Annotated in this window: 50 protein-coding genes, 1 tRNA gene and 1 pseudogene (2 of these 52 running past the window's edge); 20 read left to right on the top strand and 32 right to left on the bottom strand. The window is 41.4% G+C overall.

Annotated elements, in window-relative coordinates:
* From dndE to thrS, 4 genes are all read right to left on the bottom strand, one after another.
* Window positions 1-168, bottom strand: partial view of a DNA sulfur modification protein DndE gene (gene dndE / locus QUB80_RS17575; RefSeq protein WP_289790976.1) — the 5' end (the start) only. Its footprint begins 219 nt before the window's first position; only the first 168 of its 387 coding nucleotides appear in the window; its start codon is at window positions 166-168; its stop codon lies off the left edge, out of view.
* 125 nt (window positions 169-293) lie between these two features.
* Window positions 294-593, bottom strand: coding sequence for a type II toxin-antitoxin system RelE/ParE family toxin (locus tag QUB80_RS17570; RefSeq protein ID WP_289790805.1), 300 nt, complete (start codon window positions 591-593; stop codon window positions 294-296).
* Entirely contained in the window at window positions 578-766 is a 189-nt protein-coding gene (locus QUB80_RS17565; protein WP_016876085.1) for a hypothetical protein, read from the bottom strand. Before QUB80_RS17565 ends, QUB80_RS17570 begins: the two co-directional genes overlap by 16 nt.
* A gap of 67 nt (window positions 767-833) precedes the next feature.
* Window positions 834-2684 carry a threonine--tRNA ligase gene (thrS, locus tag QUB80_RS17560; RefSeq protein WP_289790804.1) on the bottom strand — a complete coding sequence of 617 codons (1851 nt, stop codon included), beginning with the start codon at window positions 2682-2684 and terminating at the stop codon, window positions 834-836.
* Window positions 2685-2979: 295 nt separating this feature from the next.
* Between thrS and QUB80_RS17555 the strand changes: the two genes are divergently transcribed.
* Window positions 2980-3318, top strand: coding sequence for a DUF2605 domain-containing protein (locus QUB80_RS17555; RefSeq protein ID WP_289790803.1), 339 nt, complete (start codon window positions 2980-2982; stop codon window positions 3316-3318).
* A gap of 222 nt (window positions 3319-3540) precedes the next feature.
* Entirely contained in the window at window positions 3541-3870 is a 330-nt protein-coding gene (locus tag QUB80_RS17550) for a DUF2973 domain-containing protein (protein ID WP_289790975.1), read from the top strand.
* 92 nt (window positions 3871-3962) lie between these two features.
* Here the strand turns inward: QUB80_RS17550 and QUB80_RS17545 are convergent, their stop codons facing one another.
* Window positions 3963-6260 carry an amylo-alpha-1,6-glucosidase gene (locus tag QUB80_RS17545; RefSeq protein WP_289790802.1) on the bottom strand — a complete coding sequence of 766 codons (2298 nt, stop codon included), beginning with the start codon at window positions 6258-6260 and terminating at the stop codon, window positions 3963-3965.
* 655 nt (window positions 6261-6915) lie between these two features.
* Between QUB80_RS17545 and QUB80_RS17540 the strand changes: the two genes are divergently transcribed.
* The 5 genes from QUB80_RS17540 to QUB80_RS17520 all read left to right on the top strand — a co-directional run bounded on the left by QUB80_RS17540 (window position 6916) and on the right by QUB80_RS17520 (window position 12461).
* Window positions 6916-8928, top strand: a complete 2013-nt coding sequence (locus QUB80_RS17540) for a DICT sensory domain-containing protein (RefSeq protein ID WP_289790801.1) — start codon at window positions 6916-6918, stop codon at window positions 8926-8928.
* 50 nt (window positions 8929-8978) lie between these two features.
* Window positions 8979-9146: a hypothetical protein gene (locus tag QUB80_RS17535; protein WP_289790800.1), complete on the top strand. Its 168-nt coding sequence runs from the start codon at window positions 8979-8981 to the stop codon at window positions 9144-9146.
* A gap of 112 nt (window positions 9147-9258) precedes the next feature.
* Complete coding sequence (locus QUB80_RS17530; protein ID WP_289790799.1) at window positions 9259-9687, top strand: photosystem I reaction center subunit II PsaD; 429 nt, start codon at window positions 9259-9261, stop codon at window positions 9685-9687.
* A 150-nt stretch (window positions 9688-9837) separates the two neighbouring features.
* A complete protein-coding gene (gene trpE, locus QUB80_RS17525) occupies window positions 9838-11352 on the top strand; it encodes an anthranilate synthase component I (protein WP_289790798.1) in 1515 nt (504 codons plus the stop codon).
* A gap of 236 nt (window positions 11353-11588) precedes the next feature.
* The gene (locus tag QUB80_RS17520; RefSeq protein WP_289790797.1) at window positions 11589-12461 is read left to right on the top strand and encodes a hypothetical protein; all 873 of its coding nucleotides are present in this window, start codon (window positions 11589-11591) and stop codon (window positions 12459-12461) included.
* Window positions 12462-12515: 54 nt separating this feature from the next.
* Here QUB80_RS17520 and QUB80_RS17515 read toward each other — a convergent pair whose 3' ends face one another.
* On the bottom strand, window positions 12516-13106 hold the full coding sequence (locus QUB80_RS17515; protein WP_289790796.1) for a hypothetical protein: 591 nt from the start codon (window positions 13104-13106) through the stop codon (window positions 12516-12518).
* A gap of 166 nt (window positions 13107-13272) precedes the next feature.
* Between QUB80_RS17515 and QUB80_RS17510 the strand changes: the two genes are divergently transcribed.
* On the top strand, window positions 13273-15363 hold the full coding sequence (locus QUB80_RS17510; RefSeq protein WP_289790795.1) for a di-heme oxidoredictase family protein: 2091 nt from the start codon (window positions 13273-13275) through the stop codon (window positions 15361-15363).
* Window positions 15364-15500: 137 nt separating this feature from the next.
* On the opposite strand, the gene QUB80_RS17505 is transcribed toward QUB80_RS17510, so the two are convergent.
* The 3 genes from QUB80_RS17505 to QUB80_RS17495 form a co-directional block, all read right to left on the bottom strand.
* On the bottom strand, window positions 15501-16025 hold the full coding sequence (locus tag QUB80_RS17505; protein WP_276752841.1) for a pentapeptide repeat-containing protein: 525 nt from the start codon (window positions 16023-16025) through the stop codon (window positions 15501-15503).
* Between the two features lie 245 nt (window positions 16026-16270).
* Window positions 16271-18484: a Piwi domain-containing protein gene (locus tag QUB80_RS17500; RefSeq protein ID WP_289790794.1), complete on the bottom strand. Its 2214-nt coding sequence runs from the start codon at window positions 18482-18484 to the stop codon at window positions 16271-16273.
* Window positions 18481-19296: a PD-(D/E)XK nuclease family protein gene (locus QUB80_RS17495; protein WP_289790793.1), complete on the bottom strand. Its 816-nt coding sequence runs from the start codon at window positions 19294-19296 to the stop codon at window positions 18481-18483. Before QUB80_RS17495 ends, QUB80_RS17500 begins: the two co-directional genes overlap by 4 nt.
* A gap of 106 nt (window positions 19297-19402) precedes the next feature.
* Between QUB80_RS17495 and QUB80_RS17490 the strand changes: the two genes are divergently transcribed.
* On the top strand, window positions 19403-19759 hold the full coding sequence (locus QUB80_RS17490) for a helix-turn-helix domain-containing protein (protein ID WP_289790792.1): 357 nt from the start codon (window positions 19403-19405) through the stop codon (window positions 19757-19759).
* Between the two features lie 227 nt (window positions 19760-19986).
* Here the strand turns inward: QUB80_RS17490 and QUB80_RS17485 are convergent, their stop codons facing one another.
* From QUB80_RS17485 to tyrS, 4 genes are all read right to left on the bottom strand, one after another.
* On the bottom strand, window positions 19987-20190 hold the full coding sequence (locus QUB80_RS17485; RefSeq protein WP_289790791.1) for a hypothetical protein: 204 nt from the start codon (window positions 20188-20190) through the stop codon (window positions 19987-19989).
* A 684-nt stretch (window positions 20191-20874) separates the two neighbouring features.
* Complete coding sequence (locus QUB80_RS17480) at window positions 20875-21546, bottom strand: hypothetical protein (RefSeq protein ID WP_289790974.1); 672 nt, start codon at window positions 21544-21546, stop codon at window positions 20875-20877.
* Window positions 21543-22262, bottom strand: coding sequence for an orotidine-5'-phosphate decarboxylase (gene pyrF / locus QUB80_RS17475; protein ID WP_289790790.1), 720 nt, complete (start codon window positions 22260-22262; stop codon window positions 21543-21545). Before pyrF ends, QUB80_RS17480 begins: the two co-directional genes overlap by 4 nt.
* 110 nt (window positions 22263-22372) lie before the next feature.
* Window positions 22373-23542, bottom strand: a complete 1170-nt coding sequence (tyrS, locus tag QUB80_RS17470) for a tyrosine--tRNA ligase (RefSeq protein ID WP_289790973.1) — start codon at window positions 23540-23542, stop codon at window positions 22373-22375.
* Between the two features lie 177 nt (window positions 23543-23719).
* Between tyrS and QUB80_RS17465 the strand changes: the two genes are divergently transcribed.
* On the top strand, window positions 23720-25642 hold the full coding sequence (locus QUB80_RS17465; protein WP_289790789.1) for a transglycosylase domain-containing protein: 1923 nt from the start codon (window positions 23720-23722) through the stop codon (window positions 25640-25642).
* Window positions 25643-25780: 138 nt separating this feature from the next.
* On the opposite strand, the gene QUB80_RS17460 is transcribed toward QUB80_RS17465, so the two are convergent.
* Window positions 25781-26104 (bottom strand): DUF1825 family protein, encoded by a 324-nt coding sequence (locus QUB80_RS17460; protein ID WP_289790788.1) that lies wholly within the window; start codon window positions 26102-26104, stop codon window positions 25781-25783.
* 747 nt (window positions 26105-26851) lie between these two features.
* Between QUB80_RS17460 and QUB80_RS17455 the strand changes: the two genes are divergently transcribed.
* On the top strand, window positions 26852-27226 hold the full coding sequence (locus tag QUB80_RS17455; RefSeq protein WP_289790787.1) for an NINE protein: 375 nt from the start codon (window positions 26852-26854) through the stop codon (window positions 27224-27226).
* Between the two features lie 250 nt (window positions 27227-27476).
* Window positions 27477-28019 (top strand): ComEA family DNA-binding protein, encoded by a 543-nt coding sequence (locus QUB80_RS17450; RefSeq protein WP_289790786.1) that lies wholly within the window; start codon window positions 27477-27479, stop codon window positions 28017-28019.
* Here the strand turns inward: QUB80_RS17450 and QUB80_RS17445 are convergent.
* From QUB80_RS17445 to QUB80_RS17435, 3 genes are all read right to left on the bottom strand, one after another.
* Entirely contained in the window at window positions 28016-28315 is a 300-nt protein-coding gene (locus QUB80_RS17445) for a DUF7734 family protein (RefSeq protein ID WP_289790785.1), read from the bottom strand. The two genes, QUB80_RS17450 and QUB80_RS17445, sit on opposite strands and share 4 nt — an antisense overlap.
* A 69-nt stretch (window positions 28316-28384) precedes the next feature.
* Window positions 28385-28981, bottom strand: coding sequence for a DUF3177 family protein (locus QUB80_RS17440; RefSeq protein WP_289790784.1), 597 nt, complete (start codon window positions 28979-28981; stop codon window positions 28385-28387).
* A gap of 397 nt (window positions 28982-29378) precedes the next feature.
* On the bottom strand, window positions 29379-29600 hold the full coding sequence (locus QUB80_RS17435) for a Calvin cycle protein CP12 (RefSeq protein ID WP_289790783.1): 222 nt from the start codon (window positions 29598-29600) through the stop codon (window positions 29379-29381).
* A 385-nt stretch (window positions 29601-29985) separates the two neighbouring features.
* Here QUB80_RS17435 and QUB80_RS17430 point away from each other — a divergent pair, with 385 nt between their 5' ends.
* A complete protein-coding gene (locus tag QUB80_RS17430) occupies window positions 29986-31200 on the top strand; it encodes an FIST signal transduction protein (RefSeq protein ID WP_289790782.1) in 1215 nt (404 codons plus the stop codon).
* Between the two features lie 169 nt (window positions 31201-31369).
* Here the strand turns inward: QUB80_RS17430 and QUB80_RS17425 are convergent, their stop codons facing one another.
* Window positions 31370-32470, bottom strand: coding sequence for a metallophosphoesterase family protein (locus QUB80_RS17425; protein ID WP_289790781.1), 1101 nt, complete (start codon window positions 32468-32470; stop codon window positions 31370-31372).
* 559 nt (window positions 32471-33029) lie between these two features.
* On the opposite strand from QUB80_RS17425, the gene QUB80_RS17420 reads away from it, so the two are divergent.
* Genes QUB80_RS17420 through QUB80_RS17410 form a run of 3 tightly spaced genes read left to right on the top strand, consistent with a single transcriptional unit; the run spans window position 33030 to window position 35488 of the window.
* Window positions 33030-34217 carry an MFS transporter gene (locus QUB80_RS17420; RefSeq protein ID WP_289790780.1) on the top strand — a complete coding sequence of 396 codons (1188 nt, stop codon included), beginning with the start codon at window positions 33030-33032 and terminating at the stop codon, window positions 34215-34217.
* A gap of 12 nt (window positions 34218-34229) precedes the next feature.
* Window positions 34230-34868: a tRNA (guanosine(46)-N7)-methyltransferase TrmB gene (gene trmB / locus QUB80_RS17415; protein WP_289790779.1), complete on the top strand. Its 639-nt coding sequence runs from the start codon at window positions 34230-34232 to the stop codon at window positions 34866-34868.
* A 35-nt stretch (window positions 34869-34903) separates the two neighbouring features.
* On the top strand, window positions 34904-35488 hold the full coding sequence (locus QUB80_RS17410) for a Uma2 family endonuclease (RefSeq protein ID WP_289790972.1): 585 nt from the start codon (window positions 34904-34906) through the stop codon (window positions 35486-35488).
* A 3-nt stretch (window positions 35489-35491) separates the two neighbouring features.
* Here the strand turns inward: QUB80_RS17410 and QUB80_RS17405 are convergent, their stop codons facing one another.
* The 6 genes from QUB80_RS17405 to ppsA form a co-directional block, all read right to left on the bottom strand.
* Window positions 35492-36667 carry a hybrid sensor histidine kinase/response regulator gene (locus QUB80_RS17405; RefSeq protein WP_289790778.1) on the bottom strand — a complete coding sequence of 392 codons (1176 nt, stop codon included), beginning with the start codon at window positions 36665-36667 and terminating at the stop codon, window positions 35492-35494.
* Between the two features lie 229 nt (window positions 36668-36896).
* Window positions 36897-37343 (bottom strand): response regulator, encoded by a 447-nt coding sequence (locus QUB80_RS17400; RefSeq protein ID WP_016878700.1) that lies wholly within the window; start codon window positions 37341-37343, stop codon window positions 36897-36899.
* Entirely contained in the window at window positions 37291-39594 is a 2304-nt protein-coding gene (locus QUB80_RS17395; protein ID WP_289790777.1) for a sensor histidine kinase, read from the bottom strand. Before QUB80_RS17395 ends, QUB80_RS17400 begins: the two co-directional genes overlap by 53 nt.
* A gap of 573 nt (window positions 39595-40167) precedes the next feature.
* Window positions 40168-41715 carry a dolichyl-phosphate-mannose--protein mannosyltransferase gene (locus QUB80_RS17390; protein WP_289790776.1) on the bottom strand — a complete coding sequence of 516 codons (1548 nt, stop codon included), beginning with the start codon at window positions 41713-41715 and terminating at the stop codon, window positions 40168-40170.
* 62 nt (window positions 41716-41777) lie between these two features.
* Window positions 41778-43520 (bottom strand): ABC transporter ATP-binding protein/permease, encoded by a 1743-nt coding sequence (locus QUB80_RS17385; protein WP_289790775.1) that lies wholly within the window; start codon window positions 43518-43520, stop codon window positions 41778-41780.
* A 67-nt stretch (window positions 43521-43587) separates the two neighbouring features.
* Window positions 43588-46062 carry a phosphoenolpyruvate synthase gene (ppsA, locus tag QUB80_RS17380; RefSeq protein WP_289790774.1) on the bottom strand — a complete coding sequence of 825 codons (2475 nt, stop codon included), beginning with the start codon at window positions 46060-46062 and terminating at the stop codon, window positions 43588-43590.
* A gap of 1026 nt (window positions 46063-47088) precedes the next feature.
* Here ppsA and QUB80_RS17375 point away from each other — a divergent pair.
* Window positions 47089-47280: a hypothetical protein gene (locus QUB80_RS17375; RefSeq protein WP_289790773.1), complete on the top strand. Its 192-nt coding sequence runs from the start codon at window positions 47089-47091 to the stop codon at window positions 47278-47280.
* A 405-nt stretch (window positions 47281-47685) separates the two neighbouring features.
* On the opposite strand, the gene prmA is transcribed toward QUB80_RS17375, so the two are convergent.
* Together prmA and serA are read right to left on the bottom strand one after the other, a co-directional pair.
* Window positions 47686-48591, bottom strand: coding sequence for a 50S ribosomal protein L11 methyltransferase (gene prmA / locus QUB80_RS17370; RefSeq protein WP_289790772.1), 906 nt, complete (start codon window positions 48589-48591; stop codon window positions 47686-47688).
* Window positions 48592-48660: 69 nt separating this feature from the next.
* Window positions 48661-50241 (bottom strand): phosphoglycerate dehydrogenase, encoded by a 1581-nt coding sequence (gene serA, locus QUB80_RS17365; protein ID WP_289790771.1) that lies wholly within the window; start codon window positions 50239-50241, stop codon window positions 48661-48663.
* Window positions 50242-50527: 286 nt separating this feature from the next.
* Between serA and QUB80_RS17360 the strand changes: the two are divergent.
* Window positions 50528-50743, top strand: a pseudogene (locus QUB80_RS17360) (winged helix-turn-helix transcriptional regulator); the annotation flags it as partial.
* Window positions 50744-50868: 125 nt separating this feature from the next.
* Window positions 50869-52023 (top strand): Fic family protein, encoded by a 1155-nt coding sequence (locus QUB80_RS17355; RefSeq protein ID WP_289790770.1) that lies wholly within the window; start codon window positions 50869-50871, stop codon window positions 52021-52023.
* 5 nt (window positions 52024-52028) lie between these two features.
* Here QUB80_RS17355 and QUB80_RS17350 read toward each other — a convergent pair.
* Both QUB80_RS17350 and QUB80_RS17345 read right to left on the bottom strand, forming a co-directional pair.
* A tRNA-Val gene (locus QUB80_RS17350) sits at window positions 52029-52102 on the bottom strand.
* 61 nt (window positions 52103-52163) lie between these two features.
* Window positions 52164-53480 (bottom strand): hypothetical protein, encoded by a 1317-nt coding sequence (locus QUB80_RS17345; protein ID WP_289790769.1) that lies wholly within the window; start codon window positions 53478-53480, stop codon window positions 52164-52166.
* Window positions 53481-53648: 168 nt separating this feature from the next.
* Here QUB80_RS17345 and QUB80_RS17340 point away from each other — a divergent pair, with 168 nt between their 5' ends.
* Window positions 53649-54425 carry an SDR family NAD(P)-dependent oxidoreductase gene (locus QUB80_RS17340; protein WP_289790768.1) on the top strand — a complete coding sequence of 259 codons (777 nt, stop codon included), beginning with the start codon at window positions 53649-53651 and terminating at the stop codon, window positions 54423-54425.
* Window positions 54426-54598: 173 nt separating this feature from the next.
* Here QUB80_RS17340 and QUB80_RS17335 read toward each other — a convergent pair whose 3' ends face one another.
* The 4 genes from QUB80_RS17335 to QUB80_RS17320 form a co-directional block, all read right to left on the bottom strand.
* On the bottom strand, window positions 54599-55378 hold the full coding sequence (locus QUB80_RS17335) for a photosystem II electron transport protein, Sll1252 family (protein ID WP_289790767.1): 780 nt from the start codon (window positions 55376-55378) through the stop codon (window positions 54599-54601).
* A 62-nt stretch (window positions 55379-55440) separates the two neighbouring features.
* A complete protein-coding gene (locus QUB80_RS17330; protein WP_289790766.1) occupies window positions 55441-55935 on the bottom strand; it encodes a hypothetical protein in 495 nt (164 codons plus the stop codon).
* A gap of 84 nt (window positions 55936-56019) precedes the next feature.
* Entirely contained in the window at window positions 56020-56400 is a 381-nt protein-coding gene (locus QUB80_RS17325) for a hypothetical protein (protein ID WP_289790765.1), read from the bottom strand.
* A 269-nt stretch (window positions 56401-56669) separates the two neighbouring features.
* On the bottom strand, window positions 56670-57671 hold the 3' end of the coding sequence (locus tag QUB80_RS17320) for a TolC family protein (protein ID WP_289790764.1). Its footprint extends 1245 nt past the window's final position; 1002 of the gene's 2247 nt are visible here — the last part of the coding sequence; the start codon falls outside the window, past its right edge; the stop codon is at window positions 56670-56672.

The raw sequence follows: 57671 nt of genomic DNA, 5'->3' as shown, positions 1-57671 counted from the left end.
ATGGTGAGAAATTGGCACCGGAGAGGGTGGTGTTGGTTCGGCAAGGGAACGACAAAATGCCCAACGACATAATATATTCCATTGGTCAATTTTGGTGATGCGTTTGAGTCTGATCAGTTGTTCTTTAGCTGTTTGGGATAAGCGAATTCTCTCGATCGGAGTTTCCATGAATAGAATGAGAACGCAGAACTTAGAATTCATAATACCCTGCGGGAATTCGCCCAGAGGGCGTCTACAGAATTAATAAATTGGGATGGGCAATGCCCACCCACACTTTAATTTGTCATCGTTTGTTAATCGATATCAAATTTATCCAAAAGTCTCTTTCCATAAATAACTGCGGCAATAGTAATAATATCTTTCTGAATACGGTAAATCATTCGGTAAGTAAATACCGAATATTCTCTGATATTATCATCGCCAAACTCTGGCACAGGTTGACCGGAAAATGGAGATTTACTGACGTGAATAGTTGCATCAAGTATTTTCTTGACTACTGCCGCAGCATAGGAAGCCGAGTCACGAGCTATATATATGGCAATTGCTTCTACATCTTCCAATGCTTTAGGGGACCACACTACTTTATAAGCCATTTGTTCAATCGTTCTTCGGCCTCATTTTGAGTTCTTGTTCCTTGGTGTTCGACTACTTCTAAACCGCGACGAACTGTTTCAATCACATATAAATGATATTGCACATCTTCTATGGAACAATTATCAGGCAATTGGTTCAAAAGAGATTGTATCTTTTGTTTTGCACTACTCATAAATCTAATTTTTTAGTTAATTTATATTGCAATTATGTCAGGTGGGCAATACCCACCCCACAACTTGTTAAAAAATCTTGAAGTTGGCGATCGCTTCCTTCATCTTACCCAAAACTTCGTCAATAGGTATAGTCCCCAATTCCCCATTTGCACGAGTACGGATGCTCAAAGAATTTGTTTCCACTTCCTTTGCTCCTACTACTGCCATGACGGGGATCTTCTCTTTCTCGGCATTGCGAATCAGTTTACCCAGGCGATCGCCACTAGTATCCACCTCAGCACGAATACCCTGTGCTGTCATTTTTGCCGCCACTTGTTTGGCGAAATCCAACTGCACTTCACTCACTGGCAGCAATCTGATTTGTACTGGCGCTAACCACAAGGGGAAATCCCCTGCATACTCTTCGATTAAGATACCGATGAGTCTTTCTAAGGAACCAAAAGGCGCACGATGGATCATCACCGGGCGTTTGCGAGAACCATCTTCGGCAACATACTCCAAATCAAATCTTTCTGGCAAGTTGTAATCAACCTGCACAGTTCCCAATTGCCATTCTCTGTCTAAAGCATCGCGGACAATAAAATCTAATTTGGGGCCATAGAACGCAGCTTCACCGATACCCTCAAAGTGATTCATGCCCAAAGTTTCCACTGCTCGCCGAATCGCACTTTCAGCTTTGTCCCAAGCGTCATCGGAACCAATATACTTATCACTGGTTGGATCGCGGAAACTCAGTCTTGCCTTAAAGTTTTGATCTAATTTCAGAATCTTAATAACTGACAAGATTAAGTCCACCACGTTAAGGAATTCGCTATCAAGCTGTTCTGGGGTGACAAATATATGAGCATCATCTTGAGTAAAACCCCGTACTCGCGTTAATCCACCCAATTCTCCTGATTGTTCATAGCGGTAAACAGTGCCAAATTCTGCGAAGCGTATTGGTAGTTCTCGGTAAGAACGCAACTCACTCTTATATATTTGAATGTGGAAGGGACAATTCATGGCTTTGAGCACAAAACCTTGTTCGTGTGCCGCTGCTTCCTCATTTTCTGCCATCATTGGGAACAAGTCTTCTTTGTACTTCTGCCAATGTCCAGAAGCTTTAAATAAATCCACTCTGCCAATATGCGGTGTTACCACTGGTAAATAACCACGTTTGAGCTGCTCTTGTTTGAGAAAGTCTTCTAGAAGACTCCGCAATAAAGTTCCTTTTGGTGTCCACAGTGGCAACCCTGGCCCCACTAAGTCAGAAAATACAAATAATCCCAGTTCTTTACCAAGTTTGCGGTGATCGCGTCGCTGTGCTTCTTCTTTACGCCGTTTATATTCTGCTAATTGTTCTGGCGTTTCCCAAGCAGTACCGTAGATGCGTTGCAATTGTGCTTTAGTTTCATCCCCACGCCAGTAAGCACCTGCTAGAGTTTCTAACTCAATCGCTTTCGGGTTTAATTCTTTAGTGTTGTCCACGTGGGGGCCAGCACACAAATCCCACCATTCATTCCCCAAATGGTAGATTGTAATTGGTTCTTCTTTAATATCTGCTAGAATTTCTAACTTATAAGTTTCCTTAATTTCTTTAATTCGCCGTTCCGCTTCTTCGCGGCTAACTTCTTCCCGAATGACTGGTAGTTTCCGATTAATGATCTTATCCATCTCTTTTTTAATGGCTTTGAGATCCTTTTCGGTAAACGGCTCTGGATGATCAAAATCATAGTAAAAGCCGTTTTCTATCCACGGGCCAATTGTAACTTGCGCCTTGGGAAACAGCTTTTGTACTGCCATCGCCATGACGTGAGATGTGGTGTGGCGAATTTTCTTTAAGTTTTCCGATTCGCTTGTACGTGGCAGATGAATTTTTTGCTCTGGTTGTTCTAATTGACTTAAATCTTGGGAAGGCGACATTGGCTGCTGATCCATTGGCGACGTAGTTGCTTAATTGTTATTTCTTCGACTGAATATATATTAACGACCATGATGTCGTACGATTCGCCACTAGTCACAACATTTAGTCTGGATTTTCCTACAGTTTCACAAAATGTTCACATACTCTGCCCAAGGTTTAGTGCCAAAGCTGTTATGGCTATATAAAATACTAATAGTGTATCTTAAAATACATTTTTTAGATTCTGCTGTAAATTCAGTAGTTACTAAATGTTAAGAATCTTAAATGGCGTTAATATTAATAAGAAACTTGGAAATATGCTTGTCAATTATGCAAGACTCAAATTTATCGGAACCTGAATTGCTAAAAACAATTTTGCAACCACTGCTAGAGGATTTTCAGTATTGGTTTGGGCGATCGCGTACCTTGCTGGAAACAGAGCAGCTAGATTTTTTAGGTGCTCAGGAGCAATCAGTTTTATTAGAGCGAGTCAAGCAAGCACAAGAAGAAGTGAATACAGCAAAGATGCTATTTAATGCAACACAAGGACAAGTAGGGATAGATATGGCAACCTTAATGCCTTGGCATCAGTTGCTATCAGAATGCTGGAAAGTAGCAATGCAATACCGAACACAGCAGGCTAGTTTCCAACAGCAAGACGGCATATAACAGGCATATAACAAAAGTATTAAATCTTTAACAACATTCTCTAAGTTAACAACACTTTGTATTATATGATACTTTAATAACTTTGCTTGCAGTATAGCCGCAGATCATCGCAGGCGCATTCAGAGAAATTTCGGCATTCGCTCTAACTTCATTTCCAGGTTAGGCGATGGAAATCGTAGCAATAATAATTTTTGAAAAATGGCTGTCCTGGAGGAAAACCCGATGTTACATCTACTTTACATTCTTGCTTTTACGATTTTAGCTGTGATTGCTGTTGCTAACCTAATTCGCAACTTGGTCATGTTCAGTTTTTATAAAGAGCGGAATTATCCGGTGAAGTACTCTTCAGGAGCTAATCATGGAAACTTTCCCTATCCAGCATCTAAAAGCACACTCACACCCCATCCAGAATTATTGGATAGTTCAGGCAACTTAATTAAAGAGCCTCTTTTGGTGATGCGATCAATAAATGTTGATGACGCCCGCCAACAATTAGATGCCCTTTACGAATCTTCTCCAGGACAAAAAAGCGAAACTCAGGAAGAGAGTTAGGGATTGGGGATCGAGTAAAGAGGACAAGGAGATAAAAAGAAAGATTTTCCCCTTCCCCCTCTCCCCCTCCTCTTCTTCGTCCCTAGTCGCTTCTACGCTTCAATTACAACCCGGAGGTTACCGCGTTTTTTTGCAACTCGGCAAGCAGTGGTGCTACCAGAACGCTCGAATTCTAAATCGAGGATGGTGGGGCCAACTCGCAAATTATGGAGTGATAGGCGATTGATTGATTCTGGTAAAGCAGGATCGATAACTCTGAGGCAGTTGTTGGGAGCATCAGGTACCAAGTTTACCATCATTTGCAGTAGTTGAAATACACTACCAGTAGCCCAAGCTTGGGGGGTACAAGCAACTGGATATTGCACAGGCACGCTATCATCTCCAATTCGCTCAAAGCCGCAAAACAGTTCTGGAGGACGATTGTAAGGCTGCTTTCTAGTCATGTCGAATAAACCTTCAAAAAGTTCCAAGGCTTGATCGACGAGGCCAAGCGATCGCAATCCCATCGCAATTAATGCATTATCATGGGGCCATACAGAACCGATATGATAACCCATTGGATTGTAAGCTGGCGATAAGCTACTTAAAGTCCGAATACCCCAACCATTAAACATATCCGGTGCGCGTAGTCGTTCCGCAACACTGTAAGCTTTTTCGGGCGTGAAGATGCCTAAATGCAAACAATGGCCAGGATTTGAGGTAATACTATCTACTTGCTTGCCATCTCCATCTAAAGCCAGGGCGCAAAAATCTTGATCTTCCATCCAAAAGTCTTTGTTAAACCTCAACTTTAGATTTCTTGCCTCCTCTAACCAACTGTCTGCTAAGTCTAGCCGTTTCTTCATCCTCGCAATTTCTGCTAAACGCATTTTTGCCGCATAAACATAGCCTTGCACCTCACAAAGAGCAATTGCCCCATTAGCTAGCTCTCCTTTGCGGTTGACAATACAATCACCAGAGTCTTTCCAGCCTTGGTTAGCAAGTCCGCGTCTAGATTTACGGTAATAACTAAGATAGCCAGTTTCTTTCATATTGCGGTCGATCCACTCCATCGCCGCTAGTGCATTTGGCCAAAGTTGTTCTAAAGTTTCTAGATCATGAGTCCAAGCATAGTATTCAGCGTAAAGCATCAACCACAAAGGAGTGGCGTCAACAGTACCGTAGTAAGGTGTATGAGGTATTTCTTGAGTGCGAGCTAGTTCCCCCAACCGCATCTCGTGAAGAATTTTGCCCGGTTCCTCTTCTCGCCATTCATCTTCGACTTTGCCTTGATATTTTGCCAACAGAATCAGAGTTTCCTTAGCAATTTGGGGGTTTAACATTAAGGTTTGGGAAGCTGTAATGATAGAATCCCGACCAAATAGCGTGGAATACCAAGGTACTCCTGCAGAAACTGTTTTGTACTTGCCAAAAGATTGGCGTAACAAATACATATCTTGTTCAGCCCGCTCGATGACTCGATTAAAAGTACCCCTGTCATCGGCACGAATGCGCGTAATCTGTTGCACCCAGTTTTGCTCTTCCATCATCTCAGCAGCTTTCGCCTGAACTAAGGTGACAGCAGAACTAACAGTGGAACTAGGCTTGTTATTTGTCAACATATTCAGCCTGTAGCCCAACTTTTGTGTTTCGTGGGGAGCCATTTCTAGTTGCCACAATGCTGTGTAACCCTTGAAAGAATCTGGTAGCCGATATTGAAAATTGATGCGAGATTCCATCACCAAGCCATCTAAACCTTGGTAAGCCAGCGCTAAGGCTTTTTCTTTGTCTGGATGTAGGTGAATCTGGGGAGGAGAAGCACCATCACAAAAAGCAGTTACTCCTTCCTCAAATTTTGGTTCTAATAGGCGTAAAAGCTTACCCCGTTTTTCTCTACCAAAGCCTCGAACTTCAAATAAATCAGCAAAATCTGCCTCAAAACTAATGCTGAGTTCAAAACTGACTGTAGTTGTACTGTAGTTGGATATTTCGATTTCTTCAAATAATGCTCCATTCAGGACAATTTCTCGGCGAATCCCAACTGTATCGGCTTGGAGGCGATCGTCAATTCTGGGATTAGTACATAACACGGAAAGTGAAAAACCTTTGTCAGCAGTACTACTGAGTAAAACCGGTGAATGCTGGTTGATCTGCAACTCTAAACGACTCAGAAACCGGGTATCAGAGCAAAATAGCCCCATGCTAGGATTGCCGTCGTTGATTGAACACCCAGAAATATTACCTAAAGTATCTGTAACTAAAAATAAATCATCATCTTTAACTGTAAGTGTCGGCTGTGGTCTTTCACTTATAACGCAAGGCCATTCTGGGATAGGTATGAATTCCGCAGGAACAAAAGTTTTTTCATCCAAGACAATCTTTTCCGGTGTCATGAGTGTATCCGGTGTCATCAGCCAATATTCCGTGTAAAGGTCAATACTTTGTTTTGAGCCAGTTTAGCGTCAACAGGATAAAAGACGCTCTTGAAAAATCTCATAAGCTATATGAACAAAAATAATAATCATATCCGCCTAAAAATCAGATATGCATGAGAGAAATATCATTAAATCTTTATAATTGTATATCTAATTAAATTTTTGTAAAGCCTAAACAGAACAAACTGGAAACTAGAAGAGTGCTTTTAAGCACATAATGCATTCACTTCACCAGCAACAGCCGATATTTGGTTGATAGCAGTGCAATGCAAGAATGTATATTGAGCTAATAGCTACTATTTGAAAAATTACGATGCTAGCAAGTGGATAGACAACATCTAGATGTATAGCTTGTGCTGCAAAAAGTACAGGAAACAAACAAAAGTGAGTCTACAATGGTGGTGTTTGGTATCTGCTTTTGAGCAGCATTATGCAGACACCCCAGCGACTTTTCTCGTTTATTGTTCACAGCAATGCGGATTGCGCCTACTTTTGCCAAAGCTATTATATAGCTGCTATTTACCATTCTTTACATATTGCAACTATCTGTTTGAATTTAGAGACCGTTGTAATTTGTACAATGCAGCTGTGATGTGGATCTTGTCCAGATTGTGGCTCCCTTAGGACGTTCATGAGCATTTCAATTTCCGTGCTGAGCGATCTGCTTCAGGCCTTACCTCACCTACGGCCCCAGCTATATTTCAAAGCTTCGCTAACGGCTCTTTCTCATGCGATGGAAGATCAGATTTTAGCTGCTACTTTAGAGCAGCCTTTGGTAATTGCCAGCTTTCAACGAGAGCGATTTTACCGTCAAGAAGCTCATCGTTATCAGCGACTTGCCCAGCGAAGTGATCAAATATATGTGTTGTCTGCTCCAGAAACAGATTTCACCAACAGTTCGGAATACTACGAAAAGATAGCTTTTAGACCAGATGATGCCTTAAGTCAGGAGTGGCATTTGGTAGTAATTGCTCAAAATTATGCTACTTGTCTAGTATGCCGAGAAAGTATAGGCTCTCTTGCCAAAAACAGGCAATTACGGGAGTTAAGCCCTAGTTTGGACATGGATACGGCACGGAGGTTTGAGGGTATTTGGACAGCAGAACGGGGAGTAAGCCTCAAAGCCGCTGAATTGCTCTTGGGGAGGATTTTAAGTTACAGACCTGAGTTGCTAGATAAAATCGATTCAGTACGCCAGCGATTTGGAATCGGGGGACGCAAGAGTGACTCAAAAGTATTACAGCAACTGAGTGAATATGCTTGTGATATTGATACCGATCCGTTTGTACAGCGTTTAGTGACCTACCTGCAAGCTAGTCAGTACAAATTGCATAAAGCCTATCGTTCCATTGCTGCCCAAGCACGCAAAGAACGCCTAGTCAATTCGATTAGTACTGCAATTAGACGATCGCTCAATTCCCAAGAAATTCTCAAAGTCGCAGCGCAAGAGTTGGGGCAACACCTGGGAGCTTCTCGCTGTCTAATTTATCGCGCTCAAGCTTCAGATACCCAAGCAATTATTGAACATGAATTTTTGAGTCCGAATGTGTTATCTGTTGCCGGACAAATTTGGCCTTTAGAAAATAATCCTTTATTTGAGGAAGTGATCCAACAGGATGAAGGCGTCTGTGTTGCTGATACTATCAACGATTCACGGGTGAGTGGTTCAAAAGCGCTTTGGCATCTAGTAGAAAAATTTGCCATTCGCTCTTGGCTGATGGAACCGGTGCTGTTTCAAGGGCGATTGTTGGGAATTGTGGAATTACACTATTGCAGCCACACTCCCCACGATTTGCAAGCCGGCGAATTGGATTTGGTAAAAGCGATCGCTACCCAAATTGGAGCAGCGCTAATTCAAGCAGAAGCCTACGCTAACCTAGAAGACTTAAATCAGCAATTAGAAGCTCTTGATCGCACTCGTAGTAACCTGATTGCCATTACTGGACACGAACTTCGCACACCCTTATCTACAATTCAAGTCTGTTTGGAAAGCCTTGCTAGCGAACCCGATATGCCCTTGGAGTTGCGGCAAGTGATGTTGAATACAGCTCTTTCTGATTCGGAACGAATGCGAAAACTCGTCCAGGATTTCCTCACCCTTTCTAACCTCGAAAGCGGGCGAGTAGAGTGGCATCCAGAATCTCTGACTTTACAAGAATGTATAGATTTAGCACTCAGTCGGATTCGTACCCGTGTTGCCACTGACCCACTACCTAAAATTACAACCAAAATTGTACCTAACCTACCCTTAGTGAGAGCGGATGGTGATTGGTTAGTGGAAGTAATCGCAAAACTTGTAGACAACGCCTGCAAATTTACACCACCAGAAGGGCAAATCACCATTCAAGCTAGTCGGAACAATCATAAGATGGTTGAGGTAACTGTGGCTGACACAGGACGAGGCATAGAACCCAATCGCCTCGAAATTGTATTTGACCGCTTTTACCAAGAAGAGGGAGCGCTACGACGTACCACTGGTGGTACGGGCTTGGGTCTAGCAATTTGTCGTCAAATTGTCAATGGTTGGGGTGGCGAAATTTGGGCAACATCCACCGGAAAAAATCAAGGTAGCGAGTTTCATTTCACCATACCCGCCATTGAAGGCAGCCCAGAGCAAACGCGCTCAAGAGTGAAGAGTAAGTAGGGATTGGGGATTAGGGATTGGGGATCGGGGATTGGGAAGAAGAGGACAAGGTGACAAGGAGAAATGAGAAAGCTCTTGAAGCTCTTGAAGCTGGGGGAGTAAACGTGAATAACGATTCTCCCCTTTCTCCACGTCAGTTGCTACAAGTCGGGGAACCGCAAGGGCGCACTGCCTCCCCTGCTGCACCTCTCCCCCTGCTCTTCTTCAAGCGTCCCTAGTCCCCTGTCCCCTGTCCCTATTCCCAAACAACTGTTACAGTTCCTTACACAATCGCAATATGACCCCTGTTGCGGTGTTACGATTCCCTAAAAACTGTTGAGAGAAACCTCTATGGCAGAAACACTTTCTGGACAAACTCCGATATTTGGCGGCAGCACTGGCGGCTTGCTCAAGAAAGCAGAAGTGGAAGAAAAGTACGCTATCACTTGGACTAGCCCGAAAGAGCAAGTTTTTGAAATGCCCACTGGTGGCGCAGCCAAAATGCGGCAAGGACAAAACTTATTGTATTTAGCTCGCAAAGAGCAATGCATCGCTTTGGGCGGTCAACTCCGCAAGTTCAAAATCACGGACTACAAAATCTACCGGATTTATCCGAACGGAGAAACTGCTTATATTCACCCGGCTGATGGTGTCTTCCCAGAGAAGGTTAACCAAGGTCGTCAAAAAGTCCGTTATGTAGACCGCAGCATCGGTAAGAATCCCAGCCCTGCCAAACTTAAGTTTAGCGGTACAGCTACCTACGACGCTCCCAATTCATAGTTAAATAGGGAAATTTGGGACTGGAGACTAGAGAAGTATGAAATCTGAAGTATAAAATATGTAAATTTATTTTACCCAGCAGTCAACCGCCTGTAGGGTAGCTACAGACTTCAGACTTTCCCTAGTTCCTAGTCCCTAAATTTACAAACTATGATCTTCCCTGATTTCTCTCAATTCTCCGATTTAGCTCAATTTGGCAACTTTGTTCCGGTGTATCAAGAGTGGGTAGCAGATTTAGATACGCCTGTTTCTGCTTGGTATAAGGTATGCGCTGGACAACCTTATAGTTTTTTGTTGGAATCGGTAGAAGGTGGGGAAAAACTAGGACGCTATAGTTTACTGGGCTGCGATCCATTATGGATTTTGGAAGCCAGGGGAAATCATACTACCCAAATACATCGCGATGGTTCGCAAATTGGATTTGAAGGCGATCCTTTTACAGCTTTAGCTCAATGCTTAGAAGCCCTAAATCCAGTTAAGTTGCCCCAATTACCGCCAGGAATTGGCGGTTTGTTTGGTTTTTGGGGTTATGAATTGATTCAGTGGATAGAGCCGCGTGTACCAATTCATCCACAAGATGAGCGGAATATCCCTGATGGTTTGTGGATGCAGGTAGATCAGCTGTTGATTTTCGATCAGGTAAAGCGGAAAATTTGGGCGATCGCTTATGCCGATTTGCGCGATCCGAATGTGGATTTACAAGCAGTATATGAAAAAGCGTGCGATCGCGTCACTCAAATGGTTCACAAGCTATCTCTACCACTTTCACCACAAAGTACCTTGTTGGAATGGAAGCCACCAGAAAATCGGGCATTAGCAGGAATCGAGGAATATCAAAGTAATTTTACCCGCGAAGAATTTTGCGCCAGCGTCGTTAAGGCAAAAGAATACATCAAAGCTGGCGATATTTTCCAAGTCGTAATTTCCCAGCGTTTATCAACAGAATACACTGGCGATCCTTTTGCCTTATACCGTTCCTTGCGTCAGATTAATCCTTCCCCTTATATGTCATTCTTTAACTTCCAGGATTGGCAAATCATCGGTTCTAGTCCGGAAGTGATGGTAAAAGCAGAACGCGATCCAGAAGGAGGAATCATCGCCACAGTACGTCCTATTGCTGGCACACGCCCCCGTGGTAAGTCACCAAAAGAAGATGCAGCGTTTGCTGAGGATTTGCTCAAAGATCCTAAAGAAATAGCCGAACACGTCATGCTCGTGGATTTAGGGCGCAACGATTTAGGGCGTGTCTGCGAAAGTGGGACGGTAAAAGTAGACGAATTAATGGTGATTGAACGTTACTCCCACGTCATGCACATTGTTAGTAATGTAGTGGGTAAATTAGCACCTGGTAAGACTGCATGGGATTTACTCAAAGCTTGCTTCCCCGCAGGTACGGTGAGCGGCGCACCCAAAATTCGAGCAATGGAAATTATCAACGAGTTAGAGCCTTCTCGACGGGGTGTGTATTCTGGCGTCTATGGATACTACGATTTTGAAGGACAATTGAATACTGCCATAGCAATTCGTACAATGGTAGTGCGTAATAATACTGTAACAGTGCAAGCGGGTGCGGGATTGGTGGCAGATTCTGAGCCAGAGAAAGAGTATGAGGAGACTTTGAATAAGGCTAGGGGTTTGTTAGTGGCAATACGCTGTTTGCGGTGAAATTAAAATATCCCGACACCCTAGAAGGGTGCGGCTACACAAACTAAGCCTGCCTACGCAGGCTAATTAAGCTCACTTTCATAGTAGAGAATTGGCATAAGCGGCTGGGAAGAAGTAATCAGCTAAATATTAGTGAGCGATACCAAGTTGGAAAAAGTGTTACTAGAGAATGTCTAAAATAGCCAAGAGCGATCGCGCTTTTTAACTATAGGAAATAAGATAAGAATCTTGACATTATGCCAGAACAGTCATTTTTCTCTCGTTATTTGACAGGCGATCGCAAAAATGTTTGGGATGAACTTCAAGCATTAGGTGAAATTGTTGAGGAACCTTTAAGAAGTGATGCTCTAGCCGTTGCACGCGAGACAATGAGGCGTGTCAAGATTAATTTAGAGTTGATAGTACATCGTCTCAAGAAATTAGGTTTTCAATTTTTAGAATCCGATGGGGCATTTGTTCCAGTTCAGTTCCACACCTTACAGTTTTTAGATGACTTTGAACAACAGTGGGGAACACTACCATTTTCTGTTCGTGCTTGGTATGAATGTGTTCATTCAGTTAATCTGTTTGCATCAAAAACTATATCAAAAGATTTAATTCAGTCGCTTGACCCAACTCTGATCGCTTTAAGCTTTTATAATGGCTCAAATTTGTCCGATCACTTATCTGACAATGATGAGCTACGTTGGTATATGCATGGAATTACTTTTTTGAGTTTAGAAGAAAGCCTGACAGAAGTTTTAGAGACGAAGAAGAAGTTTCAGCAAGATTGGGCAGCAGGAAAAGTCGATGATTGGACTCGCGACTATTATCTAAAAAATAAAATTGACCCAGCGGTTTTGACTGTAGACTTCTTACCAGTTGGCATGGCTATGAGCACTTGTGAGCCAATGGGTTTTGAGGTTGGTATGGCTAAGGCAGACTGTGTTATCTCTGACGACGATGATGAAATTAGCTTTGTTGATTTCCTTAGAGGGCGCTTACTTTTTGGAGGATTACTACATGGACACTGTGCCAGAAATCAACTATACGATTATCTCTATATTGGGAAAATGCCTAATCACCTTCAGGTAATCTCTGAAGTTGTGGAAGGGTTACTGTTATTTTAGTTGAGTCTAGTACAGCTTGGGTTTTACTACTTGCTCAGAACTCTCTTGGGATACTCAGTTGAAATTCAATAGATTTTCATACTCTGGGGATTTTCGGATGAAATTTGCATAACTTAACAAAATCTGCTTTAAACTTTCCACATTTCCCCAGCGTTCTTGAAGTTTTGCAGCTGTATAAATAGCCCATGCCAAATCACAAGCCAGATCGCTTCTTAAAGATTGTTCGCTGACATCCACACAAGCATTTAGGAGATAGCTAACAATCTCATTAGCCAAGGCGATCGCATCCAATGGTTCCATGTCATTGTCGCAACTTAAGTCATCGAAAGCATCCTGAGAATCTTCAGGTGTTGCTTCTCCATTTAGCCATCGCTCCACAGTATAGAGTCCCCGTCTAAATGGCATATCACCCCAAGCATCTAATTCTGAAATAGCTAACAAAATACATTGGTAGGTGATACTTATTAGAGGTTTTGGCTTGGCTCTTAAACGAGTCATCATCCAAATTAGCCAATCTCCCCTGGCACACTCTTGCAAAGCCTGTAGCCAGTTATCTTGATATGGCTTTGCCCAAATGAGAGCCTCTTTTCGGTCGGTTCCATCTTCTGGTGCCTTAAACAGTACTCTTACAGTCGGTTTGGCCATTTTGACAATATTAATTTGGTTTTCAAAATATATCTATTGATAAATAAATACTTACGTAATTGATAGTTATTTCATTATAATCAACACACATCAAAATACTTTTAGTATGTGTGCATCTATATAATTGGCGTTTTTGCCTAATTAATTCTTTTTAATTATTTACAATATGAAACCTCCAAAAATAAACCCTAAAACTACTGTGTTTAGGGGATTGTTTGCTTTCAAGGCGCGGATTATCTTTCTCGTATTCGTTTTTGTCATGAGTTTTTCTGGCATTCTGCTATCAAATTGGTTGATGGCAAGCCAAGCAACTTTTGCAAATATAAACCTTCTGCAACCTGCTCCTACTCAACCACTTGGTTATTATGACTATTTTGGTCAACTGCTAAGTCCAAAACAAGCTGCAAAGTTAGTGCAAAAACAAGGACTAGATCCTAACGATCCTGTTTCTTATCAAAAAGTAGGAGCAGTCCAAATCACGTCGGAATTAATCAGCCAAGGAGAAGACATATTTTTTAACAGAAAAATTGGTGACACTTTTGGTTTACAAAGAGTTTTTGGTTTTGGGCTGGGCTTAGAGAACCTATTTCCAGAAATAGGAATAGCGATCGCCCAATTGCAAGGACAACCAACAAACAACTTAGAGATTACCCTCCTGAAAAATATAACCTTGGGTAGTCGGACATTTCCCCAAGGAACTCGTATTAACACAGGCTTAAAAGTGGAAGCAGGAGGTACTTTTCCTTTAGGACTGAAATCTAATGGCGATATCACCTGTGCAATCTGTCATGCAGTAATTGATAAGAATGGTAAACGCCTTGCTGGAGCACCTAATGGCGAAATAGCCACTCCCATATTAATTGCACTTGCACAAAATACGGCTGCGGGGTTTGCGCGGTTGAAATTTAATCCCTTAGATCCGCAATTCCAAGGTAACGGCAAGACAATCATCGATAGTAAAGGTAATTTAGTACAATTGCCCGATCCTCAGAAATTTGAACAAGCCTTCGATGATGCCGTAATGGATGTACCTTTTGGTCACTTCGAGAGTACACCAGATGGTATTAACAATACAACCCAAATACCCAATCTGTTTACATTTGGGAATCATCCCTATGGAACGGCTGGTGAAGCAGCAGTTGGCCCTTTTGCGGGACTGAGTGTTCTCAATAATGCCGTTCATTCCTCAGAAATTAACCTATTGGCAGCTGCTCAATTAAGTGAACAAACTCTTGGCATCGATCCAGAAGTTTATATTGGTACATTTCTCCAAAATGCCGCCGATCCAAACCTGCGTTTACCGTCACGCTCGCCAGTAAAACCTTCAGAGTGGCTGCGGCAGGTTGCACCCAATGCTACGCAAGCAGAACTAGAAGATCAAGTACCTGCCCCTGGTACAGGCACTTATCCAAACCTGAAACCTAGCTTATTTACATTTAACGGTTTGGTTTTTAGTCCTAATACTGGCAATCCGGATGACATTGCCAGTGGCACTTTTCTATTTGCTAACAATGCTATGTCAGCTTTTCAAAATAGCTTGGTGCCGCCTGCTAACCAAACTCCCGAAAACCAGCAAGCACTCAAAAGTGGTTCTGTTATGCGTGGGGCAAAAGTGTTTCAGCAAGCCGGATGTGCAACTTGCCATATTCCACCTTTCTTCACCGACAACAAAATTCATCCTGTCGAGGAAATTGGTACTAACTCAGCCCGTGCCGAATCTCGCCTAGCACTGAATGATTTGTTAGTGCCGCCCCAACTATACAGCTTTGACACTCCCGTTCCCATTCCTACTAACGCTCAAGTGTTAGATGTACCAACAAGGGGCATCTCTATTAACCCCACAACTTTACCCCAAGGTATATTGCCAAATGGAGGTTACAAAACTACTTCCTTACGGGGTTTGTTTTTGAGCGCACCCTATTTACACGATGGTGGTGTGGCAGTGCGGGCAGGAAGCTTGCAAGCTACTCCAGATGGCAATTTTTCTGTTATTGATCCCACTGGGTTAGGATTAACTGGCACTCTCAGCCAAGGTATACCTGCCGATGCTGAAAGCAGCTTGCGTGCCTTATTTGATCGCAACCTTCGGGCTTTTGTCATCGGAGCCAACAAAGCTTATCCTGCTTTGGAGCGGAGTAATTTGGATGGCACAGGACATAATTTCTATATAGATCAACAAGCTGGATATACTCCACAGCAGCAAACTGACTTAATTAACTTCTTGCTAGCGCTTGATGACATCCCTGGAAGTTTTTAAGTAAAGGCAGCTATGCTGACGGCAGAAGGGGGAGAAAGACGCGGTGACGTTGAGACGCGGTGACGCGGGGACAAGGAGAATTGAGATTCGCGTTCTTGCCCCTCTGCTTCCTTGCTCCTTTGCTTCTTTCCTAGCCCCTAGTCCCTAGTCATGTCTTCATCCAAAATTGCTCCTTCTAGATTTGCGCCATTCAAGTTAACCTCGTTCAAATCTGCTTGGCTCAAATCTGCTTGGGCTAAATCTGCTTTTTCCAAATCGGCTTGGGTAAGATCTGCTTCATTTAAAGAAACTGCTTTTAGACTCGCCTCTTGCAGTTCAGTTTCGCTCAAAGAAGCACCAATCAATTTTGCAATAGTTAAGTCTGCATGGCTCAAATTAGCACCATCCAGAATGGCTTGTTCTAAAATCGCTCCATCTAGAATAGCTTTAGTCAAGTTGGCTTCTGTAAAATTTGCTTGAGTTAAATTAGCTCCATTTAAATCAGCTTCAATCAGGCTAGCTTTACTAAAATTGACTCCACTTAGCTCCGCTCCACTTAGAATAGCTTTATCTAAAATGACTCCACTCAAATTAGCTCCTTCCAAGTATGCCTCGCTCAAATCTGCTCCAGTAAAGTCTCTTTTACCTGCAGCGTATTGTGTCAGTAATTCATTCGCTTTCATTGCCTTTTCTTCCCCCAAGTTTATACCGCACTCCTTTGCAAAGGAGGACAGGTTTTAGGATTTCACTCCTTTGACTAATAGCTGGATGTTCTACCTTTGCATTACAAAACAATTTCGTTAAGCATGACACATACTTGCTTAATAAATGTCTTTCTCTGGCACGAATTGCTATGCTTGCTATCTACCCCAGGGATATATCCCACTAGTATGAAAATGACTGGTATGCTAACTTGAGGCGATCGCAACTACAGCCAAAACTGACGATCGCCTTCCATAACGCTAGGACGAATACCTTGTAATCGTAAATAAGCCATGCGATCGGAACCATACAATGGCATCGGTAAGCGGGGTTCTTTCAAGGCTCCATGATGCAATAGCGTTAGTTTTAAAGTTGTTTCTAAAACACTTTCTATTGATACTTGATGCCCTTGCTCACGAACAGTCAAACGTATAGGACGAGCCAAGCCAATTGTATCAGGAACTTTAGTAGTAACCAGAATAGCTTCACAAGACGATAAACAAAGTGCTAATCCTTGTGATGGTGCTGTCACAGCTTTTTGCTTGATGTTGTACAAGCGGGGAACACCAGATTTTTTACATTCTACTAAGATAAATTTGGCACCTATGGCTTTGGCTCTATGTGCTAAATAGTCAGCTTCTTTGCCAACAAAGGCACCATCACGGTAAATTAAGACGGTTTTGTTTGCTAATTCAGTAGCAGGTAATAATCGCTCCAAGAGTTTAGGTGGTATTATCTCACCATCTATAAGATCGTCTTCGAGTCGATAGCGAACGAATTCTCCTTGCCTGCCATATAAACGTACACTTGCACAAGCATTTCTTGTTCCTGCTTGCCTCTTTTTTGAAATCCTCGAAATATCTAAGCCAATAAAATAGTCAGCAGCTTCTAAAGGTTCAGCCAGAACGAAAGGCAAATTTCCCAACTTGGCTATTATTCCCGGAATAACCTGGTTCAATATATACTGATAGCTTTCAGAATTACTTAAAGTATCCTCATAAATTATCTGACTGGCAATCTGACGACGCAGCAGCAAAGAGTAGATTTGATGGTAGAAGCTACCTTCATCTGTATCATCAGCATGGCGATCGCTCTCAGGTAAAAACGCTAAAACAATATCATGTGGTATTTCAACTAATTCGTGAACTGCTTTCTCAACGGCTACTCTTGACTCTGTTTTAGTTAAGTTTTTGACTGATAAAGATTTTTTTGTAATCACCTCACTTTTAAAGCCGTATTTTGCTAAACGTTGAGTTAACTGCTCTATAAATGAGGATACTGTTACATCACATAGTTTCAGTGCCGCAATCTGAATAACTTTTGATTTATCTTGGAATTGAACGTGACGACGATAAACACCACCTTTTGATAATCCCTTGAGAACTTCAGTTCTGTTGACAGTAATACCATTACCAAAAAGTAATCTTGTATCTTCTAGTTTGACAGGGTGTTCCCAAAATATGTTTGGATAGTCACGGCTATTGATACTAAGTTCTAATTGCATTCCATAAACTGCTAAAGCCTCTTTTGCTGTTGTTTTGTACGAAGTCAACAGTTGAATTCTATCTTGATGAGTGATTTTAGCAGCCTTGAGTAACTTTCCATATTCGACTCCCAATAGATTAGCTGTTGCAGATGTAACGCAAGGACGTAAAGCTGCCATCGCATAGTAAAAATGTCTTGTATCTTTACCAAACTGTATGGCAACAATAGGTTGCTCGTCTGGTGCATCTTGCAGTGCTTGTTTACTAGTTAAACCAGTAGCCTTTGCTAGTAGTTCTTCTCGATGCTCTCCAATATTTCCGATAATATTTACAATTGTGGCGTTATTACCTCGTTCCTTTTCTTGAACGTTTAAACCTATTAAAAATTGTTCCGGGTTTTGTCGTTGAGGATGTTTTTCGTAAAAGTCAGCTAAAGTGTCGCGAAACATAATACTGCTGCAAATCGTTAAAGTAATAGCAGCTTTTACGTCATCTGTTAATTCAAGAGTTTCTGACCAAAAATCTGGCTCTCTTTTGACTATAATTCCATTTTCGGAAAAAGCTATTGGAGAAGCAAATTTAGTTTTATTTAAGACTTGAATAGCTAATCGCGAATAAATTAAATGTGTAGGTTGAAAATGAGAGACTAATTGCAAACAAAATAAGTATTCTTTAAAATCTTCTACTTCATTTTGAATAATTTTTAGTGCTTCTTGTAATTCTTCCTTACTTGGTAATACTCTATGATGTGCTGCCAAAACCCAAAAATAGGATTTGTGCCATATTACAACAGTCTCAGGTAATTTTTGACTAAAATGGTAACTCAAGCGATTACCATCTTTTTTTTCAACTTCAGGCACAAGTTGAAAACACATTAAATTAAGTTCTAAAATTTTGAGTGGAAAAACTTCACTAAAAGAAGTGTAAGTGGGGGAAGTTGCAATAGCAACAGTCATGCAGAAACCTCAAATTGATAAAATTGACAAATTGATGTGAATTGACAATGACGGCAAGAAATACCCGGATTAGCTGGAAATATATCGGCAAAATCAGATGGATTTTTCTTATAGCGCTGTAACTCTTTTTGATGTTCTTGGGCTATTTGCACTAATTTTTCCTGAATTGCTTTTAATTGAGCATCTGTAGCAGTAATTAATTCAGACTGCTTACCATTTTCCAAGTTATAAAATGAAGCAACAGCTTTTTGTTGAGGGTAGAGATAAGTAGCTGCTAAAAGGTAAACAAAAGCTTGTCTTCTATCAAAATCAGATTTACCTGTTTTGAAATCTAAAATGTGTAGTTTGCCATTTAATTCAATAAAAATGCAGTCAATAGCCGCGAATAAATTAAAAAAATAGTTACCTTGCTGAATAAGAATTGGTTCTGGAATTCCTTCATCTCCTCGACTCAGTTGGATAATCTTCTTTCCCAAAAGAATCGGTGACTGATAGTAGTTTTCCAAAATTTTCATAACTCGCTGCTGAACTTCGGCAGATTCTTGAGCTAATTTCAGCTTTTGCGCTACTATCTCCACACCATTTGATTGGCATAATAATTGAATATCTTGGTGAAATTCATAGATACCTTTTTGTGCCAATAAGCCAATTTGTTGAGGAATAGTGTCTTGCTCTAAAAGAGACTTAACCAATAGTTCTTTTTTTCGCGCTCTAGTAAAGCCTCGTTTCATATCACAGTGCCAATATTCTTTTCCTACAGGTGGAACAAACTGTGACCAAATGTTAAAACTGACATACGGCCGCCACACCATAACTTATGTTCTCATTTATGTTGATTTTTTATTCAACACCAAGCTAGCCTAGATTGATTTTTTCGTCAACGTGATGATATAATGTGCGGCCGAGTAGGAAAAAACAGTGAGTCAAAGTTTTGGTGAGCTTATACGTCAAGCCCGCAAAGATAAGGGATTAAGTCAACGTGAGCTAGCAAAACTAATAGGGCTAAATTTCACTTATCTGTCTAAACTAGAGAACGATCGCGCAGATTATCCTCCAAAGGAAGATGTGATTAGAACTTTAGGCAAGAATCTAGATTTAAATCAGGAAGAGCTAATCTTTTTAGCTGGGCGCATTCCCCAGCATGACGAAGACTTTATTAAGCAACATTACAAGGCAATGCCTGCTCTATTTCGTCGGATGCAGGAGAACCCTGATTTTGCTAGAAGGGTTTTTCGAGAAGCCATACAACCAGAAAGTGAGGAGAAGCAAGGTTGAGTATCATCAAAACGAGTACTCTACATCATCTATCTTTAAATTTGACGCGATCGCCCACTAATACCAATTTCCTCTAAAGATATCTTTATTGTAGAAACGTGCCGTGGCACGTCTCTACATGATTTATATGTATCGTGATAAACGTGAAATGGTGTAAATCCTGGGTAAAACATGAAAGAGGGAACAGCATTACTGCACCCCTCACTTTACTCCCTACTAGCAAAACCCTACTCTTGATCGTTTGGTTTTTGCGGGCGCTCAACAGCAGCAGGCTTCACTGTTGCTTCATCAGTTCTAGTAGAAGCATCGCTGCGATTTCCTACAACTTCTTGAGGATCTTGTACAGCATCATCGGCAGCATTTGTTAAACCGCTAGCATTAACGTTGGGTTTGGCAGAAGTGCCTTTATGACTTGCGTTTCCACCAGGCATAATCTTTCCTCAAATTGCGTAACTGAATATACTCAGCTTAGATTCGTAAAAATGAGGAATACCCTATCCCCAGGCGTAAATTTGTACTATATTTATACTGCTATAGACACTTTCTGCAACTATTCCTGGGCTGCGGCTAAAACTTTGTCTCTTATTGCGAACCACCATCTCATCTAGTTTTTATAATCTCACCTTATAAGTGTCATGTAGCTATTCTCCTCGGATAATAGGCAGAATAACCTTGTGTCAAGAGAATCTGGTAAACTTAGCTTTTTGGGAAAGGCGATCGCTTTCTTAACAAGCAAATAACATCTAAATAGCTATTTATATCTTTTGATATCAAAATATCCTTCTACAGGAAGAAGGAATAAATGGGGAAAATCTCTCTAAAGAAAGAATTACACTAAAAATGAATGATTAAAAATACTAATTAAACACGATGTGAAAAATCACCGCATCCCACATAACACAATGACACCCTTGCCATGGCTATAGCTATGGCATTTACATTTTTAATATCATAATTCGACGCACAAAAAAAGTGGAAATTTAACTCAGTCGAACTGATTAATTTAAAGTTCGTAGTCAGGGCTTGAGCCGCTTAAAAGTCTTATGCACAGTGGTAACATCGCTTATTACGAACAAAATTCCTTAATTATGTCCACCTGGTTTTGTGGTGGCAACTTACTTTTTGAAGTTCTCGCGCAAGCTTCCTGCACGACAATCGCGCAACCACGACTTGATGGCTTGAGCAACAGCACTGTTACTACTTTCCCGTGGCGGAGTCGGCGGCTTTTGTTTGGGATAGGAACCTGTCTGAGAAAACATCATTACCATCCACCAACCACTTTGAGTTTTTGTCAAAAATAGCCAATGGAATTGCTGCAATTCAATAGCTTTCCCTTTGACATACTGTCTTTCTAGAGTAGTAAAAAATACTTGTTCTACACCTTCTGAAACCCAGTTTGCTGTTTCCAGGGAATCTTCGGCAGGGTTAAGTGGTAGCGGTGTAAATTCAGGTTTTCCCGCTACCAGCATATAACTATAAATATCAACTGACCTTTTGAGACGACGAGCACGTTGCGTGGTTCTATTGGAATAGGCAGGTAAATCCCGCAAAAGCTGTGTAGTTAATGATTCTATATTTTTTTCAGAACAAGTAGTTGTTTCTTGCTCTGGCTCATCCCTCTCCATTGTTGAAGAGGGAAGAATATTTCCACCATTTGTACTGGTGGAAAGGGATATTAGGGAAGTGAGGTTAATCGCTAAAGCTTGATAATTTAGCCAATCGCAAATCAAAAAAACAAAAGCTACAACCCACAATCCATAATTTATCTTTCTCACACCTAAATTCATGCCAGCGCTGCTAACTCCTCGCAGATTCTCTTCCAAGCTAACTCAGGTTCTACAGCAGCAGTGATCGGACGCCCAATCACAAGGTAATTTGCTCCTGCCTTTAATGCTTGTACTGGAGTCAGCGATCGCTTTTGATCACCTTTTTCTGCCCAAGTCGGACGTACCCCCGGACAAACTAACAGAAACTCATTGCCACAGGTTTCCCGTAATTGTGATACTTCCTGGGGCGAACAAACTGCACCATCCAACCCAGATGCTTGAGCCATCAGTGCCATGCCAAGGGCATATTCTGGCAATTCTAGAGGAATTTTTAAATCAAAAGCTAATTGCCGAGAAGAAATGCTAGTCAGCAGGGTAATAGCAATAAGTTTTGGCGGTTGCATGCCCGCTTGTGCAGCTCCTATCTGTACTGCCTCTGTTGCCACTTTGAGGGCATCACTACCAGCAGTAGCGTGAATTGTGAGCAAATCTACCCCATAACGAGCCGCCGCCCGGCAAGCACCAGCAACGGTATTGGGGATATCGTGAAATTTTAAATCTAAGAAAATTTGCTTCTCGCGAGATTTTAGTTCTGTTAAGATTTTCGGCCCAGTGCTGGTAAACAATTCTAAACCAACTTTCCAAAAGCTGACTTGTGGCAACTTCTCGACAAGAGCGATCGCAGCTGCTTCATCCGGCACATCTAAAGGAACAATAATTTTCTGATCGGGATTCATCTGTGGTTCATTATCAAAATTAGGGGGCTAGGGACTAGGGATTAGGGACTAGGGACTAGGGACTAGGCTAGATTCTTTCCCAGTACCTAATACCGAGTACCCAGTACCCATTAATTTACAAATCTGACAAACTTGTTTTTCCCAAGTTGCAAAACTCGTCCGTGCAATTCCTTTGCTTCCTGGAAAGAGGTATCGACATCGGTGATGCGATCGCCGTCGAGTCGTACCCCGCCCTCTTGAATTTTCCGTCTTCCTTCTCCACTGCTTTTGCACAATTGAGTAAGATTGAGAAGGTAGGATAATTTGGCTGGAAATTGCACCTGGGAAAGAGAAAATTCAGGTACATCACCTGCTTCGATCTGGGTGACGGCTTCTTGTCCGTGATATTGCTTGACTATCTCTTGCGCCAATAATTTTTGGCGATCGCGTGGACTTTCTGGCAATTTATCTAGAGATAAATCAGTCAACAGTTCAAAGTATTGTTTCAGCAAATGATCTGGGACGCCTTGCAATTTTTGATATTTTTGTGCTGGATGTTCCAACAAGCCTACGTAATTACCAAGTGACTTAGACATTTTTTGTACGCCATCAGTACCAATCAAAATTGGTAACAGCAATCCAAATTGAGGTTTTTGCCCAAAATGACGCTGTAAATCTCTTCCAACTGCTATGTTAAATTTTTGGTCAGTACCACCCAATTCTACATCTGCCTCGACAGCGACAGAATCATAGCCCTGCATCAACGGATAGAGGAACTCATGCAGAAAAATTGGATTCTCTTTTTTATAGCGTTCAGCAAATCCCTCCTTTGCCAACATCTGTCCTACAGTCATAGTAGAAAGTAACTCTTGAATTTTTTCTAAGTCCAACTTAGAAAGCCACTCGGAGTTATACCTTACCTCTAAGGAGCCAGGTGTGTCGAAGTCCAGTATTGGCCGTACTTGATCGAGATAGTTCTGGGCGTTTTTCGCCACTTCTTCTTGTGTAAGTTGACGACGCACCTCCGATTTCCCTGTAGGATCGCCAATCCTAGCCGTAAAATCTCCAATAATCAGTACTGCTATATGACCAGCATCTTGAAACGCTCGCAGTTTTCGCATTGGTATGCTATGACCAAGATGAATCTCCGCACCCGTAGGGTCGATTCCATATTTGACTCGCAAAGGTCGAGTTGTAGTCGTTAAGACCTTTTCTAAACTGTCAACTTCACTGTCAGAATCAGTTGGTTGTGGAAAAATTTCTGCAACACCACGATGCAACCAAGAAAAATCTTGCGTCATACTACTAAGAGATTGATTTTTACCTATGCTTTGTACTATCGAAGTAAGGTTAGTTCTAGTCACTAGCAATTATTCCGTTTGTCCATCTGCTCAGACTAATATAATTGCAAAAAATTAACTGCCTTGCTTCACCGAAGAAATTATAGTTATATTTACAAGTGAGGAAGTGATAACACCGTGTCGTCAAGTACTTTTGAAGATAAAGAATCTCAAGCTGGCGCTTCATCCGGCTTTGAGTTTTTAAAAGGAGTCGGTCAGGTAGCTGGCGGTACCCTGCTGTCAATCACAATGCTAGCAAGTTCTGTCGTGGCAGGAGGACTAGTTGGTTTAGCAATTAGTTTCCGTAACTTACCAGATGTAAGGCAGTTACGTAACTTCTTACCATCCGAAACTACTTACATATTTGATATTAAAGGCAAATTATTAACAAGAATCCACGGGGAAGCCAACCGAGAAGTTAAACCTCTAGATAAAATTTCTCCGGAACTCAAGCGGGCAGTTCTAGCGAGTGAAGATAGTGATTTTTACTACCATCACGGTATTAATCCCAAGGGTGTTGGACGTGCTGTAGTCACTAACTGGGCAGCTGGTGGAGTACGTGAGGGTGGTTCTACCATTACCATGCAGTTGGTAAAAAACCTGTTTTTGAGTCACAGGCGGGAATTTACCCGGAAAATTGCCGAAGCAGTACTGGCGATTCGTTTAGAACAAATTCTCTCTAAAGATCAAATATTGGAAATGTACCTCAATCAAGTGTATTGGGGTCACAACAACTATGGAGCGCAAACGGCGGCACGTAGTTACTTTAATAAATCGGCAGAACACTTAAATTTAGCTGAGGCGGCAATGATGGCGGGCTTGATCCAAGCTCCGGAAGAATACAGCCCATTTGTCAATATGGAAAAGGCTAAATATCAACAAAAAGAAGTGTTAGGACGGATGCTCTCTTTGGGCTGGATCACCCAAAAAGAATATGATGATGCCCTCAACCAAAAAATCACATTAGGCAGAATTAAGTCGTTCCAGGGTAGTGCGCTGCCTTATGTAACAAACAGCGTCGCTCAGGAAATAGCCAGGAAGTTTGGACGTGAGACACTCCTTAAAGGAGGGATGCGAGTACAAACTACCGTTGATGCCGATTTTCAAAGAATGGCGGAGGAAACTGTCAGTAAGTGGCACAAAACTCTTCTCGGTCAAGGATTGTCCAAGAACCAAATGGCCCTTGTGGCAATTGATCCACGCACCCATTTTGTCAAAGCACTGGTAGGTGGCGTAAACTCTAAAGCTGGAGAATTCAACCGAGCTACTCAAGCTTACCGACAACCAGGATCTGCGTTTAAACCATTTGTTTACTACGCTGCTTTTGCAACTGGTAAATACGGCCCAGAAACTGTAGTTTCTGACACCCCAGTCAGTTACCGAGATGGTAGCGGTTGGTACAGCCCACGCAACTACGATGGCGGATTTCAGGGTTCTATGACAATTCGTACAGCTTTGAAATTGTCTCGTAATGTCCCGGTAATTAAAATTGGTAAATCTATAGGTATGAATAAAGTTGTCGAGACTTGTCGTACCTTGGGAATTATGAGTCCGATGGAACCAGTAACTTCTTTACCTTTGGGTGCTATTGGTATGACACCTATGGAAATGGCTGGTGCCTACGCTACTTTTGCAAATTATGGCTGGCAATCGCCAACAACAGTAATTATGCGTATCACTGATAGTGCTGGCAATGTGTTATTAGATAATACTCCTAAGCCCCAGATGGTCTTAGAACCTTGGGCAGCAGCAGCAGTTATAGATACGATGCGCTCGGTAATTACGGATGGTACTGGTAAAGCTGCTGACATTGGTCGTCCAGCGGCCGGTAAAACAGGTACGACTTCTTCCGAGAAAGATATTTGGTTTGTAGGTACTGTACCCCAGCTAACAACTGCTGTTTGGGTAGGTAGGGATGACAACAAACAGTTAGCTAGTGGTGCTACAGGTGGTGGCAAAGTAGCACCCGTATGGCGCGATTTTATGCTCAAAGCGCTCAAGGATGTACCAGTAGAAAACTTTAAATCACCTTCTCAGTTTCCTCGCCCTAAAGCAAAATAAAGCAAAATAAAGGGACTAGAGACTAGGGGATTATAAATCAGAGTATAGAAATTAAGAACTAGGAATTTTTTATTTAGAGTTTTGATTTTAGAATTCTGTTTCTCTATCTGCTATTCCTTAGCTCCTACCCCCTATTCTCTAGATTTGCTTTTCCAGTTCTGCTTTCATCCGTTCAAGGGTGAGTTGCATTTGGTCGAACATTTGCTGTGGAGTGACGCCAAACTGACTCAGCTGAGTTTTCAACTGCTGTACAGTCATTTGCGCCATGAAATCCTCAGATAGCTCGAATCGCTTCATAAAAACACGATACCGATCCATCATGGCTTCCATTTGCTCAATAAACAGCTTTTTCCCCTCGCGATCAAACTTGCCGTAGTTGTTACCAAGTTTGATCAACGCTTGATAATCTTCAAATAGCTGTTTAGCTTCTTGCTGAACTATCTCAGAGTCAAAGAATCCCATGTTACTTCGTATATAAATGAGTACCGCGAATCAGTAGCTCACTCTATTTTCAAACTTTTGCCTCTACCTATTATTCTAGTCTAGGTAAACAACACACAGAAAAAACTTCGGTTAGAGTACGGTTTATTATCGAAATTTCACTACTTGACGAAGTAGGCAAGATGGTAATTCTACGTTAATTTCTAAAAAGAGAAGGACTCAGAACCCTGACTTCTAGAAGAAGTTGGGTTTTTGTCATTCACAAATCATTCAGGATTGCTATGTCAGAACCGCTTGTGATTAAAATTTGCAAATGGGGATGCTTGAGTAATGATAAATAAGTCAACATAAATAAACTAAAAATATAGAACCCCCACTTATTGGAGAAGTCGGGGATATTACAGAGCGTATTTATTGTCAAGGGAGGGATAATGACAGTAGATTTTTCTGAATACAACACTCTCTATTTTGAAAGTTGAAAGAACCTAAATTTAATTTGTTACTCGGTTTTGGCAAATAATCTGACGGTAAGACAAAAAAGTTTTCTTGACAATGAACCTTGAAATAAATTACTAGAACTAATGAACAAATTTTACAAAAGATAAGTGTTGTAGATAAATACTGAAACTTGCTGGTAGTTACGGGGTATGGCAAAAATAAAAGTGTAAAGAACTGTCAAATTTGTGGTGATGGTGGTAACGCTCTCCCCATATCTTGGGTGGCTGTCTTACCGTAAAAAATATGGTAGTAGTAAATTAATTGGAAATTATGTTAACTAAGCGAAAAAGCCGAAGTGTTGCTGCCGTTTTAGCTTTTGCTGGTACACTGACAATTTCAGGTTTACATAAGTTTTATTTAGGACAGCCAGTGTGGGGTGTGTTGTATGTGTTACTTTCTTGGACACCCATACCCAAAGTAGCTAGTGCCATTGAGGGAGTTTGGTACTTAGCACAGGATGAAGAAGCTTTTGATCGCAATTTTAATCAGGGTAAGTCTGCTGCTCGCAACTTGTACTCAGGAGCAAATCAAGTGGGAGCGATCGCTGAAGCTTTACGTGAGTTAGATGCTCTACGTCAAGATGGATTGATTTCTGAATATGAATTTGAGCAAAAGCGCCGTCAGTTACTCGATCAGATTTCTTAATTTAGTAGTAGAAACGGGTTTAGAAGATAAATTAAGTAGAACAAGGTAAATAATTAAAGGTTTGTAGGGTGGACTTTAGTCCTCCAATAAGGACTGAAGTCCTTACTATGAACTAGATGCCAACATTTTTACATTACTTCACATAGTTTGGTTTTTTCAAGTCGTTCTACTTATCAGTTTTAACGTCAACATTAGCAGCAAAACCCACCTCTACTATCTACTATCGGCTACCCACTATTCCCTAAGTGCTATGAATCAAGACAGGCTATCGTTTCGACTCAATCCCAGACTACAAAAATTACGTTCTAAACTACTGAACGATCCTTATTATCGACTGCAATCAACAGAAGAAATTGCGATCGCTGCCTCCTTAGGTATCCGCATAGATGCTAATCAGGCAACTGTAGATGATTGGTTGCGCTTGCCGGGGTTATCGATTCACCAAGCGCGATCGCTGGTGGATATTTCACGTGTCGGTGTTAAATTTTACTGTATTGAGGATGTGGCTGCGGCATTAGGCGTATCAGCACAGCGACTAAAACCTTTCGAGCTAATCCTTATTTTTAGTTATTATGAAGACGAAACTGAAGATAAGATCACCTATGTCATCAACCCCAATACAGCAACGCTTGAGAGCTTAATAAAAGTACCTTTTATAGATACATCTTTAGCAGAAGCAGTCGTTGAAAATCGTCTCTCAAAAGGCCCTTATCAAAATTTAGTTGATTTCCAGCGACGGCTCAATCTATCCGGTGATATTCTTGCTCAACTAATGTATTATCTGAAGTTTTAAACTCCCACTTGTAAAAGTAAAGCTTGCATACTTTCCCAAGTTAAACCTTGTTGGATATAACGAGGAGCTTCAGGATTGTAAGGGCTATAAACTCGGTCTATTTTGAGAATATTTGCTTCTTCTGGCAAAATAGGTACATCAGGATCAAAGGCTGTAGGACGCATCAAAGAACTAGAAAATCCTCGAAAAATAGCGATTTGGTCTTCTTCTCCAGCAATTTCTACCGTCACAAGTAACACTTCTTGAGGACGTTTGGTAGTGTATTGCTCTAGTCTTTTACCTATAGAATTTTCCATATAGGTGTTTTATTAGTAGCTAATTGCTTTTTGACCATGAGCAAGCAACCCTCGCAAGAGTTTTACACCCTACTGTTGTGTTGCTGAACGTCCCTGCTTACCCAATTTAATTACGACAAAATAGCTTAAGTAAAGCACGTAAATTACTAAACAAATAATGGCAAGAATGCCAAGAAAGCCAGGACTAGTTCTAGGATGGAAAAACTCTTTAAATAGTAATGGTGCCTCTAGCCAGACACGACAATTGGGGTTGTTGCTTAGATTTGTAGAAAAAGCACAACCTAAAAAAGGTATAAAGGCAAGTGAACCTAAAATACAATAAAAAGTTGTAGCCCATCGCCAAGAAGTAAAGGTTAGCTTTAACGGGCCATTAGGGTAATACTCAATTTCATCATTCAGATCCACCCAAAACCAGAGAGAAATAGGTATCAAGATACGAGCCATAAACCCAGCAATAAAACTGACTGGATATTGGGCAATCATTAAGTAAATCGTAATGACTAGCAAGCTCGATACTCGCCAATAAATAGTTAACAAGCGTTGTATTCCTTCGGCTTTTTGCACAAATGCCCAGATTAAAAGAACAAGAGGAATAATCACCGTAAATAATACTGCTAGTCTGTAATCCATCCAAACTAGGGGACGAAACCAAACTTCATTATTCATAATGCTTCCAGGAACTTTAAATAATAGCTAGATAATATACTTACTACCTAATAGCTAAAAACTTTATTAGGCTGTTAGTAGCAACTCTAAAATCAACAACTCATATACTGCAATAAGTCAATTTCCTTGAGTAGCCTCAGGGAGAGTTAGGGAACTCACCCTTATTGGCAGAATTCTTGACGCCTTCATCATTAACTCAAAAAGTGAGCAATTTTCTGGTTTCTTTTTCAGAACACACTTGAGAATTGCTACTTCCTTTTCTCATGTAATTACAAAGAATTAAACAAGAGTAAAATTTTGAGCTTCAGAAAATACGAAGGAGCAAGAGTGGAAAATTAATTAAATAGCTCCGAGTAGCTTGTTGCGACTCAAAAAGAAAACTGAAATTAGTTTATTTTTAGTCGTCGTAAACCCGGCATTCATCAGCCTCAGGGTTATCATCGCAATATTTCTCGAAAGCTGTTTTTGGCTTTGATTGCTTTTGGTGCGAAGCTTCTGCTTGTAGTTCTTCTACTGCATCCCAAGCTGCGGCGCACTCGGCTGAGTTGCTACCTGTTGCATCACAGACAGCACGAGCTTCTTCACGTTCTTGTTGGATTTTGTCTTGGATGTTGGACATAGTCGTGTTCTTGCAATGTGTAGTTGATACTAGTATGGAAAAAGAACAGGGAAAGTTATTGTTGCTGTATTCTTAACTATTTTAGCTACTGAGTTGCTAGTTTGAGTATTTTTACTTGCTACTTAATCACAATTACAGCAAATAACGGTATAAATGCTTGATTACTGAGATGTTTTAAGATTTGGCAGAACATTTACTAGAAGTAGAGATTATACAATATCTTTAGATGTGTGTAATAGAGATGTGTGTACTAGGGAATAATAACCTTAGTTTTCTGGGATAGATACAAAGGGCTGGCTTCACCTAGTGCGGTATGCAATTTTATGTTTTCCAGAATCAAAAATAAACAAGTTACTAGCCCCATAAGATAAAGAACGTAAAACTCATGGCAGACCAGATGCAGTGGACAAACGCCCTGTCAACCCGTCCTTCTCTAGAAGCAGCTGTTGCAGATGTTGTGGAACGGGCTACCTCTTCATTATCAGCTCCTGCGGATTTAGGGCTGGTATTCATTTCGTCTGCTTTTACAAGTGAGTATTCGCGATTATTGCCTTTGTTGGCACAACAGCTTTCAGTGCCTGTGTTAATTGGCTGTAGTGGTGGTGGTGTGATTGGCTCAACTATAGAAGGACAAACCCAAGAATTGGAAGCAGAGCCAGCCCTCAGCCTAACTTTAGCCCACCTTCCAGGGGTGAATATTAAAGCTTTTCATGTTGTTGCCGAAGATTTACCGGATTTGGATGGCGCACCTAATGCTTGGATTGATTTAATAGGTGTGCCTCCTGCTCCTACGCCCCAATTTATTTTATTGTCTGCTTCTTTCTCTTCTGGCATCAGCGATCTATTACAAGGACTAGATTATGCTTATCCTGGCTCGGTGACGGTGGGAGGACAGGCTAGTGGTGGTGTAATGGGTGGTCGAATCGGGCTTTTTTGTAACGATCGCCTGTATCGAGGAGGAACGGTTGGTGTGGCTTTGAGTGGCAATATTGTTTTAGAAACGATTGTGTCACAGGGATGCCGACCAATTGGTAAGCCATATCAGGTAACTAAAGGCGATCGCAATATCATTTTGGAACTGGATGAACAAGCACCACTTGTAGTGTTGCGAGATGTGATCGCCGATCTAAGTGACGAGGATCGAACACTGGCACAGCATTCTTTATTTGTTGGTTTGGCAATGGATGAATTTAAGCAGTGTTTGCAGCCAGGAGATTTTTTAATTCGCGATATTCTCGGAGTCGATCCTGCCGGAGGAGCGATCGCGATTGGCGATCGGATTCGTCCCGGACAACGCTTGCAATTCCACCTACGCGACGCGGAAGCCTCTGCTGCTGATTTAGAATTCCTCCTTCAGCAATATCAAACTCAACAATCTTGTGTTGAGACTGCCGTCGGTGCATTAATGTTTTCCTGCGTAGGACGAGGTGCAGGACTTTATGGCAAATCGAATTTTGACTCGCAGCTATTCCAGCATTATTTAAATAATATCCCTCTGGGGGGTTTTTTCTGTAGTGGCGAAATTGGCCCTGTTGGCAGTAGTACTTTCCTACACGGTTACACTTCTGTCTTTGGTATTTGTCGAGAAATTAGGGACTAGGGGCTAGGGACTAGGGAGTGGGCAAGTAAAAGAGGAAGAGATGAGGGAGATAGGGAAGATGGGGAAGAATTTACTCTTATTACTTCCTCACCTCCCTCAACTCCCTCAACTCCTTGTCCCCCCGTGTCCTCTTCCTAGTACCCAGTACCTAATCACCAGTACCCAATCCCTAAAGCAGCAACGTGCTGTTGTTATCAATTAAGGTAGGTGCGCCACCGGTTGCGATCGCTCCATACTTCTCAAAATAGCGGCGTATTTTAGGGGGAAAATGCGGGTAGTCAAATAGCGCATCTCCATTGGCAATATTTGCCCAAAAGTCTCGGAGAGTGGGAGTAAATTCCTTTGCCTGTTCTACAGGTAGGTTGAGGGGAGGTAGTGTGAGGAATTTCATCAAAAAGGGAGTACTGCGATCGCCCATCCATTTGCGTGATGCTTGTTGCAAATCTGGAAAATCTGGTACGGACTCAACCCGATGAGATAAAATCTGCAACCACTGCCTACCGTGGTTATCCTGGCGAAATTCTAAAACTCGATACGGATGAGGATAACTAACTAAAGAACCAGTAGTAATATCATATACTTCCTGAGAGTAGGCTACATCTTGAACGTGTAAATGTCCTGTAAATACAAGCTTGACTCCATAGTGCCGTAACAACTGTAATAATTCCGGCGCATTTTCCAACATATAGCGATTTGCCATCGCGTGGCGTGATTGATTCGGCAGATGCTCAACCACGTTGTGATGTATTATCACCAATACCAACTCATCTCCAGAGGCAGCTAGCACCTCTTCTAACCACCGCATCTGGTTGATGTCTAAGCTTCCTATTTGCTCTCCCCAGTCATTAAAAGAATTAGAATTCAGACCGATTAGTCTCACACCTGGCAGCACTTGACAAGTGTAGTAGCATTTTTCTGGTTCGGTGTAGCCAAACTTACGATAATAATAAGGGAAATCCGCAAAGGCAATTGATTGATGATTAGCGTGTAAAACGGGAACGTCATGGTTGCCAGGCACCACATAGGTGGGAAAAGGCAACTTTGCGAGGCGTTCTTGTAACCAAGCGTGATTATCTGGCTCGCCGTGCTGGGTTAAATCTCCTGGTAGCAAAAGAAAATCTAAATTTAGTTGTGTTAAATGTTCTAGAACACTCTCAAAAGCTGGAATGCTGACTTCCACCAAATGAAAGCGACTAGGATGATCCCAGATTGTATGGGGACACGCAACGTGCAAATCGCTGACTATGGCAAAGCGAAAATTGGAAATCATTGCAGTAAGGACTATCTTAAAAATTAGCGTTTCAAAACTCTTTGCAGATGAGTATAACCTTTGCTTTCTAATTCTGCTGAAGTGCGATCCCGCTTAATATTTGTATACAAATTACAGCTAGCAACTAACAGTTATTAATTAGTCTGTGAAGAAAATTATGTCTTTGAGTAGGTGTAAAGTTACTAAAATTTTGGTTAGCTAAAGGTAGATAAATACTTTGTCTTTTGCTCACATAACTTTCAATCATCAGATAATTTGTCTGATGATTTTTAATAGTAGGGTGTGTTACGCGCTGCTTTAACGCACCCTACAGTTTAAGGTTTACTTTATAAATGCTTTTTTAACTTCTGGCTTGTAAAAGAGTTGAGTCAAGAAGCAATGTTCCTACTCAAGAACAGTTACAGGAATTCTGCGGGTGAAAGTTCAAAACTCGGCATCTTTTGGAAACAGAGCAATAAAGCAAAGCACATAATTAATAAATATTACGTAAGTAGAGAAATATGGGTATTTTGTTGTAAATCATCAGAGAATTCACCTGATGATTTTTTGTATTAATCCTATGGAAACAAAAGTTGGTTTAAATTTCCAGAAAATTCCTCATAATGTTTGGATATTAGGTTTCGTTAGTCTATTGACAGATATTAGTTCCGAGACAATCCACTCTTTGTTGCCTTTATTTCTCGTCTCGGTTTTAGGAGCTGGGGTGTTAACTGTTGGCTTGATTGAAGGTATTGCAGAAGCAACTGCTTCGGTATTTAAAATTTTTTCTGGAGCACTGAGCGATTATCTGGGGCAGCGTAAGGGGTTAGCAGTATTTGGATACGGTATATCTACACTGGTTAAACCCCTATTTGCACTCTCGACTAGTCCGAACTGGGTGTTGATAGCTCGCTTTGGCGATCGCTTAGGAAAGGGGATTCGGGTAGCGCCCCGCGATGCATTAGTCGCTGATGCTACTCCCGTTGGTATGCGTGGATCTGCTTATGGATTGCGCCAATCTCTCGACACTATAGGAGCATTTTTAGGACCTTTAGCAGCATTTTCTTTGATGGCGCTTAGTGGCAATAATTTCCGCCTTGTATTTTGGTTGGCTGTAATTCCGGGTGTTCTGGCGGTGATTCTACTTGCACTTGGTATACGCGAAACGGGTACAACAGCCCATAAGCAGTCTCGAAGTCATCCATTGCACTTTCAAGCTCTTGCAAGCTTGAGTCGAGAGTACTGGATTTTGGTAGTGGTGGCATTATTATTTAATTTGGGCAACTCCAGCAATGCTTTTTTGTTACTTCGTGCTTCTGAGGTTGGTATTTCCGCTACCTTGGTGCCACTTACACTGCTCGTCATGAATCTGGCTTATTCCCTTAGTGCTTATCCAGCAGGCATACTCTCTGACCAATTGGGACGAGTTAAACTGCTGGTTGTAGGGTTTTTGTTATATGCTCTAGTCTACTTGGGCTTTGCTTTTGTTCAATCACCTTGGCAAGTCTGGAGTTTGTTTGCTCTCTACGGCTTACATTTAGGTATTAGTAAGGGAGTATTGTTGGCGCTAGTATCGGATAAAGTTCCTGCTGCACTGCGAGGAACTGCATTCGGGTTTCTCAACCTAGCAGTGGGTGTAGCACTTTTGCCAGCTAGCCTTTTGGCTGGTGGACTGTGGCATCAATTTGGCTCAACAATAACCTTTATCATTGGTAGTATATTTGCACTGGTCGCAGCGCTGGCACTACTATTCAATAATTTTGAGTGATTGAAAATAGATATGCCCATCCGAGTTCGTCAACACGTTAATCCATTAGCACAAAAGTATCAAAACCCTGTCACTTCCCTCGACTGGGAAAAAGTCTATACCCAGCCAAACCAACCGCTACACCTAGATATTGGCTGCGCGAGGGGAAGGTTTTTATTGAAGATGGCACCTATAGAACCAAATTGGAATTTTCTTGGTTTGGAAATTCGTGAACCTTTAGTAGACGAAGCCAATCGGTTGCGGGATGAGTTGGGATTGACGAACTTATATTATTTGTTTTGCAATGTGAATAACTCGTTGCGATCGCTTTTATCAACCCTGCCCACGGGAACTTTACAGCGCGTCACGATTCAATTTCCCGATCCGTGGTTTAAAAATCGCCATGCCAAACGGCGAGTCGTGCAACCAGAGTTAGTTACCGAACTGGCAGATTATCTTGTGCCTGGGGGAATTGTCTTTTTACAATCGGATGTGGAATTTATAGCAAAGGAGATGTGCGATCGCTTTGCTTGCCACCCTGCTTTTCAAAGACAAGGCAAAGGAGAATGGCTAAGAGAAAATCCGCTACCAGTTCCTACAGAACGGGAAATAGCTACCCAAAAGAAAGGTGAACCTGTTTATCGTGCAGTTTTTGCAAGAGTGGGAAGTTAGAGGATAGAATGAATCCACTGTCGGGAGTATGGCAAATGCAGACTCAGCAGCGTTATTACACTCCAGAAGAATATTTGGCACTAGAAGAAACTGCACACTACAAGAGTGAATATCGGGATGGAGAAATTGTACCGATGACTGGAGGTTCAATTAACCATAACCGCATTGCTGGAAATGTCTATGCTTATTTGAAGTTTCAGTTACGTGGCAAAAACCAAGAAGCTTTCATGAGTGATTTGCGGCTTTGGATTCCCCGCTATAGGCAATATACATATCCAGATGTATTGGTAATTCAGGGAACCCCAGCTTTGCATAACAGTAGAACAGATACCATTACAAATCCTTTGTTGATTGTTGAAGTTTTATCAAAATCAACTCAACAATATGATCGCACTGAGAAATTCCGTTATTATCGCTCAATTCTTGAATTTCAAGAGTACGTGCTGATTAATCAATACGAAGTTCAAGTAGAACAATATATTAAAACTGGGGAAGGTGAATGGCTGTTTCGAGAATATGAAACAGAGAGTGCCATTATTGCTCTTTCCTCAGTCAGCTTGGAAATGGCGATCGCTGATATCTACGAAGGTGTTGATTTTAACCAAAAAGAATCTAATTAAGCTTTAATCTTTAATCATTGGCAGCGTCACAGTAAAAGTTGTGCCTACTCCCACCTCACTTTCAACTAAAATTTCACCACCGTGTGCTTCTACGCACTTTTTGACAATTGCTAGTCCTAAGCCAGTGCCAGGAATTGCACCGACATTGGAAGCACGCTGGAAGGGTTGAAATAAATGCTGTTGCTCGCTTTGAGGAATACCGATGCCCTGGTCTTTTATCCGGAATATTACTGATTTATCTTGACCTATGAGTTCAAAATGAACTTTACTATCTGCAAGCGAATATTTGATAGCATTGGTAAGCAAGTTGCCTAAAATGTGTCGCAACAGGTGCTCATCCCATAATGCCTCATCCAACTGTCCACTGGCAGTAAACACAATTGTGATTTTCTTCTGGGCTGTACTTAGTTCAGTTTCTTGAATTAACTGACGACAGAAGGCTTCCAAATCCACAAGCACAAGTTCACATTGAAGTTTGCCTGTATCGGCTTTACCTATGAATGAAACTTCATCCAATAGTTGCGACATACTTTTGACGGCAGAACGAATCAACTGATAATGATTCAGTTTTTTTTCCTTGGGCAATTTGTCATCGTTGTTCTGCAATAATCCAGCCGCTAGTAGAATTGTGTTTAGAGGATTGCGGATATCATGAGACAGCATTGAGACAAATTCTGATTTAAACTGATTGATTTCTTTTGCTTTAAGCAACTCAGCCGTTCTTTCTTGTACTCTAATTTCTAAACTTTTATTATCTTTTCGTAGGCATTCTAAAGCTTGCTTGCGCTCTATCGCATAGCGCAAAGAGCGCAGGAGTACTTCTACATTCACTTGCCGTTTGACGAGATAATCTTGTGCACCTTGCCGCACTGCTTCAATTGCGAGCGCCTCATCATTGGTATTGGTTAGCACTACAATCGGCAAGGTAGGAGCAAGGTGACTCAGAATCGGGAGAGATGTCAATCCTTGACTATCTGGTAGCGTTAGATCTAACAAAATAATATCAAAAGGAATTTCTTTATCAATATAATTACTTAGTATATCTAGGGCTTCTCCCAACCGTTTAACGTGAATTAAAGTAAACTCCTTTGACTGGGCTTGCTTCAGAAACTCTTGTAACAACCTAGCTTCTGCTAAGTTGTCTTCAATTAACAAGATTTTTACTGAGCTTCCAACCATAGTTTGTTTTACAAGTGCTGAATGCAAAGTGTGGAGCGAATAAACAGGGAACAGAGGAAGACAAAGTAGAAAGTGCTTCCTTGCCCTTGTCTTCCCGATTCACTCGTTTTTTGAGCGTTGCATAGTTGTGGGATGAATTTGAGATTTGTATGACTCAATAGTCAGCGTGTCACTGCGTCTTTGCGTCAGCCTCAATTATCCTATTTTTCAGCAACACCCTTTTTTGTCCTTAGTCAGATGGCAAAGTCACAGTAGACAACCAAAAATCTTCTATTCCCTTAACGATTTGGAATAGCTGGCTAAGGTTGCGGGATTTGGTGATGTAGCAATTTACGTGCAAATCGTAGCTGTGAAAAATGTCTTCCTCGTTATGTGAGGTTGTCAGCACAACTACAGGAATGCGCTTGAGCTTGGGATCGTTTTTTATTTCTGCTAGAACTTCTCTACCGTCTTTTTTAGGCAGGTTTAAATCCAACAGAATCAAATCAGGGCGGGGTGCATCAGCAAACTCGCCCTCTTGGCGTAAATAAGCCATCGCATCCATCCCATCTCTGACGGTGATGACTTGGTGCGGTATCAAGCTATTTTTCAATGCCTCTTGGATCAGGCGGATGTCGGCTTTGTTATCTTCTACCAAAAATATTGTTTTGTGCTTTTCGTCCGTTTCTACGCTCACGATCGCGCCCTCCCACAGGAATTGTAAAGTAGAATGTTGCACCTTCTCCTAGTTGTGACTCTACCCAGATCCTCCCTCTGTGACACTCGATAATTTTCTTGCAGATCGCCAAGCCCATTCCGGTACCTGCGTATTCATCACGGGTGTGCAGGCGTTGAAAGATGATGAAAATGCGATCGCTAAATTGTGGATCGATACCAATACCATTATCTCGGACTGAAAATAGCCATTCATCCTCTAAGCGAGTAGCACCCACATGAATTTCTGGCGCTTTGTCACTGCGGAATTTAATGGCGTTACCAATTAGGTTTTGGAACAGTTGCATTAGTTGAGTAGGATCAGCCATAACTGTTGGCAAAGGATCGTGGGTAATCACAGCGCCAGTTTCGCTAATGCGTTTGCGCAAATTGGCAAGGGCGCGTTCTAAAGCTGTATCTACCTCCGTTAGTTCAAACTCAATTGCTTGCATATCCACCTTGGAGTATGCCAACACGTCATCAATTAGTGTTTGCATCAAACTGACTCCCTCGACGGCAAAAGTGATAAATTCTTTCGCGTCTTCATCGAGATAATCGTTGTAGCGCATCTCCAGCAATTGCACATAGTTTGCCACTTGATTCAATGGTTCTTGCAAGTCGTGGGAGGCGACATAAGCAAACTTTTTCAATTCCGAGTTGGAAAGTTCTAAATCGTGTGCTAACTGTGCCAGCTCATCTGCTTGCCGCAGCACGATGTTGACAATTGCTTTGCGCAGTTCTAATGCAGCTTTGATTTCTACATAACGCCACGGTAGAGAAGTTAAGCGAACAGTCTCTTTCCACAACTCAAATGATTTACGCGGGCAGAGGCGCGTACTGCCATTTGACTGCTTTACTTCAAACGCTTTACTAGGATCGCCACCCCAATTGACAGTTTGAATTACTTCCGGTCGAAACCACAATACATAATTGCGCTTAGAAATGGGAATAGCAAGTAAACCACTGGCAACGTTTTTAAAGTTATGTGCATCTGGATATAGCCGTGGCAAAGAATCTGTGTAGAAAATGTCTTCATTAACGGTATTCTTGAGCCATTGGACTAACAGGTTTACATCTTCCTCTGCGGGAGTTTGTCCGATTAAAGTGTAATTACCACCAAAACAAATTGCCGCTCCTTGCGCACTGGTTAAATCCAACAAGTTTGGTTGATGTTTAACCAAACCATCAATAAAGTTTTCTTCTTGGGACATATACTCAACCAATGCTGATTGAATATATGTCAGATGCATCCTGTAATCATAATCTTCTGTTTCTTCTCTGGCTGAAAGTTCAGAAAATATGACTCGCCCCAAAAATTCACAAGCTTTGCGTAACTCGTAGGAAACATATTTGGGTGTCTGATGATGACAAGCAATTAATCCCCAAAGTTTTCCTTCTTTAATCAAAGAGATGGTTAAAGAAGCACCTACGCCCATGTTGTGTAGATACTCCATGTGACAGCTATAGGGGCTTCTGAGAATAGAGTTGGTTAAATCGAGAGGACGTTGAGTGAGCGGGTTAACAGCAGGAAAGATTGCTACGGGCTGAGAATGAGTATCTGGAATTATTCTGATCCAATTTGAACTGAATAATTTTCTGGCTGGCTTGGGAATATCCGACTCTGGATAATGCAAGCCCAGATAAGATTCCATACTTTCTAGTTTTTCTTCAGCAAGTACGGAGCCATGCCCATCATCATCAAACTTATACAGCATTACCCTGTCAAATCCAGTGACTTTTCGTACTTCTTGCACAATAATTTGACACAAATCGCGGGTATTTCCTGTTTCTTCTAGTCTGCTGATGGAAGCTCTAGCTAAATGATAAATACTAAGAAAGGGGATATTTTCCTGAGAGATAGCAGGCTCTAATTCCAAAATCAAAACATTGTCCGCATTACGATGAAATACTCCATCAAATACTACGTAATCATCGCCTTTCCTTCTCAACCAAATTTTGACGGGATTGATAAAATCTAGACTTTCTTCTAAAAGTCCTGCTTTAATTCTCTCTATTTGGAACGGATCTAATAAATCTTCCAGTTTTTTTTGTAGTAGTTCTTCAGGAGTAATGCCAAAAACACTGGATGTATTACTGCTAAATTGCAAAATCTTTAAATCTGGCTCTTCTAAAACCAAAAGAACGCCATATGGTTGAATTTGACCAATAACATGAATTGGTGGTTCTTTCAAATTAGTCAAATTAATATTTTGCAATTCTAATTCCTTAACCATTTAGATCCTCCTCTCTCCTTGCGGATCGTTCAAAACTAAAGTAGCGATCGCCTGAATAACCAATTGGGTATACTACTCTCAGTAGATTAATTTTTGTAACTACCTTTTTAATCACAGATAGTTAAAGCTAAACGACAGGATTATACTCTTGCTAAATTTCCCAAGTTAGAAAAATCTTGTCTGAATTCTTAAGTCTTTTCCCGCCTTTAGTTGTTTTTGCAGTGTTTCTCAATTAACTTGCGTTCCCAGTCTAACAAGTCGCAGAGGAGTATTCAGCTAATTAATGTTAAAAGTCGTTTATTATTACATCTTCTCAATATGTACTTTGATGAATAAACAATGCATTTTATGTTTATAAATTACTAAGTTTGTAGAGCTTGATTTTAAGAAGGCAGCTATGCTGGAGGCAGAGGGCAGAAGGAAATTAGGACAAAGGGACAAGGAGACACGGTGACGCAAAGACACGGGCATAGGGCAAGGGGCAAAGGGCATAGAAAAAATCCAATTCCCAATCCCCAATGCCCATTTTCATGCCTGGCGATGAAACTTGTTTCATTGGGACTGCCTTCTCTGTTAAATCCAAGAATTAAACCACATCCGCAATCTGTAATCTTCAGGAGACAGAGGTAAAGCCAAATAAAGAGGCAGCCAGAAAACAAAAGCAGCCAGAATCACAAAGGTAATGGTGACACCAACAGCGCGGAGTGGTTTGTAATAACTGCGAAGACTCTGATCCACAAACCAAGCGATCGCTAAAAATGCAAATACCACTGCTGTCATGTAGTGATAAATAAAAATGCAGCGATTTACTGTCACCCAAGGAAGTATATTAGCGGCATAATTTAAAACCAAGTACAAAGCAATCCAAGTATCAAGTGAAAGCACTGCAACAGAAGAAAAACGCTTTTGCTTGACTAAAGAATTTACTACTAACCATCCAAGCATTAGTGCCAAAAACAACAATGCTGCTAAACCAAACCACCACAAAAAAGGATTGCCCATAGCATGGACATCATAAACTACTTCTCCAGTCCCCGTAGGTAAAGGTGGCCCCATTACGGGTAGTGGTTCTGTTAAACTTGTTGCTGTTTGGTACAAGTATGCCATTGGTCTAATCATCAAAGGCCATGTATACCAAGGAGCACAGTAAGGATGTACTTTAGAAGTGTTACCGCCTAAACCCTCATGAAACGATAAAATTTGTTGGTGAACTTCAATAAAATTAAATCTTGTGTCTATAAGTAAGTGAGGAATCCAAATCAAACTGTAGATTACAACTGGGAGAATTCCCAAGTAAAAAGCAATCTGAAAAATATTAAGCTGGGTTAAGTTTTGTAGTGGTGATAAATTCTGATCAGATTCCCATAAATGAAGGTTGTGTCTGCCATTGGTAATGTTGACATTAGATTGTGTGGCAGGTGTGGCAGAGGAGTGATTATTTACATCAGTTACTTGATGTCTGGCGATGAGAATTTTCCACGCCCAAGCGAATATCCAAAGCAGATAAATACCCAAAAGAAACCACAAACCATTCCATTTCGTGGCAATAGCAGCACCAAAAGCAATACCAGCAAGTACTAAATAAAATCTGCGTTGCTGTCTTTGTTTTGCTAGTGCTAATAAAAACAACCACTGCCCTAGCAATCCAAACACGACGATGTAGATATTGATGAGGGCATAACGAGACTCAACTATAAATATGCCGTCGGTGGCTGCGAACAAACCAGCAAGTAAAGCAAAGCTGCGGCGATAACTTAACTGATAGGCAATGCCAGTGATAATTAAGGGAATAAATGAGCCAAACAGAGCATTAATCCAACGATAACTCCAAGGCGATCGCACCGAACCCGTCAGCCCATTTACCATATCTTGTCCAAAGGGAAAGTGACTGCCAAGCCATATTCCCACTGCAATAATCAGTTTACCTAGTGGTGGATGACCATCAAAAAAAGGTTTGTGGGTAAGGTAGTTATTGCCAAAAGTGGCGTAGTAAACTTCATCAAATACCAAGGTATTAAATCTCTCTAGTCCCCAAAACCGCAGGGCAAGCGAGAGAATAAAGATACCTGCGATGCCTAACCAAAACCAATAATTAATCTTTTTAATTGGCTGTTTCGTCATTTTCCCACCTAAAAGCGGTTTTCGGGATATCTAGCTTGAACAGCAAAAATTTGAAAATCTAATTAGCTAAATGCACTAAGGTTAGTTGTGTATTCCTCGGTAGGTAGCAACTGCCAATTAGAGTTTCCATCCAGTTCTAATACGTACTCGTGGTATTGTAGCAAGCTAGGGCGGTGTCCGACGCTGATCAAGGTAGCTTGCTGTGTCCGCAGTTGCTGATACAGCTTTTGTTCGTTGGCAAGATCGAGGGCGCTAGTTGCTTCATCTAAGATGGCGTAGTTGGGTATGTTCAACAGCAGTCTCGCGAAGGCAAGGCGTTGTTGTTCTCCCAAAGATAATACACCCGACCAGTCTAACTCTATGTCAAAGCCTCCCACTCTTTCTGGCAAGTCGATTAAGTTTACCTGCTCTAGTACCTCATGCATCTTGCTTTCACTAATTTCGCCGCTAGTTTTGGGGTAAAGTAACTGACTTCGCAAAGAACCCAACACCATATAAGGACGTTGCGGCAAGAACATCATCTGTGCTAAAGGTGGACGAATAATTTGTCCTGTACCCGCATTCCATAATCCTGCGATCGCCCTCAATAAGGAACTTTTACCACTACCACTGTTGCCAACAATAACCAAACCTTCCCCTGGCTGCAAGCTGAGTGACAGTTCCCTCACCAAAGTACGTTCATAGTTGGGAGTCAGTAACGTTAGATGTCGTAAGGCAAGCTGGGAGTCTTCTGTTGTGTCGATAGTTGTCATTCCAGGCTGCGGCTTTGATTGTATTTCTAGAGCATCAGCCAAACCACCCATACGTTCAATCCCGGCGGCAAAAGCGGTGAGGTTTTCAAACTGACTTACGATCACAGACAAAGCATTGAAAATTTGCTGGAAGGCAATTGCTGCTTGGGTAAATGTGCCAAAATCAGTTTGACCTGCAAAGTAGATGGGTGCAATTACAATATAAGGTAGTGCAGAAACAAAATAGTTATAACTTTGAGTAAAGAAACCCAAATTTCGCTGCCAATTGATTAATAAATCAAAGTTGCGGATTGCTAACAAAAAGCGCTGTCTAAGTTGCAGAGATTCTTGAAATTCACCTTGGTAAAAAGCGATGGATTCAGCATTATCTCGAACATGAACTAAACCGTAACGAAAGTCTGCCTCTTTTCTAAGTTGATTGAAGTTAATGCCAATTAAACGTTGACCGATCCAAGCTGTGACTATTGTCCCAACAATTGCATATACAATCAATGCAATTGATAGGTAAACAGAAATAGATAATAAGACTCCAGTAAAAGAAACTAGAGTCACAATTGATGTCAGAATCAGTAGTAAGAAAGTTAAGCTGGTGCGGGTAAATGACCTAATGTCTTCAGAAATACGTTGATCTGGATTATCAATATTCTCATTAAAATTAATTTTGTAATAGGCACGGTTTTGGAAATATTTATCCAGAAAACGGTTTGTCAGCCAATCCCGCCAGTACAATCCCAGCTTATCTTGGATATAGCTGAACATGACAACAATCGGAGTCCCAATTACTAAAAGTCCCGCATAAATAGCGATAAATCGCCAAAAGGTTGTTGTATTTCCTGTTTGAGGAAAAGTTGCTAGCGAAGTATCAATGTTTCTGAAAATAAAGCTGATACTGACATTGATGACGTTAACTAATAATGCCAACAAAATCAACAGCGCTAATAGCCCTCTAGCTCTCCACTTTTGTTCAGAAAACCAGTAAGGCTTGGCAAGCGTCACAAATCTCCGCCACAGTTGATAATCAAATCGTTTCGGCTTAATTGTAGTTGCACTCATTGCTGAAAGACTTGGTTAAATCTCACTTTATTTAGGAATATACATGGACACTTGCCACCCGCCAGACTCAGGAATCTGCTTTGTCTGGATGAGTTTGCTGTTCCACTTTTGCTACTTCTAGCATAGTTTTGAGTAGCGAATCAGGATTGAGACTGATGGAATCAATTCCCTGTTCTACCAAAAACTGGGCAAATTCTGGATAATCGCTAGGTGCTTGCCCGCAAATACCGATTTTGCGATGATGTTTTTTTGCAGATGCGATCGCCATTTTCACCATTCGCTTTACTCCCTGACTGCGCTCGTCAAATAACCGCGCTACCAATGCCGAATCTCTATCTAATCCCAATGTCAACTGAGTGAGGTCATTAGAACCAATGGAAAAACCATCAAAAACCTCAGCAAACTCTTCAGCCATTATGACATTATTGGGTAACTCGCACATTACATAGACTTGCAAGTCATTTTCACCTTGCTTTAACCCATTTTTTGCCATTTCTGCTAACACCAGACGTCCTTCATCGGGTGTACGACAAAAGGGAATCATGGGAATCACATTTGTCAAACCCATCTCATCCCTGACTCGTTTGATGGCTTTACACTCTAAGGCAAAAGCTTGACTATAACCTTCATCATAGTAACGTGCTGCTCCTCGCCAACCCAGCATGGGATTTTCTTCATCAGGTTCAAACTGTTTCCCTCCTAGTAAATTGGCATATTCGTTACTCTTAAAATCTGACATCCTGACAATTACTGGCTTGGGATAAAATGCCGCAGCAATTCTACCTATGCCTTGTGCCAATTTATCAACGAAATACTGGGGTTTATCATCGTAAAGTGCAGTAATTGCCGCTATTTTTTCCTTCACAGATTCATCTTCTAGCTGCTCGTAATGAATCAATGCCATTGGATGAGTTTGGATGTGGTTGGCAATAATAAATTCTGTTCGCGCTAAACCTACCCCATCATTGGGAATGGCAGATAAATTAAAGGCTTCCTGGGGATTGCCCACATTCATCAAAATTTGCGTGCGGGTACGAGGCAAATCCTCTAAAAGAACTTCTTGTACTTCAAAAGGTAACAATCCTGTATACACCCGCCCTTCTTCTCCTTCAGCACAAGAAACAGTCACCTCTTGACCAGTTTTCAAGATTTCTGTAGCATTACCACATCCGACAATTGCAGGTACACCTAATTCCCGTGCGATAATGGCGGCGTGACAAGTGCGTCCACCAGAATTAGTAATAATCGCACTAGCTTTTTTCATAATTGGTTCCCAGTCAGGATCTGTTCTTTCGGTTACCAATACTTCTCCTGGCTGAAATTTCTCAATTTTGTCGGCTTCCAGAATTACTCGTACTTTACCTTGACTGATGGCTGAACCTACGGCTCTTCCCGTCACAAGCGGTGTGGGGACATTTTTCCTCTCCGCGTCTTCTACTAAAAGACGATAACTTTGCAAGACATTCTGTTTTCTCTGAGATTGTACCGTTTCCGGACGTGCTTGTACGACAAACAATTCTTTAGTGATGCCATCTTTTGCCCATTCGATATCCATCGGTGTGTAAGTGCCGTTGATTTGAGAATAATAGTTTTCAATCAAACACGCCCACCGTGCTAGTTGTAAAATCTCATCATCATAGAGAACAAACTTACTTTTTTCCTCGCTTGAAACTGCTATATTTTTAGTAGATTTAGAGCTGTTATCATAGACCATTTTTAATTCTTTACTACCCAATTTTTTATCAATAATGGGGCGAAATCCTGCTTTTAAAGTTGGTTTAAATACATAATATTCATCAGGATTAACAGTTCCTTGAACCACATTTTCACCCAAGCCATAGGCTGCTGTAATTAGCGCAGCATCTTTGAAGCCTGTTTCCGTTTCTATGGAAAACATGACTCCAGAAGATGCTAAGTCGGAACGCACCATTTTTTGCACACCAACAGCGAGAGCAATGTTAAAGTGGTCGAATCCTTTGATGTGGCGATAGGAAATAGCGCGATCAGTAAATAGGGAAGCAAAGCATTGATGACAAGCTGCTAAAACTCCTTTCACACCAGTAACGTTAAGATAGGTTTCTTGTTGCCCAGCAAAACTAGCATCAGGTAAGTCTTCTGCGGTGGCACTGGAGCGAACAGCCACATCTGTATCTGGATTGTATAGTTCGCAGAGGCTTTGGTAGGCTTTAGCGATCGCATCCTGCAATTGCGGTGGAAATGGTGTTTGCAAAATGAGTGATCGCGCTTTTTTTCCCCGTTCTCGTAAATTCCTGACATTATCTACATCTAAGTCAACAAAGAGTTTGCGGAGCTTTGCTTCTAACCCTGCTGATTGAATGAAATAACGATAGGCATAAGCAGTAGTTGCAAATCCAATCGGAACTTTGATTCCTTTGGGTATCAGTTGCTGAATCATTTCGCCTAAAGATGCGTTCTTGCCCCCAACTAGAGGTATATCAGCAATGCCAACTTCGTCGAACCAGAGGATGAGCGATCGTTCTTTAGAAGTTGATAAAAAAGTTTCTTTTATAACTGTAGTCATAAGTATTTTCTCCCTAATCAAGTCTCTGCCTATTCAGCAAAAATAGGCAGTGTAGTTCGTGACTTTAAAATTGCCAGTCTTTTTATTGACGAACCACTATATTTCGTAATTTACTTCATATTTTTTTTGGGATCACTATATCGAAAGTCGGAGAGGAAGCTTTATTCTCTGTAATCCAGTAAATATTGCTAAATAAGATTATAAAAGGTGTTTAATCTAATGATTGCTCTATTAATTGCAGTTATAAACCAGTATTCATTTTAATAACCTATTTTTCATCCAATCTAAATCTGCTTTTCACAATTCCGAAATAATCTCTATTAATGCTGAATTTATTTAATATAGGATTCCTATTTAATTTTTGAAAAAAGCTCAGTACACTGTTATTCTTTATTGTCTATCCCCTTTTCCCTGTCACCTGTCTCTACAAGTGATTCAGTAATCAAATCGGGTTGCTATAGATGCTTTTTGAACTGAATAAATAAGGCAGATTTGAAAAATTAAGATTTTGCAAGTAAATGTGAATTAATATGAACAATCAAGATGTTAATATTAAATTTCCTAAAGGTCGTACAGCATTTCTTGTCATTCACGGCGTTGGAGAACAAAGTCCATTTGAAACTATGGACTATTTTGCCCAGAACTTAATCTAATTCTTAAAATCACAAAATTTACAGATTCAGTTAGAACATCTAATTAAAAAGCGAAAATTATCAACAGGCTATCCTTGGACAGAAAGTTTTGTCAGAATCAATTCGGCTAATTCTCAAGCAGAAGATTTAATAGATATTCATGAATACTACTGGGCGCCTGATACAGAAAATAAAATTAGTATTCCGGAAATTTTACAGTGGGCTGAACGAATACTACAAGGTACAATAGATTTTTACAGCCGTAAAGAAAATAAACGTTTTAATCCAAAATCCAAAATTTGGTATTATTCGGTTTTCCCTCTATATTCTTCTCCCTCATCTCACAATAATTTTAGTCAAAATTTAAGTAGGGTTTGATTTAAACAGGATAACTATGTTTCCCTTTAATGTTTGGTATAACTCTTGCTATGGTGGAGAGTCTGTTTCTCGTAAGACTCAGCTAGAGCGGAAGTTGAGATTCCTTAAAACAATGCGAGATGATTTAGAGACAAAACTTGCTGGGCTGAATGCTGCTATTAGTAAGGTGGAGCAGCAGTTAAATCAGGAAGATGTGACTAGAGTGTAAGCATTTGTGGCTTACAAATATAGCGGTTCTGCTGTTTGGTAAAGTACACAACATATGTCTGGTAGCCAAGTATAGAAGCTGTTTTACTTCTGAGTTCTGCTGTATTCTCTTGATTTTATAAGTAGGCAGACATGATTAAATGTAAAATGGCAACTTCACAGAAAGCAGATGGGAACAGCCTTTTACCTTCTGCCTACCTTCGGTAGGCGCGAAGTGACTTCTGTAGACGGGCTTTGCCCGGCTTTCCGTCGGGTAAGTAGCCACTAGCTAACGCAACGCCTGACGGCAAACGTATCTACTGCCATTTGCCTTCTACTTAGATGCATTTTTTGAAACAGCGTTGCTCAATCGCGATATAAATCCAGATGTAGAGACGCGATATATTCCGTCTCTACAAAGGTTTTCTTAAGAGCGCCGTGCATTCAAACAACACCATTCTTTACGTTTCCACAAAGTCGCTACTATCCAACCATGTTTTTCTAAAGTGTCGGCAACAGCTTGCGACTGTTCAACTAAAATACCGCTAAAAATAGCCCAAGTTGTAGCTTTGGCGATCGCACTCATCTGTGGTACTAGTTCAATAATTACATCAGCCAAAATATTGCAAACAATACCATCAACTGGCTCTGCAACCAGTTTTGTCAAAACATCTACACTTCCTTGCGCCACCACTAAGCTTTCAGGCTCGATATTATTGAGGGCGCGATTTTCTTCCGTAGATTGCACTGCTAAGGGATCGTTATCTACCGCGTAAACTTTTTTTGCTCCCAATTTCAACGCACCGATAGAGAGAATTCCCGAACCACAACCAATATCGGCAATTACTCCATCTCCTCCCTGTACCTGAGTCAGAGCATTACCCAACCGCATTTCTAAAGATTCCAAACATAATTGAGTTGTAGCGTGAGTACCCGTACCAAAAGCCATACCAGGATCGAGCAGGATTAGCAAGCGATCACTGTTTGCTGGAGGTGGCTGCCATGCAGGATTAATCAAAAAGCGATCGCCAATTTCCTGCGGTTGCCAGTATTGTTTCCAACTACTTGCCCAATCTTGTTCATCAATCAACTGCCAATGCATGGTGGGTGCAGAAATTCCCATGCAAACGGCGTCTTGACGCAGCCACAATGATAGTGCTGCTAAATCCAAAAGCTGTGCTTGAAATATCGGCAAGTAAGCCTTAACCAGACTGTAATTTCCTTTTTGTTCGCTGGCTGTACCACGACAACCAAAAACCCCTAGCCGCCAAAAAATAGAATCTTCTAAGTCTGGCTCACAAAAAATCTGTAGTTCCCACCAAGTATTAGCCATAAGGAGCAATTAGCAATTAGCTATTAGCTGTTAACCATTAGCCAATTGCTAATTGCCAACAGCTAATGCCTACAAAGTTACTGTATAAGCATCCCGAATACCGGGTACTTTGATAATCTCAGCCAAAATCCCATCAGGTAAAGGATCATCAAGACTGAGAACCATCACTGCATCACCGCGAACAATTTTCCTACCTACCTGCATACTGGCAATATTGACATTAAAGCTGCCCAAGAGGGAACCAAGTTTACCAATAATTCCCGGCATATCTCGGTGGAGGGTAAACAGCATATGCTGGCTGGGAGGAACGTTAACAGGGAAACCATCAATGTTAGTCAGGCGGATTTCTCCATCACCCAACAAAGCACCAGTCACAGAGTGAGTACCCAAAGAACCTGTAGCTTCTAGATGCAAAGAACCTGCGTAATCTTTAATTGCAGCATCGCGTGTTTCAATGACGCGAATTCCTCGTTCTTTCGCTTCAAGGGTAGCATTTACATAATTTACTCGTTCCCGCAGTGCTTGGTAAAGAAGCCCTTTTAGGGATGCAACAACCAAAGGCTGACTCTTATTGGTTGCTAGTTCACCTTGTAGTCTAACATTGAGTAATTCTACCCTACCTCCAGCTAGCTGTCCCACCAGCTTACCGAGAGTTTCTGCCAACTGCATATAGGGTTTGAGTTCTTCCAATATATCAGGGCCAAGTCCAGGAATGTTGACTGCCGATCGCGCTGGTAATCCTAACAATACATCCCGAATTTGTTCGGCAACATCAATAGCTACATTCACTTGTGCTTCTGTCGTCGATGCACCTAAATGGGGAGTGAGGATAATTTCTTTACCCAAAGCTCTTAAGGAAGATTCTCCTAATGGTTCTGATTCAAACACATCCAGAGCAGCACCGGCAATTTGTCCTTGTTTGAGAGCCACAGCTAAAGCTTCTTCATCAATGATGCCACCACGAGCGCAATTGATAATCCGAGCAGTGGGTTTCATTTTTGCCAGCATTTTAGCATCGATGAGGTGGGTAGTTTCTGGAGTTTTAGGCATATGCAGCGTGATGTAGTCTGCTTGCTGTACCAATAAATCCAGATCTACCAGTTGACAGCCGATTTGTTCTGCTCGTTCTGTAGAAATGAAGGGATCGTAGGCAAGCAGTTTCATGCCCATTGCTTTGGCAACATTGGCAACGTGAGAGCCGATTTTACCCAAGCCGATTACGCCAAGAGTTTTTTTGTATACTTCTGCTCCAATGAAGCTTTTGCGATCCCACTCGCCGCGTTTTACAGATACATTAGCATCAGGGATGTAGCGAGACAAAGACAACATCATTGCTAGTGCGTGTTCAGCTGCGGCGATCGTGTTGCCCTCTGGAGAATTGACAACTACAATCCCTTTACGGGTAGCGGCGGGAACATCCACATTATCTACACCCACGCCGGCGCGCCCAATAATTTTTAGCTGCGTGCCAGCTTCAATAATTTCTTTAGTAACGCGAGTACCAGAACGAATCATTAGTGCATCGTAATCACCAATGATTTGTACTAGTTCTTCTGGTTTGAGATTTGTTTTGATATCAACAGTGGCAACTTGGGATAAAATATCAATCCCAGCTTGGTCAATCGGATCGGAGACGAGAACCTTAGACATGATACTTTGAGTTTTAAGCTAGAGGTAATGCGGTTGGTAGAATTTATAAGTTTAATGTTTATCTGCACCAATTAAGCAAGTGGTATGAATTTGCCAATAATCCAACACCAACCAGCTATACCCCTTGGTGATTGTGTGAGAGTCTTAGTTACAAAGACCTCCATCACTGAAGGTGCATAGACTTAGTACCACTCCCTCGGTAAATATAAACCATCAAGGGCGCAAATACTCATTATTTTATTAAAAATTTCAAAAGCGATTGGATCATACTTGTTGAGTTCCTACGCGATCGCTACCAGGAATTACACAAAAAATGCTGACGCAGCAACTCCGGGAATTAGAAGAAGATGGTATTATTCATCGCGAAATTTATCCGCAAATTCCCCCAAAAGTCGAATATTCGCTGACACCTTTAGGAGAAAGTCTCAAACCAATCTTATATGCAATGCACGAATGGGCGATTCAACACTTACATCAAATTAACCGTCGTAAAAATGCGTGACAAGGAGTAATGATAGTCAAAGCCAAATCTTATTTTATAAAATAGGCTATAAATAAAATAAGATTTAAAACTTGCTGACTTATTTCACGGCACTAAAATAAGACTCTTACTCATCTGTTTATATTATGCGAAGTGGTCGATATGTAAAACAAGTTGAAGGCTACAGTGCATTTCTCCCGGCTCCCTTACCTCCAGATCCGCCTATAAAGTTGGATGATCTAGAACTGATCCGTCTGCTATCCGATGCCGATCGCGCCTTAGGCAGACTTGATGGTTCTACCTCGATTCTCCCCAATCCTGACTTGTTTGTAGCAATGTATGTCCGTCAAGAAGCGGTACTGAGTTCGCAGATTGAAGGAACTCAAAGCACCTTAGAAGACGTGCTTCAGTTTGAAATCGATGTCAAAAATCAGGAAATTCCCAAAGATGTAGAAGAGGTAGTCAATTATATCCGAGCCATGAATTATGGGTTGGAACGCCTAAAGGAATTTCCGCTTTGTCTGCGCCTAATTCGAGAGATCCACGCCCATTTAGTTGACGGAGTAAGGGGAGGCGATCGGACTCCTGGTGAGTTTCGTACAAGTCAAAACTGGATTGGTGCAACAGGTTGTAACTTAGCTACTGCTTCTTTCATTCCACCGCCAATTACAGAGATGAACCAAGCTTTAGACAACCTGGAGAAATTTTTGCATGATACTAAATCTTTCCCTGTACTTATCCTATGTGGGCTAGCTCACGCGCAGTTTGAGACTATCCACCCGTTTTTAGATGGTAATGGGCGTATGGGACGCTTGTTAATCACCTTTTTACTATGTGAGCGAGGAATTTTACAGCGGCCCCTTTTATACCTCAGTCACTATCTAAAAGCCCATAGAATAGAATACTATGACCGACTTATGGCTATCCGTACAGATGGAGATTGGGAAGGGTGGTTAAAATTTTTCTTGCGAGGCGTTTTTGAGGTTAGTCAGTCTGCGACGGCAACCGCCCGCTCAATTCTTAACCTACGCGAGACTCATCGGGAAATCATCGGTCAGAAAATTTCTAGCAGTAATTACGGTTTGCGTTTATTAGACTTTCTGTTTCAGCAACCCATAGTGACTGTCAGGCTAGTAGAAGAACATCTTCAGTGCGCTTACGTTACAGCCAGCAAAACAGTAGAGCAGTTTGTAGAGCTTGGATTTCTTAGAGAAATCACTGGTTGGCAGCGCAATCGTCTATACCGTTATGAACCATATCTAGCTCTCTTTCAGCCACTTAAGATTACCACATCTTCATAAGGAAATGGACGTAACTGGATTCGAACCAGTGACCTCTACGATGTCAACGTAGCGCTCTAACCAACTGAGCTATACGTCCGTTTTCAGATTTGTAAGCATAACATATATTTCTTTAAAAAAGCAACTTCTTCCACAAAAAGCTACTGTTGTAACCTTTGTTGTGCTGATATGAGCAGTTGTTGTGCTTCTGGGTAAGCAATTGTCCCTGGTTTAACAGTTTTCAGTTCATTGATAACTCCCATTAACTCACCTTTGAATTGATTGCGATCTGTAGGAGGGTAAGCAACCAGTCTTTGGATTTGCTCGTTAGCTTTGTTGAGGGCTTGGGTTGACTCGGTTTCTGCTTGCTTGCGAAATTGCACAATACCTAAGTTGCTCTGATATGCAGCTAGTAGCTTTTGTGCTTCCAAATAATTTGGTTCTTCTACTTGAATTTTTTGCAGCCGTTCAATTGCTTCAACCCACAATTTTTCTACTTGTTGCCATTTTTCGGCTGGATGGGGTGAATTTTGTGAAACTTGTGCAGCTTGCAAGGCAAATACTTTTGCAGCCTCAATTAATGAACCTGTCTGGCTATTCCCTGTAATCTTGTGAGTGACTTTACCAAAATCGCGCTCGTAGGCTTTTAGCTTTGTTTGTGCCGTTTTTCCTGCTAGTGTTTCTTCTGGTATTTGCTTTAGAGAATCCAGCGCCGCTTGCATAGATGCGAGCGCCTTCTGTTGTTCTTGTGCATTCTTGGCTTGTTCGTATTGCTGCTTTGCAACCCCCAGAACGTTTTCTGCTTTGGTTAATAGTGTAAAAGCATTTTTTTCTTGAAAAACTTTTGCATCCATCCGCGCTACCTGGCGACGAGCGTCTTCAAACTCATCCAAGGTAAACTTCCAAGTGCAGCTAAAGAAGCGACAGTAAGCTTGAGGATAGTACCCCAGAAACCAAACTGGTAGATGATCCAGATGCTTTTGTGCTGCTTTAACTTTGTTTGCACCACGCTCAATATCAGCTTGGCTTGTAGCTTTATTGATGAGCTGATCTGCTTGTTCAACGTAATTTACCGCTCCACGATAGTTACGATCCATACTAATAAAACTAGGTAGTAGCAGAATTGGCGCTGTTTTGGTAATAGGCCAGCGAATCATAGGATAGGGTAAATTTACCACCCACACTACTCCAGTCACAGTTGTGACTAAAATAGTCGCCCATTTTATTTTGCTGAAAATGGCAGATGGGTGATTGGCTTTTGCAGCTTGCTTAATTGCCTTTTCGCTGAATTGGGGAAATACATCTACAACTGTATCGCGTAACTCATCTACATTAGCAGGATGACCTTTTTCTCGCCGCAGTTTTTCTAAGCGTTTCATAACGATTAGGCACTCGGTTTTGCCAATCTCGCCATCACTGCCACATTTTTCAACTTCAGCACTCAATATTTCAAAAGCTCGCTTTTTGAGACGGGACATAAAAAACTCAGGAATTTATGATTTTAGTATTCCCGTCGATAACGAAAAATATATAAATAACCTGGTGCTGCTTTGCCTTGTTGGGTATATGACTATAGGCGGTTCAAACTTCCAACTAAATATTGTTAGTATCTGTAAAGTGATTAACAAATTATTTTAGTACCGAGAATGCCGACTGCTTTAATTACAGGAGCCTCTGATGGCATTGGAAAAGCATTTGCAGAGGAACTAGCCGCACGCAATACAAATCTTGTGCTCGTTGCTCGTTCTCAAGAAAAGTTAAACCAACTGGCAAAAGAACTACAAGAAAATTATCAAATTCAAGTTGACATTATAGTCACAGATTTGACAGAAACAGGCGCTACTAGTGCGGTGTTTGATTTCACTCAACAACAGGGATTGACGATTGACTTATTAATTAACAATGCTGGTTTTGCTGATTATGGAGACTTTGCCGAAACAGACGAAGAAAGGCAAATTAAGATGGTACAATTAAATGTTTTGGCATTAGTCCATTTAACCCATAAATTTCTACCTCTGATGCGACAGCGCCGCTCAGGCAGCATCATTAATGTATCTTCTTTAGCTGCATTTCAACCGATCCCATACCTTTCTGTTTACTCCGCCAGCAAAGCTTTTGTTCGCAATTTTAGCGAAGCATTGTGGGCAGAAAATCGCCACTATGGTATCCGCATTTTAGTCTCTTGTCCGGGGCCAGTTGAAACAAACTTTTTTACTGAAGCTAAATTTCCTCCAGAACTAGCAGGAAGAACAAATAAAATATCTACAGCCAAGGAGGTTGTGCAGGAAACGCTAAAAGCTTTGGAAAGAGGTGATTCTACTGTGGTAATTGGTGGTTTGACGACTCATTTAATCACTAAATTAGCTGGTTTTGTTCCACGCACAACTTTAGTGAATATTTTGGAAAAACAATTTAAGGTGTAAGAGTTAATAGTTAATAGTCAATAGTCATTAGTTATCAGATAATCATTGGTGGTTAGTATACTGACTCACTAAATTACTGTTTACTAATTACCAATTACTGTAAGGGCGGGTTTTATTGATTATCTTTCGGTTAAAAAAGATAATTTATCTTCTAAACCCGCCTCTACTATCTCCTACATATAACGTATGAGTTGGACGCGATATCTATCTTTCTTGGTAATAGCAATATCACCAACTTCTAAACGCCCTTTGCCACGGATTGCTATTAAGTCACCTGTTTTGACTTGAGAACTAGCTTGAGTGATGTCTTTCCAATTCACTCGTACATCACCTGCATCTATTAATTCCACCATTTTACTGCGAGACATACTAAATCCAGCCGAGGCGATCGCATCTAAACGCAAAGATGCCTCCACGGTGGTTAATTCTTTTTTCTTCGGTTCGCGCACCTTTAACTCGCTTAAATCGATACGCTGAGTTTTCACAGGAACCGATCGCACCTGTTTGAGGTTCATCTCTAAAAAGTCTACTAATTCCGGTACAACTATTGCTTGTGCTCCGCGTTCGCCCAAAACAATAATATCTCCTGTCTTTTCGCGAACAATACCGGTTCCCAGCATTGCACCCAAAAAGTCGCGGTGAGTGGCAGTATCAAATAGAAAATTACCAGCGATATCTAGTGCGGCGATCGTGACTTGAGATATATCGAGAGGAAGCTCAGAACGAGCGATCGCTATTCTTTGACGTTCTGCTTGCGGATATCCTCCCCACGCTAGCAATTGTACTTCTGTTAATCGACCAAATACCTGCTGAATTTCAGCCAACTCTGGCGGAGACAGAAAATCTGTCAAAATCACTTCCCAAGTTTTAATGGCTTGTTCGGCTTGATCGATGACACGAGCTAAAGCATCTCGATTTTCAACACCTTTTAAAATTTCTTCCCTTGGTAGCATTACTAATGATTTGTTAATTGTTAATCGTTAATTGCTATCAGCTATTAGTCATTAGCCATTAACTATTGTTGATAACCTTGAATATTTTCTGGCTCATATTGACGTAAAATGCGGTTTGCTTGGCGAATCAGAGTTTCGGAGCCTTGAACCGCTATTAAGTATTTACCTTCATTCAAGCGGTTGCGGTACGGTAAAGCATCACCACTACCGACGATTAAGCCAATTCCACCACCTACAAACAGGCTACCCAAAGCACCACTACCAGCTCCTAACAATCCTCCAATGATGTGATTGCCAATGTCACCTGCCCAAGCAAAGGTGTTTAACCCGGTAATAATGCTGAAAGTCGTTCCGGCAAAAAATCCAAAGGGTATGAGCCAGAATGCCATTAACCTGGCTTGCTTTTTAGCTGGTTCTTTAGGATCGATTAAGCCAAATTCATCGGCTGATTTGTAGCCTTTACCTAAAATTGTGCCTTTTATGCCTTCTTTTTCTAAGGCTAAGTAAGCAGCTTCTGCTTGGATACGGTCTGATAATACGGCAATCAGGTAATTCATTGGTATAACTGGATATAACTTTGTTTGTTTGAAATCAGTTTTGCCTTAATTACCAGGGTATCAGTGCTGGGAGTTCTAAACCATTTACTCCAACAATACATCCAATGGCTCACAAAAATTGTTTATCCCCTGCTTGAGAATATACATTAAAACTGGTGCGGCTAAAATTTTCGGAAACGTCGGCATTGTATTTAAACGCTGCATAATCCCTTTGACTGAACCGTTAAGCAAGTCTTCACGAAATTCTTGTTCGCAAATCACAGCCCGCCACTTTCTTGCTAAGGCATCTAACCACTCTGAATTTGCTCTTTCTGGTTGTTGCCCTACCCGAATAGCTAACGTCATTGCTGCGTCTTCCAAATCGCCCTCACAATCTTCTATCATGTCCAATGCTTCCATTGCTCTGGGATCATCTGCCAATTGTGAGCGAAAGAGGGCGATTTCTTGCACTGTCACTGTAGTCATGGGATGTTTTTTCTAGCCAGGTATTGACCTCTCAGCTATGTTATTCCAAATTTTGACCAATATAAATTAACCTGCTCGAAACTGTAGAAATTTACTCTAGAGAATTGAGCAGGCTGTTATGGCAATACAATTTTGCGATCGCCAGCAATTTTGTATCTTTTTTAACTATTTAGTAAATAAAAATACGTTCCCCTATATAGTTATTAGTCCATAGCCCAAAGTTATTTGACAAATAACTAATGACTAGTGACTAATGACTATTATCTAACCTAACGTAATGCTCTGGTAGTGACAGCTCTTTGTAAATTAGCCAAAGCGCGGTTGTAATCCAAAATTGCGACTACACGATTGCCTTCAGCAGTAGTTAAATCAGTTTCAGCTGCAATCACATCGGTTTGGGTTCCCACGCCTGCTTGAAAGCGCAAACGGGCTAAACGGAGGGCTTCTCTAGCTTGATCTAGTGCAGCATTGGCAGTTTGGACATTCTCTAGGTTAGCTTGCAAATTCGAGTAGGCTTGTTCGACGTCAAAGCGAGTCTGATCGCGCTGTTGAGCAAATTGAGTTTCAGCAATCCGGATATTGGCTCTTTCTTGAGCTGCTCTGGCTCTGGCTGCTCCCCCATCAAATAAATTTAGGTTTGCCCGGAGTCCAATCGAGTAGCCATCGGTGACGCTGATACTATCATCGAACTGATCTAGCAGGTTATAGCTAGCAATTACACTCACTTGTGGGCCTAACTCTGAAAGAGCTAAACGTCGTCTTTGTTCGCTAATATTACGTTGTGCCAAAAACTGTTGCAGTTCCGGACGATTTTGAAAGGCGAGTACAATACTTTCTTCCAATGTTGGATTCCAAAGACCTGCTAAGTTAACTGGATCTGCTGCACTAATATTAATCGATCCTGGGATACTCAAGCGAGTTGACAATTGGCTGCTAGTAATTCGTTGCTGGGAAAGCGCTCTTGTCAAGTTCTGTTGGGAATTTGCCAAATTGACTTGCGCTCGCAGTACATCAAACCGCGTACCCACTCCAGCTCGTTCTAATGCCTGGGCATCCCGTAAGCTCGCTTCGGCATTTGTGACAGCAGCTTGCTGAATTCGCACATTTTCATCTGCTTGTTGCAAGTCGTAGTAGTTAGTTGTAACATCTAGACGGATTTGTTCAGACAAGCGCTCTACATCTAATTGCTGGAAGCGTACCTGCTCCTCAGCAGCGTTGATATTAGCTTGCCGTCTCCCCGAAGTGTAAATATCGTAAGTAAATTGTGCTGT

The organism is Chlorogloeopsis sp. ULAP01 (genome assembly GCF_030381805.1).
In the GTDB taxonomy this organism is placed as follows: Bacteria; Cyanobacteriota; Cyanobacteriia; order Cyanobacteriales; family Nostocaceae; genus Chlorogloeopsis.
This window is presented reverse-complemented; position numbering and strand designations above follow the sequence as displayed.

Bases quoted from the DNA above. Each gene is read 5' to 3' on its own strand.
- QUB80_RS17570 (WP_289790805.1), bottom strand. From the start codon at position 593: ATGGCTTATAAAGTAGTGTGGTCCCCTAAAGCATTGGAAGATGTAGAA.
- QUB80_RS17565 (WP_016876085.1), bottom strand. From the start codon at position 766: ATGAGTAGTGCAAAACAAAAGATACAATCTCTTTTGAACCAATTGCCT.
- thrS (WP_289790804.1), bottom strand. From the start codon at position 2,684: ATGGATCAGCAGCCAATGTCGCCTTCCCAAGATTTAAGTCAATTAGAA.
- QUB80_RS17555 (WP_289790803.1), top strand. From the start codon at position 2,980: ATGCAAGACTCAAATTTATCGGAACCTGAATTGCTAAAAACAATTTTG.
- QUB80_RS17550 (WP_289790975.1), top strand. From the start codon at position 3,541: ATGTTACATCTACTTTACATTCTTGCTTTTACGATTTTAGCTGTGATT.
- QUB80_RS17545 (WP_289790802.1), bottom strand. From the start codon at position 6,260: ATGACACCGGATACACTCATGACACCGGAAAAGATTGTCTTGGATGAA.
- QUB80_RS17540 (WP_289790801.1), top strand. From the start codon at position 6,916: ATGAGCATTTCAATTTCCGTGCTGAGCGATCTGCTTCAGGCCTTACCT.
- QUB80_RS17530 (WP_289790799.1), top strand. From the start codon at position 9,259: ATGGCAGAAACACTTTCTGGACAAACTCCGATATTTGGCGGCAGCACT.
- trpE (WP_289790798.1), top strand. From the start codon at position 9,838: ATGATCTTCCCTGATTTCTCTCAATTCTCCGATTTAGCTCAATTTGGC.
- QUB80_RS17520 (WP_289790797.1), top strand. From the start codon at position 11,589: ATGCCAGAACAGTCATTTTTCTCTCGTTATTTGACAGGCGATCGCAAA.
- QUB80_RS17515 (WP_289790796.1), bottom strand. From the start codon at position 13,106: ATGGCCAAACCGACTGTAAGAGTACTGTTTAAGGCACCAGAAGATGGA.
- QUB80_RS17510 (WP_289790795.1), top strand. From the start codon at position 13,273: ATGAAACCTCCAAAAATAAACCCTAAAACTACTGTGTTTAGGGGATTG.
- QUB80_RS17505 (WP_276752841.1), bottom strand. From the start codon at position 16,025: ATGAAAGCGAATGAATTACTGACACAATACGCTGCAGGTAAAAGAGAC.
- QUB80_RS17500 (WP_289790794.1), bottom strand. From the start codon at position 18,484: ATGACTGTTGCTATTGCAACTTCCCCCACTTACACTTCTTTTAGTGAA.
- QUB80_RS17495 (WP_289790793.1), bottom strand. From the start codon at position 19,296: ATGGTGTGGCGGCCGTATGTCAGTTTTAACATTTGGTCACAGTTTGTT.
- QUB80_RS17485 (WP_289790791.1), bottom strand. From the start codon at position 20,190: ATGCCTGGTGGAAACGCAAGTCATAAAGGCACTTCTGCCAAACCCAAC.
- QUB80_RS17480 (WP_289790974.1), bottom strand. From the start codon at position 21,546: ATGAATTTAGGTGTGAGAAAGATAAATTATGGATTGTGGGTTGTAGCT.
- pyrF (WP_289790790.1), bottom strand. From the start codon at position 22,262: ATGAATCCCGATCAGAAAATTATTGTTCCTTTAGATGTGCCGGATGAA.
- tyrS (WP_289790973.1), bottom strand. From the start codon at position 23,542: ATGACGCAAGATTTTTCTTGGTTGCATCGTGGTGTTGCAGAAATTTTT.
- QUB80_RS17460 (WP_289790788.1), bottom strand. From the start codon at position 26,104: ATGGGATTCTTTGACTCTGAGATAGTTCAGCAAGAAGCTAAACAGCTA.
- QUB80_RS17455 (WP_289790787.1), top strand. From the start codon at position 26,852: ATGTTAACTAAGCGAAAAAGCCGAAGTGTTGCTGCCGTTTTAGCTTTT.
- QUB80_RS17450 (WP_289790786.1), top strand. From the start codon at position 27,477: ATGAATCAAGACAGGCTATCGTTTCGACTCAATCCCAGACTACAAAAA.
- QUB80_RS17445 (WP_289790785.1), bottom strand. From the start codon at position 28,315: ATGGAAAATTCTATAGGTAAAAGACTAGAGCAATACACTACCAAACGT.
- QUB80_RS17440 (WP_289790784.1), bottom strand. From the start codon at position 28,981: ATGAATAATGAAGTTTGGTTTCGTCCCCTAGTTTGGATGGATTACAGA.
- QUB80_RS17435 (WP_289790783.1), bottom strand. From the start codon at position 29,600: ATGTCCAACATCCAAGACAAAATCCAACAAGAACGTGAAGAAGCTCGT.
- QUB80_RS17430 (WP_289790782.1), top strand. From the start codon at position 29,986: ATGGCAGACCAGATGCAGTGGACAAACGCCCTGTCAACCCGTCCTTCT.
- QUB80_RS17425 (WP_289790781.1), bottom strand. From the start codon at position 32,470: ATGATTTCCAATTTTCGCTTTGCCATAGTCAGCGATTTGCACGTTGCG.
- QUB80_RS17420 (WP_289790780.1), top strand. From the start codon at position 33,030: ATGGAAACAAAAGTTGGTTTAAATTTCCAGAAAATTCCTCATAATGTT.
- trmB (WP_289790779.1), top strand. From the start codon at position 34,230: ATGCCCATCCGAGTTCGTCAACACGTTAATCCATTAGCACAAAAGTAT.
- QUB80_RS17410 (WP_289790972.1), top strand. From the start codon at position 34,904: ATGCAGACTCAGCAGCGTTATTACACTCCAGAAGAATATTTGGCACTA.
- QUB80_RS17405 (WP_289790778.1), bottom strand. From the start codon at position 36,667: ATGGTTGGAAGCTCAGTAAAAATCTTGTTAATTGAAGACAACTTAGCA.
- QUB80_RS17395 (WP_289790777.1), bottom strand. From the start codon at position 39,594: ATGGTTAAGGAATTAGAATTGCAAAATATTAATTTGACTAATTTGAAA.
- QUB80_RS17390 (WP_289790776.1), bottom strand. From the start codon at position 41,715: ATGACGAAACAGCCAATTAAAAAGATTAATTATTGGTTTTGGTTAGGC.
- QUB80_RS17385 (WP_289790775.1), bottom strand. From the start codon at position 43,520: ATGAGTGCAACTACAATTAAGCCGAAACGATTTGATTATCAACTGTGG.
- ppsA (WP_289790774.1), bottom strand. From the start codon at position 46,062: ATGACTACAGTTATAAAAGAAACTTTTTTATCAACTTCTAAAGAACGA.
- QUB80_RS17375 (WP_289790773.1), top strand. From the start codon at position 47,089: ATGTTTCCCTTTAATGTTTGGTATAACTCTTGCTATGGTGGAGAGTCT.
- prmA (WP_289790772.1), bottom strand. From the start codon at position 48,591: ATGGCTAATACTTGGTGGGAACTACAGATTTTTTGTGAGCCAGACTTA.
- serA (WP_289790771.1), bottom strand. From the start codon at position 50,241: ATGTCTAAGGTTCTCGTCTCCGATCCGATTGACCAAGCTGGGATTGAT.
- QUB80_RS17355 (WP_289790770.1), top strand. From the start codon at position 50,869: ATGCGAAGTGGTCGATATGTAAAACAAGTTGAAGGCTACAGTGCATTT.
- QUB80_RS17345 (WP_289790769.1), bottom strand. From the start codon at position 53,480: ATGTCCCGTCTCAAAAAGCGAGCTTTTGAAATATTGAGTGCTGAAGTT.
- QUB80_RS17340 (WP_289790768.1), top strand. From the start codon at position 53,649: ATGCCGACTGCTTTAATTACAGGAGCCTCTGATGGCATTGGAAAAGCA.
- QUB80_RS17335 (WP_289790767.1), bottom strand. From the start codon at position 55,378: ATGCTACCAAGGGAAGAAATTTTAAAAGGTGTTGAAAATCGAGATGCT.
- QUB80_RS17330 (WP_289790766.1), bottom strand. From the start codon at position 55,935: ATGAATTACCTGATTGCCGTATTATCAGACCGTATCCAAGCAGAAGCT.
- QUB80_RS17325 (WP_289790765.1), bottom strand. From the start codon at position 56,400: ATGACTACAGTGACAGTGCAAGAAATCGCCCTCTTTCGCTCACAATTG.